Below are 54187 nucleotides of genomic sequence, written 5' to 3' on the forward strand. Positions count from 1 at the left end.
CCGTCGGCCCCGGGAGCCGGACCGAGCGGACCAGGCCGCCGTAGCCGGAGGTGTCGCCGCCGTTGTTGGCGCCGAACATGCCGCGCTGGACGCGGATCTCCTCGCCGCCCTGGCCGCGGTGGCCGGGGAGGTTGGAGGCGGAGAGGTCCTTCTCGGGGTTCGCCCCGTTCGCGGACCCGTTCGCCCCGTTGACTCCGTGGGTGCCGTTCGCGTCGCTCACCGCAGCAGCCCCTTCATCTCGATCGTGGGCAGGGCCTTGAGCGCCGCCTCCTCCGCCTCGCGGGCCGCTTCCTCGGCGTTCACGCCGAGCTTGGCGGACTGGATCTTCTGGTGGAGCTTGAGGATCGCGTCCATCAGCATCTCGGGGCGGGGCGGGCAGCCGGGCAGGTAGATGTCGACCGGGACGATGTGGTCGACGCCCTGGACGATCGCGTAGTTGTTGAACATGCCGCCGGAGGAGGCGCACACCCCCATGGAGATCACCCACTTGGGGTTGGGCATCTGGTCATAGACCTGCCTCAGGACGGGCGCCATCTTCTGGCTGACCCGGCCGGCGACGATCATCAGGTCGGCCTGGCGCGGCGAGCCGCGGAAGACCTCCATACCGAAGCGGGCGAGGTCGTAGCGGCCGGCACCGGTGGTCATCATCTCGATGGCGCAGCAGGCCAGGCCGAAGGTGGCCGGGAAGACGGACGCCTTGCGCACCCAGCCCGCGGCCTGCTCGACGGTGGTCAGCAGGAAGCCGCTCGGCAGCTTTTCTTCGAGTCCCATGTCGTTAAAGGCCCCTCAGTCCCATTCCAGGCCGCCGCGCCGCCATACGTACGCGTACGCGACGAAGACGGTGAGCACGAAGAGCAGCATCTCCACGAGCCCGAAGATCCCCAGGGCGTCGAAGGTGACGGCCCAGGGGTAGAGGAAGACGATCTCGATGTCGAAGACGATGAAGAGCATCGCCGTCAGGTAGTACTTGATGGGGAAGCGCCCGCCGCCGGCCGGCGTGGGGGTCGGCTCGATGCCGCACTCGTAGGCCTCGAGCTTGGCGCGGTTGTACCGCTTCGGACCGATCAGCGTGGCCATGACCACGGAGAAGATCGCAAAGCCTGCCCCGAGGGCTCCCAGTACGAGGATGGGCGCATACGCGTTCACCGCTCCTCGCTCCTCTCAGTCGGCGCTGACTGCTGGCGGTTGCACTGGGCTCACGTCCGCCTCACCGGTCCCACGAGCCCCGCTCGTCCCGGGCGAAGATCGAGAACATGTGAAGCAGGTCACAAGCCCAACTGCCTCGCATCTTATGCCCGCCGCTCTGTGATCTGCGACACGGGGTATTACACAAGCTTTGTGATCTCCACCACCTGACGAAGGATCATGAAGTCGGATGATGAGTGATCTTCATACGCGAAGCGTTCAGTTGATCACCAGAAGTGACAATTTCGCCTGTCACCGCAGGCCGGAGGGTGCCTCTCAATATCAAGAGAGTTCCACTGCATGCAAATTGGCATGGGACGCGAAGGGCTGCTAGAGGGCCGCATTCACACATCAGGGGGAGGCGCGGGGCGGCATGTGGACGCGGGTCGGGGTGCGTGCACGCGTTCACGAGTGCGGCGCGCGCGGGACGCCATGGTTCGGGTGGCCGTTCCGTGACCTCCGCCACATTCATGAGAGGCCTCTGAGAACCGGGCTTGGCCAACCACCCCAACCGGTGGTAAGCGAGGGGCAATTCGGACTTAATGATCAAAGACCGTGATCAAGGGCTTGATCACGGGCGTCCGCAATGTCCGTTACGGCGTCAATAAAGAGCGACACGCCCGGGATTTAGGGGCTCGATTGAGTAACTGTGGCGCAGCACACGTTTCTTGAAGATATGAAGGAGCCCCTGGTACCGGTTGTTCCCATGTCCCACACCGCTCACATACGCAGCCACCGGAAGCCCCGCCGCAGCGCGTCGACCCTCGCGATGCGGGCCGGAGTTGCCGGTGGCGTTCTCGGCACCCTGGCAGTCGCCGGGGCGTCCGGCTCGGCGAACGCGGCCGAGCCGGTGACGCAGACCCTTGAACTGCCCACCCTGACGGCCGACCTGGCCGCTCAGGCGGCCCAGTCCGCGGACGCCACCGAACAGGCCGCCGCGAACTACCAGCTGCAGGCCGAGCGTGACGCGGCTGCCGCCAAGGCCGCCAAGGAGGCCAAGGCGGACCTCGCCGAGGCCAAGCAGAAGGCGGCCGAGGCCAAGAAGAAGGCCCAGGAGGACGCCCGCAAGGAGGCCGCCGCCCGCGCCTCCCGCAACGCGGACCGGACCACCCTCTCCACCACGGCGAGCACCGGCTCCACCTCGACCTCGACCTCGACCTCCACCAGCACCTCCACGGCCACCGGTTCCGCCGCGGCCGTCATCAGCTTCGTCAAGGCGCAGGTCGGCAAGGCGTACGTCTCCGGCGCCACCGGCCCGTCCGCCTACGACTGCTCCGGCCTGGTGCAGACGGCCTTCAAGCAGGTCGGCATCAGCCTGCCGCGCGTCTCCCAGGACCAGTCGACCGCCGGCACCCAGGTCTCGCTCAGCAACCTGCAGCCGGGCGACATCCTGTACTGGGGCAGCGCGGGCAGCGCGTACCACGTCGCGGTGTACGTCGGCGACGGGATGTTCGTGGGCGCCCAGAACCCCTCCAGCGGCGTCGTGGAGCGTCCGCTGTCCTACGACCCGCCCACCGGCGCCGTGCGGGTGCTCTGACCGCACTCCGCACCTCTCACGCACGCAAGGGCCGCAGCCGCTCGGGGGCTGCGGTCCTTGCGTCGTCCCTGGCATGCTCTGCCCGGGCCGCCGTCCGGCGGCCCGACGCCGAGTGGAGGAGTCCACGCGATGCCACGCGTGTTCGTTCAGGGAGTTCCCGCCGACTACTACCCGCGTCACGCCCCCGAGGCCGGGCGGGGCGCGGTACGCCGTATCACCGAGGTCGGTGAGCAGGTGCTGCACAAGCCGTGCCGGGACGTCACGGAGTTCGGGCCCGACCTCGCCGCGCTCATCGACGACATGTTCCGCACCATGTATGTCGCCGAAGGCGCGGGACTGGCGGCGAATCAGGTCGGGGTCGATCTGCGGGTGTTCGTGTACGACTGCCCCGACGACGACGGTGTCCGACATGTCGGACACGTCGTCAACCCGGTGCTCGACACGCCCACGAACGGGCGACGGCTGCTGGACGAGGGCGAGGGCTGCCTGTCGGTGCCCGGCGCCGTGATGGCCGTACCGCGGCCGGACCGGACCGTCGTACGAGGGCAGGACAAGGAAGGCCGTCCGGTCGTCGTGGAGGGCACGGGGTACTTCGCGCGGTGCCTGGTCCACGAGACCGACCACACCAACGGGTACGTCTATCTCGACCGGCTCTCGAAACGGGACAAGAAGGACGCACTGCGGCAGATGGCGGACCGGCGGGACGAGGTGTACGCCCGCCGGGCCGCCAACGCCGCGGCTCTCAGCGCCTAGTCACGCCTTCGGGGCGACCTTGCTCAGACCGTTGATGATGCGGTCCATCGCGTCGCCGCCCGTGGGGTCGGTGAGGTTTGCGAGGAGCTTGAGGGTGAACTTCATCAGCACCGGGTGGGTCAGGCCGCGCTGGGCGGCGATCTGCATGACCTTCGGGTTGCCGATGAGCTTCACGAAGGCGCGGCCGAGGGTGTAGTAGCCCCCGTAGGTGTCCTTGAGGACGCGCGGGTAGCGCTGGAGGGCGATCTCCCGCTGGGCGGGCGTCGCGCGCGCGTGGGCCTGCACGATGACGTCGGCGGCGATCTGACCGGACTCCATGGCGTAGGCGATGCCCTCGCCGTTGAAGGGGTTCACCAGGCCGCCGGCGTCGCCGACGAGCAGCAGCCCGCGCGTGTAGTGCGGCTGGCGGTTGAAGGCCATGGGGAGGGCGGCGCCGCGGATCGGGCCGGTCATGTTCTCGGGGGTGTAGCCCCAGTCCTCCGGCATGGAGGCGCACCACGCCTTGAGGATCTCGCGCCAGTCCAGCTCCTTGAAGGAGGCGGAGGTGTTGAGCACGCCGAGACCCACGTTCGAGGTGCCGTCGCCCATGCCGAAGATCCAGCCGTAGCCGGGCAGCAGCCGGTCCTGGGGGCCGCGCCGGTCCCACAGCTCCAGCCAGGACTCCAGGTAGTCGTCGTCGTGGCGGGGGCTCTCGAAATACGTCCGGACCGCGACGCCCATCGGGCGGTCCTCGCGGCGGTGCAGGCCCATGGCGAGGGACAGCCGGGTGGAGTTGCCGTCGGCGGCCACCACCAGGGGCGCGTGGAAGGTCACCTCGCGCTTCTCCTCGCCGAGCTTGGCGGTGACGCCGGTGATGCGGCCGGTGCGGTCGTCGACGAGCGGGCCGCTCACATTGCAGCGCTCGTAGAGCCGTGCGCCCGCCTTCTGGGCGTTGCGGGCGAGCTGCTCGTCGAAGTCGTCGCGCTTGCGGACGAGTCCGTAGTTCGGGTAGGCGGCGAGGTCCGGCCAGTCCAGCTGGAGGCGGGAGCCGCCGCCGATGATGCGCAGGCCCTTGTTGCGCAGCCAGCCGGCCTCCTCGGAGATGTCGATCCCCATGGCGACGAGCTGCTTCACCGCGCGCGGGGTGAGGCCGTCGCCGCAGACCTTCTCGCGCGGGAATTCGGTCTTCTCCAGGAGCAGCACGTCGAGACCGGCCTTGGCGAGGTGGTACGCGGTCGTGGAGCCGGCCGGCCCCGCTCCCACGACGATCACATCGGCGGTGTTCTCGGAGAGGGGCTCGGTCACGACGGTCACGGCGGGATCTCCCCAAGTTCGAAATCAGTGTGCCGACCGGCACTGGACATGGGCAGTCTATTCAGCAGAATTGATCACCCGGCTGAAGGGCTGCCCTGTGAACCGACCTCTCCCCGCGGTACGGCTGCGCGTTCCCACGCACGAGGACGCGGTCGCCTGGCACCGGGTCTTCGCCGACCCGGAGGTCATGGAGTTCCACGGCGGCAGGCCGGCGGAGCTGTCGGCGTACGAGGAGCTCACCGCGCGCCAGCGGCGGCACGACGCGGAGCACGGTTTCTGCCTGTGGACCCTACTGGACGAGTCCGGGGAGGTCCTCGGGTTCACCGGCGCGCAGCCGTGGCCGAGGGACTGGGGCCCGGTCGGCGAGACCGAGATCGGCTGGCGGCTCGGGCGGGCGCACTGGGGCAAGGGGTACGCCACCGCGGCAGCACGGGAGACGCTCAGGCGGGTGCGGGCGGCCGGGGTGCCCGGTGTGGTCGCGATGGTCCGGCCGGGCAACGAGCGGTCCCTTGCGGTGGCCCGGCGGCTCGGCATGGAGCAGGCGGAGACCTACACCCACCCCACGTTCGACGAGCCGGCGCTCTGCTTCCGGCTCCGCCTCACCGGTGATCACGGAGAGTAGTCGTCTGTTACAGAAAGACACCGGCGCCTTTCGGGTCGTCCGCGCGGGAGTTACCCTGCCAGTACCGCTGGGGGTGACATCTGTGCGCATAACACCCAAAACACCCGAAGTGCGCGTCCCGCGTCTGGTCGGTCTGATGGCCGTGGACGCGCGCGAAACGGCCCGGGCGCGGGGGCTGTCCCTCAACGCGCCGGACCGCCCGGACTTCCACCGCACCGTCGTGGACTACGTCGTACGCCAGTATCCGCAGCCCGGCGCCGAGGTGCCGGCGGACTCGATGGTGTACGTGTGGTTCGACTTCGGTGAGGGCGAGGGCGGCGGAGGCGTGCGTGAGCCGCGCGTTCCGCGGCCCCCGACGGGCGGACTGCAACGGGAGCTGGAGCAGCCCGGCGACCCTTGCGCGGTGGCCGGATTCAGCTCTCCTTGAAGCCCCGGTGCAGCGCGACCACACCGCCGGTGAGGTTGCGCCACGCCACCTTCGACCAGCCCGCCTTGCGCAGCCGTTCGGCGAGTGCGGGCTGGTCGGGCCAGGCCCGGATGGACTCGGCGAGGTAGACGTACGCGTCCGGGTTCGAGGACACCGCACGCGCGACCGACGGCAGCGCCCGCATCAGGTACTCGGTGTAGACGGTGCGGAAGGGCGCCCAGGTCGGGTGGGAGAACTCGCAGATCACCACGCGCCCGCCGGGCCGGGTGACCCGGTACATCTCCCGCAGGGCCGCGTCCGTGTCCTGCACGTTGCGCAGCCCGAAGGAGATCGTCACCGCGTCGAAGGTGTCGTCCTTGAAGGGCAGCTTCGTCGCGTCGCCCGCGGTGAACGGCAGCCAGGTGTGCTTCTTCTTGCCGACCTGGAGCATCCCGAGGGAGAAGTCGCAGGGGACGACGTACGCGCCCGTCCGCGCGAAGGGCAGCGAGGAGGTGGCCGTGCCGGCGGCCAGGTCCAGGACCTTCTGCGCGGGGCGCGCGTCGACCGCCTTCGCCACCTCCTTGCGCCAGCGCCGGTCCTGGCCGAGCGACAGCACGTCGTTCGTCAGGTCGTACCGTTCCGCCACGTCGTCGAACATCGAGGCGACTTCGTGCGGCTGCTTGTTCAGGGAAGCGCGGGTCACCCGCCCATTCTTGCAGCCCGCCCTCCCGGCAGGAGCGTCGGCTTCTTGCGTGCCGCGACGTCCTCCACCCAGCCGCACAGCAGCACGAAGCCGGCGATCGGGATCCAGCCGATGCCGAACACGAACACTGGCTGTCCAGCGGCAGGTACCTCTCGAAGGCGGGCACGTTCCAGAACCGGTCGATCAGCGGGACGGCCAGGATCAGCGCGAGCTCGTGCCAGGGGCAGATCGTGACCGCGCGCGCTGAACACGGTGACCGTCCGGTCCAGGCGGCGACCGGGTGAGCCACGCGAAGTCGATCCGGAAGTACGCCTTCGCCCACATCGGCAGCGTCACGAACCCGGCCGACCAAGGGGCCTGCGCGAGCGGGTTCTCGTCCAGGTCGTACGTCCCGAAGTCCGCCTGGTGCGCGAAGTACAGGTGGCCTGCCGCCGGTCGGCCGGCTGGGAGAACCCGCGGGGCTCACGGTCCGGTGTGAGAGATTCCCCTGCATGAGGAGACCACTGGGGCCGATCGCCGCGTTCGCCTGTGCCGTCGCACTCGCGGTGACCGGCTGCTCCAAGGGGGCCGGGAGCACGGCGGCCGAGAGCACGCCCGACTCCGCCGTCCACTCCCCCGGCTACGCGCCCTACGTCAGCGCCACCGAGGCCGCAGCCACCGACTCCGCCGGTTCGCCGGGCACGTACAACCTGGCCTTCGTGATCTCCGGCGGCAGTGGCTGCACCCCGAAGTGGAACGGCACCGAGGCCGTCACCGACTCCGCCGTGACGTCCCGGATATCGGCGTTGAAGAAGAACGGCGCCACCGTCCGCGTCTCCTTCGGCGGGGCTTCCGGAAAGGAGTTGGCCGCCACATGTGACAACGCCGAGGAACTCGCCGACGCCTATGCCGAGGCGCTGGACGCGGCCGGTTCCACCGCGGCCGATTTCGACATCGAGGGCGACGAACTGACCGACTCCGCGTCCGTCGCGCTGCGTTCGCGGGCGATAGCCCGGCTGCAGAAGGAACGGCCGGACCTGGACGTCTCCTTCACCCTTCCGGTGATGCCGTCGGGACTCGACGCGGACGGCCTCGCGCTGCTGGAGTCGGCGAACACCTATGACGTCCAGGTGTCCACGGTCAATCTCATGACCATGAATTACGGCGAGTCGTACGGCGGTGACATGGGTGACTACGCGCTGACGTCCGCGAAGGCCGCGCACGCGCAACTGAAGACGGTGTTCGGGCTCTCCGACGCCGGGGCGTGGCGGGGGATGGCGCTCACGTCGATGATCGGGGTCAACGACGTGGCCGGTGAGACGTTCACGCTCGCCGACGCCGGTCAGGTGCGGGCGTTCGCGGAGCAGAAGGGGATCGCGTGGGTGTCCATGTGGTCCGCGTTCCGGGACCGCCAGTGCGGGGGCGCATCAGCTGCGGAGGACGCGTTGACCGTGTGCAGCGGGGTGAAGCAGGAGAAGGGGGCGTTCGGAGAAGCGTTCGCCGGGTGACGTACGGGTGGGGCGCTCCTCAGCGCCGCCGGAACACCAGCCTCCCCGCCACCACCGTGGCCACGCACGTCCCCGCCCCCCGCTCGGTCAGCTCCGCCTCGTCGCGGACGTCGAAGACGGCGAAGCGGGCCGGGGAGCCCGGGGCCAGGGCGGGCGGAGTCGTGGGCGGGGCGGAGGCGAGCGGGTCCAGGGAAGGGACGCCGGTGGAATGCGGCCGGCGGGGCAGGAGTTCAAGGCCGGTGCGCTGTACGGCGTCCCGTACCGCGCGGTGGCGCAGCGGTGCGCAGGCCGCCGCGACCGTGCCGTGGGCGAACATGCGCTGCACCCCGCGCCGGGCGCTCGCGCCCCAGCGGGCGTCGTCGAGGGCGAGGGCCGTCAGCGCGTCCCCGGTCAGCGGCTCGGTGCCGAGGGCGTCGGCCTCCCGTGGGTCGGGGTGGTACGTCTCCTCCAGCAGTTCGGTGCCGTGGAGGTTGACGAAACCGGGCGTGAGGATGCCGGGCCAGCTGCGCACGCGCGCGTGCGGGTGCGCGGCGGCCAGCTCCTCCAGGGGCCCGACGGCCTCGATCCACTCGCCCTTGACGAGGACGGCGTGGCCCCGGGAGTCCGCGTGGATCGTCAGCACAAGGCGCCTAGTTCGACGCGAGCAGCTTCAGCTCGGGGTGGGCGGTGCCGCCCTCGATGGCCGTGGAGGAGATGTGCGAGACCACGCGGTCGTCGACGGGGTCGTTCGCCGGGTCCTCGTGCACGACCAGGTGCTCGTACGTCGTGGACCGCTGGGCCGGGACCCGGCCGGCCTTGCGGATCAGGTCGATGATCTCCAGGCGGTTGGAGCGGTGCTTGGCGCCGGCCGAGGAGACCACGTTCTCCTCCAGCATGATCGAGCCGAGGTCGTCGGCGCCGTAGTGCAGGGACAGCTGGCCGACCTCCTTGCCGGTGGTGAGCCAGGAGCCCTGGATGTGCTGGACGTTGTCCAGGAAGAGGCGGGCGATCGCGATCATCCGCAAGTACTCGAAGATGGTCGCCTGGGTGCGGCCCTTGAGGTGGTTGTTCTCGGGCTGGTAGGTGTACGGGATGAAGGCGCGGAAGCCGCCCGTACGGTCCTGGACGTCCCGGATCATCCGCAGGTGCTCGATCCGCTCGGCGTTGGTCTCGCCGGTGCCCATCAGCATGGTGGAGGTGGACTCGACGCCCAGCCGGTGCGCGGTCTCCATGATCTCCAGCCAGCGCTCGCCGCTCTCCTTGAGGGGCGCGATGGCCTTGCGGGGGCGCTCGGGGAGCAGCTCCGCGCCGGCGCCGGCGAAGGAGTCCAGGCCGGCCTCGTGGATACGGGTGATGGCCTCCTCGACCGACACCCCGCTGATCCGGGCCATGTGCTCGACCTCGGACGCGCCCAGGGAGTGGATGACCAGCTGCGGGAAGGCTTCCTTGATGGCGCGGAAGTGCTTCTCGTAGTACTCGACGCCGTAGTCCGGGTGGTGACCGCCCTGGAACATGATCTGGGTGCCGCCCAGTTCGACGGTCTCCGCGCAGCGGCGCAGGATGTCGTCCAGGTCGCGGGTCCAGCCCTTCTCCGTGTCCTTGGGGGCCGCGTAGAAGGCGCAGAACTTGCACGCCGTGACGCACACGTTCGTGTAGTTGATGTTCCGCTCGATGATGTACGTGGCGATGTGCTCGGTGCCGGCGTACTTGCGGCGGCGTACGGTGTCGGCGGCGGCGCCCAGGGCGTGCAGGGGGGCGTCACGGTAGAGGACGAGCGCCTCTTCCGGGGTGATCCGCCCACCGGCAGCGGCACGGTCGAGGACAGACGTGAGGTCGGCCTTCTCGGTCACCAGGGCGTCCCTTTCTTCAAGGGGGTGTGGACGGACCGAACCAGCCTACGCCAGCCGTTTCGACCCAAAGACGTCAGGCCGCGTACGCGCCGATCAGGAGCCCGGTGAGCGCGCCGGCCAGGAGGAACGGGCCGAACGGTACGGCCGTCTTGCGGCCCGCGCGCCGGGCCAGGACGAGCAGACCGCCGTAGAGCGCACCGAGCAGGAACCCGGCGAAGGTGCCGAGCAGCACGGTGGGCCAGCCGTACCAGCCGAGTACGGCACCCGTGCCCACCGCGAGCTTCACGTCGCCGAAGCCCATGCCGCCCGGGTTGACGCGGTACAGCACGTAGTAGCCGGCGCCGAGCGCGAGGGCGCCGTAGAGGGCGGTGCGCCAGTGGCCGGCGTGCTCGGGGAGCAGGGCGGCGAGGCCGAGCAGGGCGAGGGCGGTGGCGGCGAGCGGGAGGGTCAGCGGGTCGGGCAGCCGCTGCACCCGGAAGTCGACGGCGGCGAGCAGCACGCCGACGGGCGCGAGCAGCAGCCAGACCGCCAGCTCGGGCCGGGTGCCGGTGGCGGCGGCGAGGGCGGCGCAGACGAGGGCGCCGACCGTGGCGAGGAGGAGCGCGGAGGGAGCGTACGGCTGGTACGACGTGACAGGCGTGCGCGCCGGAGCACCCGCACGCGCGCACTCCCCGCACCGGACCCCGCCCAGCCACCCCCGGACCGGATGGCGGCCGTCCGGGCAGCGGTCGCGCCACGGCTCGCCGGACGGGACGGCGAAGCGGTAGGCGGCGCGGGGCAGCAGCGTGCCCGTCAGCGCGCCCCACACCGCGGCGACGAGTACCAGCACCCCCGTGGTCACCCCGCCCACGCTTTCCCCCCTCGGCCGGCCTGTCCCGGGTTCCTACCCCGTTCAGGGCTGGAGCAGTTCCACCTTCACGTCGGCCGGGAAGCCGGTGGTCGGCCCGACCCGGCGGGCGAACTCGGCGACGGCCTCCAGCTGCGGGGCGCCGAAGCTGAAGTCGAGGGTGGTGAAGTACTGCTCCAGGGTGGCCTCGTCGAACGCCTCCCAGCGGGCGGCCTGTTCGGCGACCTTGTGGACCTCTTCCAGGGAGAGGTTGCGGGACTCCAGGAAGGCCTCGTGCACCTTGCGGGTGATGAAGGGCTCGCGTTCGAGGTAGTCGCGGCGGGCCGCCCACACCGCGAAGACGAACGGCAGGCCGGTCCACTCCTTCCACAGCGCGCCGAGGTCGTGCACCTGGAGGCCGTAGCGGGGGCCGTCGAGCAGGTTGGCGCGCAGGGCCGCGTCGCCGATGAGGACGGCGGCCTCGGCCTCCTGCATCATCAGGCTGAGGTCGGGCGGGCAGGTGTAGTAGTCGGGCTGGACGCCGTAGCGGTCGGCGAGCAGGAGCTGGGCGAGCCGGACCGAGGTGCGTGAGGTCGAGCCGAGGGCGACCCGGGAGCCGTCCAGCCGGTCCAGCGGGAGCTGCGAGACGATCACGCAGGACATCACCGGGCCGTCGCAGCCGACGGCGATGTCGGGGAAGGCGACGAGATCGTCCGCGTTGCGCAGGAACTCGACCAGGGTGACGGGCGCGATGTCGAGGTCGCCGAGCACGAGCCGTTCGCTGAGCTTGTCCGGGGTGTCCTTGGTCAGCTCGAAGTCGAGGAGCGTGCCGGTTCTCGCGAGCCCCCAGTACAGGGGCAGGCAGTTCAGGAACTGGATGTGGCCGACACGCGGCCGGGTGCGAGAATTGTCCACATCGCGAGACTAGACCCCGGGCGCTACGGTGCCCGTACCGGCCCCACTTCCAAACGGGCTAGCGGACGTTCAAACCTCCGGGTGAAGTGATCTTGACCTCTATTGCTTTCGGCTGTCCGGATGCTAGGCTTGCCGCAAGTTGCAGTTTGGTTTCCCTTGCAGTACAGAGCCTGCGGAGCATGTAACCGCGGGCTCTCGTCGTTTTCAGACGAATGCAGTCGTGCAGCACCGTTTCGCACTTGCAGGTTCTGGAGGCAGGGCAACCCTTTTGAGCCCAAGGAGGGCTTATGGCTACCGGAACCGTCAAGTGGTTCAACGCCGAAAAGGGCTTTGGCTTCATCGCCCAGGAGGGCGGCGGCCCCGACGTCTTCGTTCACTACTCCGCGATCAACGCCTCCGGCTTCCGCTCCCTCGAGGAGAACCAGCAGGTGAGCTTCGACGTGACGCAGGGTCCGAAGGGCCCGCAGGCGGAGAACGTCACTCCCGTCTGATCACTGCCTGATCGCAGAACCTGAGTGCAGTACCCAAGGAGCCCCGCGCCATCCGGCGACGGGGCTCCTGCCTTTCCCCGTTCATTTCGTATTCACGGACGCTCACACGTGCTGCATGATCAGCACGAACCTGGTCCCGGCCGCGAGCGCCTCGTACGCGTGAGGCACGTCTCCCCGGTACGACATGTAGTCCCCGGGGCCGAGTTCCACGGCCCCGCCGCGCGGCCCGGCTTTCACCGTCCCCTCGCTGACCACGATGTGCTCGACGGTCCCCGGAATGTGGGGCTCCGAGTCGCGTACGGTCCCTGGCTCCAGCCACACGTAATAAATGTCCCTGCGCGCCCCCGGCGGGCTCGCCGACAGCAGGGCGGCCACATAGCTCGACCGCTCTGAGCCGACCGTGGGCCCCTCGCCGGCCCGGATCACCTGGACGCTGGGCGCCGGTGACTCCACCAGCGCGCTGAACGGCACGCCGAGCGCGACCGCGAGCGCCCAGATGGTCTCCATGCTCGGGTTGCCGCTCGCCGCCTCCAGCTGGGACAGCGTGGACTTGGCGATCCCGGCGCGCTTGGCCAGCTCGGACAGGGACAGGCCGGCACGGCCGCGCTCGCGCTTGAGGGACGCGGCGATCCACTCCATGGGCAGCCGGACGGGCACCTCGGACATGGGCGTTCGCTCCATCGGTATGATCGTTCGCCTTGACGGACAGGGCGCTAACTGTCCATGGTAGAAAACATGCGTTCGGTACAGCGAACAGCCGGGAAGGTCGCCCACGGCTCACTCGTCCGCGACAGCTCGCTCGTCTGGCTGGCCAGCGGTGTCGTCGGCGTCTCCTTCGGCGCGGTCTCCGTCGCCGGCGGGCTGCCGGTGTGGGTTCCGGTGCTGATGTCCCTGGTGGTGTACGCGGGGTCGGCCCAGTTCAGCGCGGTGGGCGTGCTGCTCGCCGGGGGCGGCCCGGTGGCCGCCGTGGCGACCGGGCTGCTGCTCAACACCCGGACGGCGGCCTTCAGCCTGGCCGTGGCCGAGATCCTCGGCACCGGCCGCGCGTCCCGCTTCCTCGGCGCCCACCTGGTCACCGACGAGACGGTGGCCTTCGCCCTCGCCCAGCCGGACCCGGTACGGCAGCGGCGGGCGTTCTGGATATCCGGGCTCGGCCTGTTCGCCGTGTGGAACCTCGGCGTCCTGGCCGGCGCGATGGCGGGCAGCGCACTGGGCGACACCGCACGCTACGGTCTGGACGCCGCCTTCCCCGCCGTGCTGGCCGCCCTGGTCCTGCCCACGCTCCGCGCGGATTCGACGGTACGGCGGTGTGCCCTGCCCGGCGCCGCCCTGGCCCTGGCGGTCACGCCCGCCGTCCCGGCCGGGGTCCCGGTCCTGCTCGCCCTCGCCGGGCTCCTCCTCCACCGCAGCCCGACCACGGACGGAGCCACCGCATGAACACCACGCTCGCCGTGATCCTCGTCCTGGCCGTCGGCACGTACGCCTTCCGGCTGGTGGGCCCGGTCCTGCACGGCCGGGTCACGGTCCCGCCGCGCGTCCAGGAACTGGCCGGCGCGGGCGCGGTGGTCCTCCTGGTCGCGCTGCTGGCCACCGGCGCTCTCACCGAGTCCGGCGGCTTCGCCGGCTGGGCCCGCCCCGCCGGGGTGCTGGTGGGCGCCGCCCTGGCCTGGCGCCGGGCCCCGTTCGCCGTGGTGGTGCTGGCCGCGGCGGCGACGACGGCGCTGCTGCGGCTGGCGGGGGTGGGTTAGGCGGCGTTCCGCCAGACGGTCAGGTCGGCGGTCAGGAAGGCGATGTCCGGCATCGCGGTGGACTTCGTCTGGATCACGTACAGCCCGATGTTCCCCTCGGTGTCCTTCATGCAGAACTCGGTCCCGGGCGCCGCCGCGGCCAGCGTCCAGCTGTGCCTGTCGGCACTCCTGAGCATGAGACGGCACTCGTCCAGGGTGGTGCCGTGGGCGCCGAACATCTGCATGAACACCACGCTGTCGCTCTTCAGTTCGCAGCCGGCCGCCCGGCAGTCGAAGCGGATGTCCCCCTTGCGGTCCTTCCGCTCGGGGTTCTTGTCCCCGAGGCTCAGCGAAGTCTTCGCGTCCAGCCACACCTGCGCGAACCCCTCCGGCCGCGGTTCCCGGGGCGAGGCCGAGGCCGAGGGCGCACTGTCACCCGCCCCCGGGTCCGACGCCCGGGAGGAGCCCGGCGCGGAGCCCGACGAGGACGCCGACGCCCGTGCGGACGCCGCCTCGTCGACCGGCGAGGAACCGGTCGCCACGGTCCGCCCGCTCGACCGGTCCCGCGCGTCCATCACCGTCCACGCCAGCAGCGCCACCAGCAAGGCACCGCCCAGCACGCCGACCACCGAGATCAGCGCGGCGCGCCGCCGGCGGGCCGTGCGCTCCTGCGGCGTCAGCTGCGGCCACCCCGTCAGCGGCTGCGGGTACGTGACGAGCGGCTGCGGGTGCACCCGGGTGGGCTCGGGCACCGGCGCCGGGACCGCGACCTCCGGCCCGGTGATCTCCCGCCACACCGCCGGTCCCCCGCCCGCGTCGGCATCCGCCCCCAGCCGCTGCCGGCACCACTCCACCACCTCCGCCGGAGTGGCCCGCTCCGCCGGGTCGGCGGCCAGACACCGGGCCAGCAGCGGACGCAGCGGCTCGGGCAACAGGTCCAGGTCGGGATCGGAGTGCACGATCCGGTACAGCACGTTCAGGGCCGGGCCGTCGCCGTACAGCGGCCTGCCGAGCGCGGCGAACGCGGCCGTCTGCCCGAGCGCGAAGACGTCCGTCGCCGCCGTCACCTCGTCCCCGGCGGCCTGCTCGGGCGCCATGAACGACGGCGTGCCGATCGTGCCCCCGGTGGCCGTGTACGACGTTCCGTCGGCGGCCAGCGCGATACCGAAGTCGATCACCCGGGGCCCGTCGGCGGCCAGCAGCACGTTCGACGGCTTCAGGTCCCGGTGCACGATCCCCTCGGCGTGGATCGCCTGCAACGCCTCGGCCACCCCCGCCATCAGCCACAGCACCGCCGCCACCGGCAGCGGCCCCCGCCGGGCCACCGCCTCCGTCAGCGACGGCCCCGGCACGTACAGCGTGGCCAGCCAGGGTGGTGTGCCGTCCGCGTCCGCATCGATCAGCTCGGCGGTGTACGCCCCCCGGACCCGCCGGGCCGCCGTGATCTCCCGCCGGAACCGCCGCCGGAAGTCCGGATCGTCCGCCAGCTCCGGTCGTACGACCTTGAGCGCGACCGGCCGGCCGCCCTGGGTGTGCGACAGGTAGACCCGGCCCATACCGCCGGCGCCCAGCCGGGCGGCGAGCCGGTAACCCGCCACCACCGGAGGGTCGTCCGCCTGGAGTGGCTGGAACACACCCGTCACCTGGTCCATCGGCCGATACCCCCCGCTGCGATGCTTTGGCCAAGGGCAGCAGCCTAAAGGGCGGTGTCGGTCCCGCCCGCTACGGTCCCTCCCCATGACCGACACCCGCGCCTTCTACGACACCATCGCCGAGGACTACGCCGACCACTTCCGCGACCCCCTGGCCGAACGGCCCCTGGAGCGGGCCCTGCTCAGCGCGTACGCCGAACAGGTCGGTCCCGACGGCCCGGTGGCCGACCTCGGCTGCGGCCCCGGCGACGTCACCGCCCACCTGGCCGGCCTGGGCCTGTCCGTCTTCGGCCTGGACCTCTCGGACGCCATGATCGCCATCGCCCGCCGCACGCATCCCGCGCTGCGGTTCGAGCAGGGCTCGATGCGGAATCTCTCCTTGGCCGACGGTTCGCTGGCCGGGGTGGTCTCCTGGTACTCCAGCATCCACACACCTGTGGACGAACTCCCCGAGCTGTTCGCCGAGTTCCACCGCGTACTGGCCCCCGCGGGCCGGCTCCTGCTCGCCTTCCAGGTCGGTGACGTACCGCTCCGCCTCGAACGCCCCTTCGGCCACGACGTGACCCTGGACTACCACCGGCGCCACCCCGAGCAGATGGCCGAGCTGCTCTGCGGCGCCGGCTTCACCCTCCGCTCCACCACCGTGCGCGAGCCCGAGGTGACGCGGGGCGAATCACCCGTCCCGCAGGCGTTCCTTCTCGCCCAGAAGGAAGGCTGACCAGGCGGACGGGGTGACGGTGAGGTGGGCGGCGAGGGGTTGCTTCGAGTCGCGGATGTGGATGGCGGTGGGGTGGGTGGCGACTTCGACGCACTCGCCGCCTTCGCCACCGCTGTGGCTGGATTTGCGCCAGCTGTAGGCGAGTTCGAAGCACTCGCCGCCCCCGTCGCTGCTGTAGCTGCTCTTGAACCAGCTGAGTTCGACACTGCTCATAGCCGTCCCCGCAGTTACTCAATCAGGTCCAGCGACTCGCTGGGACGCAGGGCCTGCGCTCTCAGGAGCCCATAACGTTCGGCCAAGACGCCCACTTCTTCCGCGTCGCTGATGAGCCGTGGATACGTGTGGATCTCCACGTACGCTACCTGTTCCCCTTTGCGGACCGTCAGTAGGTTGAACGGCCCGCCCATGCTGGGCTGTTCCGCGCGGTCCATCGGCATGATCTGAAGCTCGACGGTCCGCAGGCTGCCGATCCTCAGCAGGTTCTGGAGTTGCTGCGCGTGCACCTCCGGGCCACCCAACGGGCGCAGCAGCACGCTCTCGTCGAGTACGAAGCTGAAGGCGGCGGATGGCCAGACGTCGAACTTCTGCTGTCGGGCCATCCGGTCCGCCACCCGTTTCGCCATCGCCTCCTCGCTCAGCAAGGGCCGCCACTGCGCGAACACGGCCTCGGCGTACGCCTCCGTCTGGAGCAGACCCGGCACCAACAGGTTGCTGTAGACGTGCAGGGCGGAGGCCTGCTCCTCCAGCGCCGCATAACCCCGGTACCACTCGGGATGCCGCGTCCGCGCCTTGGTCATCGCCTCCTCCACCTCGGGGATGACCGCGATGAACATGCCGTTGGACCCGAGGATCTCGTCGGCCCGCCGCAGGAACTCCGGCCTCGGCGTGCGTACCCCTCGCTCCATGGCGGAGATCTGATCGGGGCCGTACCCCACCAACTGACCGAACTCCCGCTTGTTCAGCTGGGCCCGCTCCCTCGTGGTCTCCCCTGGTCAGCGTAGGGAGAACTGACCACGCTCGGTGATGTGAACGTATCGACGCCCCGAAGCGCCCGTCTGGCCCGTCGGCTCACCGGTGCCGCGCTCGCCACCTGGGGATACCCGCATGACGGTGGCGGTTGGAGGACGAGAACGGCCGGGGTCTCGTCGTCGTACAGGTGCTCGCGAAGCTGTGGGGGGTGTCCGAGCGGGACGTCGGCAAGACGGTCTGGGTGGAGTTGGCGCTCAGCGCAGGGCGGCGACCGTGTCCGCGAAGGCCCGGGCCGGCGGGCTGAGCGCGTCCCAGCGGCGGACGGCCCAGCCGACGGGGAGGGGACGGAGACCGGGCAGGGGGACCATGCGCAGTGGGCCGTCGCCGGGGACCGGCAGGCCCGGTACGGCGGGTACGACCGCCCTGCCGATCCCCAGCTCGGCGAGCAGCAGGGCCGTGTCCCAGTCGGCCACGTTCGGCTCGTAGGCGAACCGCACGCCCCGCTCGGCGCACGCCGCCTCCAAGTGGGCGGCGGATGTGGAGTTCGGGGGGAGCCGGATGACCCGGGCGTCCGACAGCTCCGCAGGGTCCAGGTGCGGGCGGCCGGCCAACGGGTCGTCCGCCCGGACCGCGAGGAGCCACGGCAGCTCCACGACCGTCCGCTGCTCGATGCCCCGGACCGGCGGGCCGATGGTGATCCAGGCGAGGTCCAGCGTGCCGTCGGCGAGGGCGTCGAAGCTGCCCCGGCCCGAACTGACCGTGCGGAACTCCAGGTTGACCTTGGGGTGCCGACGACGGAACGCGACGACCGCGTCGGACATGAAGTGCCGGACGGTCGTCGCGCCGGTGGCCACGCGGACGTACCCGCTGTGGCCGTCGACCAGGTCGCGGAGCTGTCGTACGGCGACGTCCAGGGCGTTGACGCCCTCGGCTGCGGCGGTCTCCAGTATCCGTCCGGCCTGGGTGGGGACGACCCCGCGCGGCTGGCGTTCCAGCAGGGCCACCCCGGTCTCCCGCTCCAGCCGCTTGACGTGCTGGCTGACCGCGGACTGGGTGCGGCCGAGGTCACGGGCGACCGAGCTGAGGCTGCCAGCACGGCACACGGCGATGAACACGCGGAGGTCTTCCAGGGTCACAACATCCAAGCTATCACTGGGGTTTGACGAGGAAACCCAAGGATTGACTGGGCTCAGCACAGCGCGCGAGGATCGTGAGCGGGCCGCGACCGACCCAGGCGGCAACCCGCTCCCCGCCCCACCGAGTCCGGACGAGGTGGGACCAGCGAGGAGCGGGTGCCGACCCTAACGCCCTACGGTGATGGCCCACCGGACGCCGGAGGGTGCGGTCACCCTTACCGTTCCCTGTGCGCGGGTGTGCTTCAGGTTCAGCTGGTTGTAGGTGCTGCTGACCTCACCGGCGACGCACTTCAGCGGGAAACGAAGTCCAGCCGGTTCGACCCGGACGGTCAGCTCACCCTCGCCTTGGCAGTTCACCATGACGGAGAGAGGCCCGGCTTTGAGCCCGCCCTTGATGTCCATCTCCCTGTTGCCGGTGACGTTCGCCGCCTTCACGACGACATTCCCGTCCGGCAGGGTGGGTGCCTTGGTGACGGACTCACCGGCGACGTGCTCGGCGCGACCGGGTGTTGGCGACTGCGTCGAAGAGGATGCCGAGGAGGGGGACGACGCGTGCCGGGCGTCCGGCGTAGCGCCGTCGCTGGCGGTGCAGCCGACAGTGAGTGCGGCTACAGCGGCCAGCACCGCTGCGGGCATCAGCTTTCCCACAGGTACCAACCTACAGCCAGTAGCTCTTGCCCGTGTGCTTGATCCGCCATACGCCATATGTCGCGTGGGTGGACTTGTGGGACGGGGTGTCCACCGAGATGGAATTCCCCAGCTTGGCCGTGAGCTTGGCGGACACCGTCACCTCGTACTTGGCCTTGACTCTGGCGAGCAGCGTGCCCACCGACGTCTCCAGCTTGCCGGTGACGGCTACACCTACCTCGCCGGTGACCTAGGACGTGAAGGTCGACTTGGCGGTCCTGGACGTGTCGTTGTAATTCGAGTTGGTGGGGCCGACGGCCCGGTGATACTTACGGCCCTGCTTGGTAGGAATGTAAACGCCGTGAGCGGGACTGCAGTCCACGCCTGCCGGCACATCCCCAGGAAGCGGCGGCTTGGCCTCGGACGCAGGTTCTTCCGGCTGCTTGTCCACCGCATCTGCAGGGACTTCGGTGACATCTTCCTCAGGCTGTTCCGGCGGAGAGGTGTTGACGACGGGGTCATCGGTTTGTGCAGCCGAAGAAACGGGCGGCGGTGCCTCTTCGGCCAACGCGGGGCCGGCCAAGGCGGTACACAGCAGGCGTGCAGGGGCATGCCGGAGGCGAAGGCTCCGTCGGTCTTCTGAGGAAGAACTGAGGACGAGGGTTCAGCGCTCGTACAGCGCCTCCACGTGGGCAGCGAAGTCCCTGAGGATGCTGTCCCGGCGGAGTTTCATCGACGGAGTGAGGTGACCGGCTGCTTCTGTGAAGTCCACGGGGAGGACGGTGAAGCGGCGGATGGACTCGGGGCGGGAGACCATGCGGTTCGCCTCGTCGATCGCTCGCTGGAGGACGGCCGTCAGTTCCTCGTCGCCGGACAGGAGTTCCGGCGGTACCGGGTGCTTGCCGATCATCTGGCGCCAGTGCGTGATGCCGTCGGGGTCGAGGGTGATGAGGGCGGCCACGAACGGGCGGGCGTCGCCGACGAGCATCACCTGGGAGATCAGCGGGTGCTGGCGCAGCCAGTTCTCCAGCGGGGCCGGGGCCACCGACTTGCCGCCCGCCGTGATCAGCAGTTCCTTCTTGCGGCCGGTGATGGTCAGGTAGCCCTCGTCGTCCAGTTCGCCGATGTCGCCGGTGGGCAGCCAGCCGTCCCGGGTGGCCGGCACCACCCCGCCCGCCTGCGGGTCCCAGTAGCCGCGCAGCACATGGTCGCCGGCGAGCAGGATCTCGCCGTCCGCCGCGATCCGCACCCGCGTGCCCGGCAGCGGCCAGCCGACCGTGCCGAGGCGGGGCTTCAGGGGCGGGGTGACCGTCGAGGCGCCGGTCGTCTCGGTGAGGCCGTAGCCCTCGAAGACCTGGATGCCGGCGCCGGCGTAGAACGCGGCGAGGCGCCGGCCGAGCGGGGAGCCGCCGCAGATGGCGTACCGGACGCGGCCGCCCATGGCGGTGCGGATGCGGCGGTAGACGAGGGGGTCGTAGAAGGTGCGCTGCGTCTTCAGGGCGCGGCCCGGACCGCTGCCGGTGCCGGTCTGGTGGGCCTCCAGCGCCTCACCGTAGCGCCGGGCCACGGCCGCCGCGCGGTCGAAGACCGACGCCCGGCCGCCCGCCTCCGCCTTGGCGCGCGCGGAGTTGTAGATCTTCTCCAGCATGTAGGGGATGGTCAGCAGGCAGGTCGGCCTGAAGGCGGCCAGGTCGGGGAGGAGGTCGTCCGGGGCCAGGCTGGGCGCGTGGCCGAGGCGGACGCGGGCGCGGACGCAGGCGATGGCCACCATCCGGCCGAAGACGTGGGACATGGGGAGGAAGAGCAGGACCGACGGGTCTTCGTCCTTCGCCTTGAAGACGGGGTAGAGGAGTTCGATCGCGTTGTCGACCTCGGCGAAGAAGTTGCCGTGCGAGAGGGCGCAGCCCTTGGGGCGGCCGGTGGTGCCCGAGGTGTAGATCAGCGTGGCGAGCGTGTCGGGGCCGAGCATGCCCCGGCGTACGCCCACCTCCCCCTCCGGCACCGGCGCGCCCGTCTCGGCGAGCCGGGTCACGTGGTCCTTCTCCATCACCCACACATGGCGCAGGTCGGGCAGGTGTGCCAGCTCCGGGCCGATGGCGGCGGCCTGGGCGGCGGTCTCCGTGACCAGGGCGACCGCGCCGGAGTCGTGCAGGATCCAGCGGGTCTGGAAGACGGAGGAGGTCGGGTAGACCGGGACCGTGACCAGGCCGGCGGCCCAGGCCGCGAAGTCGAGCAGGGTCCAGTCGTAGGTCGTACGGGCCATGACGGCGATCCGGTCGCCGGGCATCAGGCCCTCGGCGATCAGGCCCATGGCCACCGCCTGTACTTCGGCCGCGAACCGAGCCGCCGTCACGTCCGTCCAGCCGCCGTCGGCCCGCTTGCGGCTGAGGACGACCTGGTCGGGTGCCGCCTCCGCGTTCTCGTACGGCAGGTCGGCGAGGGAGCCGTGGGTGACCGGCGGCGCGAACGGCGGGACCGACGCCTCCCGTACCGCGCCGTCCAGCCGGCGTATCCCGGGCTCGACGAGGACCGGGCGGCCGTCGTAGTCGGTGGCGGAGACGTGGGTGCCGGAGGAGGCGGGCGGGGTCGGGTACGGCGTGGACACGGGCGGCTCCTCTGGCGTGCGTGCACCTGCGGCCGGCCCCGGCGCGGACAGGGGTTACCGCTGGTTAGGCAGGTGATCGTACGGCTCCACTGTGAGGGGGTTGTGCGGGTTCGGGAATGGTCCGGAGTCGGGGATGTGCAGCCTCGCGGGTCATGTGACGGGTGTTCAACTCTGCCCGGGGCGCCGCCTCGGCACCCATGGCCCACCTCCGCTTACCTCCGGTAACCTTACTCCCCGGTAAGCAAGAGACCCTGCTGGAGGCGTGATGACCGCCGTCACCCTGACCGCGTCCCCCGCGTTGGCCCCGCTGCTGGCCCGGGGCGCCCTGCGCTCGCCCTTCAAGCGCCCCGCACCCGACGCGGCCTTCCCGCGCACCCGGCTCGTACTGCCCGGCGTGCGCGTGGACCTGGCGAAACTGGCCGCGTACGAGCGGGTCTGCGGCTTCCCGACCGGCGAACCCGACCTGCCGCTCACCTACCCGCACGTCCTCGGCTTTCCGCTGGCCATGCGGCTGATGAGCGGACGGGACTTCCCGCTGCCGCTGCTGGGCCTGGTCCACACGTCGATCGAGATCGTGCGGAGCGCGGCACTGGCGGCCGACGGGGAGTACGAGCTGTCCGTCCGGGTGGACGGACTGACTCCGCATCGGCGCGGGACGGAGGCCGCCGTGGTGACGGAGCTCCGCTCGGGCGGGAGGGCGGTGTGGGAGTCCCGGAGCACGTACCTGGCCCGGCACCGCACCGGACCGGGCGCGTCACCCGCGCCACGGGCGGACGCCGGCGCGTGGCTGCCCGTGGTCGCCGAGTGGAGCCTCGCCGGGGATGTGGGACGGCGGTACGGCGCCGCGTCCGGTGACCGCAACCCGATCCACCTGTACCCGCTCGCCGCCCGCCTCTTCGGCTTCCCGCGGGCCATCGCGCACGGGATGTGGACCCTGGCCCGCTGCCTGGCCGCCCACGGCACGGGGAGCCGTGCCGTGGTGCGGGCCGGGTTCCGGGCGCCGGTGCTGCTGCCGGGGACGGTGACGTACGGAGCCGACGGCAACGGTCGCTTCGAGCTGCGGGGCGGTGGCGGGCGACTACACCTGTGGGGAGCGGTGAGCTAGGGCATGTCGTTGGGGGTGATCACCGTCCGAGGGCGCGGGTGCCGGGTGGGTTGCTCGCGCAGTTGCCCGCACCCCTAGGCCGGCTCAGCCGACGGTGTCCATACACGGCCCTGCATCAGATTGCCCAAGCCCGCCCACGCGAAGTTCATCAGCGTGGCCGCCGCCTGGCGGGCCGTGACCCCCGGCGTGGCGTTGGCCCACGCGGCGAGGGACTCGGCGGCGCCCACCAGCGCCTCGGCCAGCCCGGCGACCTCGTGTTCCGGCAGGTCGGGGTCCCGGTGGGCCTCGCGGGCCGCCACCGCGACCAGCCGGGTCACGAACGCGACGATCTCCGTCCGCATCGCGGCAACCTCGGCCGCGAAGGGCTCCCCGTGCGTACGGGCCTGGAGGTGCAGCACCGACCAGCCGTCGGGATGCTCGCCGGTGTGCGCGAAGAACGCCTGCAAGCCGTCCCAGAGTTGCCGGTCGGCGGGCAGCCCCGGCCGGACCCCCGCACGGACGGCCTCCGTGAGCGCGGCGGCCTCGCGGCGGATGCAGGCGGTGAAGAGGTCTTCCTTGGAGTTCAGGTACAGATAGACCAACGGCTTGGACACGCCCGCGAGTTCGGCGATCTCGTCCATCGAGGCGGCCATGTACCCGCGTTGCCCGAAGATCCGTACGGCGGCGTCGAGCATCTGCTGCTCGCGCACCGCCCTCGGCATCCGTTTGGTCTTGACGGCACCCATGAGGGCAAGACTAGTTGGGCCGGGGCCCGCACTAGTGGGGCGCGGCGGCCCCGCCCTGCGCCCGCGAGGCGTCGTCGGCCCCGTCCTCCTGGCTGCGGTTGGCGTCCAGGTTGGCCTTCATGCGGTCGACCTTGCCCACGATCTGCACGGACGCCCGGTCCCGCTCCTTGCGCAGCGCCACCCAGCTGATCGGCGCCGAGAGGACCAGGGCGAGCAGCAGGACCCACAGTCCGTTGGAGTCGCCGAAGCCGCGCGGGAAGATGCCCGAGTAGACGGCACCCCAGACGACCACGAGGCAGCCCGCGAAGATACCGAGGCGCATCAGCGTGTAGCGGAGCATCTCAATCCACTCGTCCGATTCCAAAAGGGGTCGTCGTCCAGTGAAGCACGGACCGCAGGCGATCACGCAGGGGGGTCGGCTCAGCCGAGCGGCAGCAGCATGAACACTTCGTCGCGGTCGTCGCCGGGCGCGGCCCGGATGGCGTCCGGGACGCGGCCGACCTCCTTGTAGCCGCAGGAGGCGTAGAACCGCTCCAGCCCGTGCCCGCCCCGGCAGGTCAGCCGGATCGCCTGGACACCCTCGATCCCGCGGGCCGCGTCCGCGGCGGCGGCCAGCAGGTCACGGCCGTAGCCCCGGCCCTGGTGGCGGGGGTGGACCATCACCGTGTACAGCCACACCCAGTGCGTCATCAGCCGGTGCGTGTTGTGGGTGAGGAAGGCGGTCGCCGCGACCTCGCCGGCCTCGTCCTGGCCGACCAGCAGCCGGGTGCGTCCCTCGACCATCTGCACGAAGTGGCGCACCAGCTCCGGCCGTATCTCCTCACGGGTCACCGGCGGGACGAAGCCGACGGCGCCGCCCGCGTTGGAGACGTCCGTCCACAGGTCGAGGATGCCGTCGCGGAGGGTGGGGGTGATGGCTGGGTCCAGGGTGAAGGTAAGAGGCACGGGGGCAGTTTACTTATTACCCGAGGGCTCGTGCAGCCACCTTCAGGTCCGCCACCAGGCCCTGGTAGGCCGCCTTGCGGTCCTCGTCGTCCTGCGCGCGCAGCACCGAGGACGGGTGCACGGTCGGCACCAGCCGCTCCGGCCGGCCGTGGATCTCCCGTTCGAGCACGGTCCCGCGTACCTCGCCCACCCGGAACGACGACCCCAGCAGGGCCTTGCCGGCCGTCGCGCCCAGGATCACGATCAGCTCCGGCTCCACCAGCGCAAGTTCCGCCGCCAGCCAGGGGCCGCAGGCCGTCATCTCCCGCAGGCTGGGCGCCCTGTGGATGCGGCGCTTGCGGGGTTCGGCCTGGGTGAACTTGAAGTGCTTCACCGCATTGGTCACGTAGGCCTCGGCGGGGTCGATGCCGGCGTCCTCCAGCGCCCGGTCGAGGAGCTTGCCCGCGGGGCCGACGAACGGCCTGCCCTGCCGGTCCTCCTGATCGCCGGGCTGCTCCCCCACGAGCATCACGCGGGCGTCGGTGCGTCCGGTGCCGAAGACTGTCTGGGTGGCTGCGCGGTGGAGGGGGCAGCCGTGGCAGCCGGCGGCGGCTTGGCGGAGAACGCCCAGGTCAGCGCCCTCCGGAACGAAGGGAGCAGCGTTGTACTGGTCTTCGGGTGCCTTCGTGGGCATGCGCCCCGGGTACCCACCCGGGGGCGCGGGGAACTGCGCGACCAGCCCCCACGCTCCCGCACCCGCACGACTGCCTGCCGCGCCTCACACCCGCATCGGCTGGGGGGACTCGCGGCGCAGGGGGTCGGGGGCGTCGTACTCGCGGATGATCTCGTACCGGGTGTTGCGTTCCACCGGGCGGAAGCCCGCGTCGCGGATCAGTTCCAGGAGATCCTCGCGGGTCAGCTTGTTCGGCGTGCCGAAGTTGTCCGCGTCGTGGGTGATCTTGTACTCGACGACCGAGCCGTCCATGTCGTCGGCGCCGTGCTGCAGGGCGAGCTGGGCCGTCTGGACGCCGTGCATGACCCAGAAGACCTTGACATGCGGGACGTTGTCGAAGAGGAGCCGGGAGACGGCGAAGGTCTTCAGGGCCTCCGCGCCGGTGGCCATCTGCGTCCGCGCCTGGAGGCGGTTGCGGATCTTGCCGTCCTTCATGTCCACGAAGTCGTGCTGGTAGCGCAGCGGGATGAAGACCTGGAAGCCGCCGGTCTCGTCCTGCAGTTCACGCAGCCGCAGGACGTGGTCGACGCGGTGGCGGGGCTCCTCGATGTGGCCGTACAGCATGGTGCACGGGGTCTTCAGACCCTTCTCGTGCGCCAGGCGGTGGATGCGGGACCAGTCCTCCCAGTGGGTCTTGTGGTCCACGATGTGCTGCCGGACCTCCCAGTCGAAGATCTCCGCGCCACCGCCGGTGAGGGACTCCAGGCCCGCGTCGATCAGCTCGTCCAGGATCTCCGAGGCCGACAGACCGGAGATCGTCTCGAAGTGGTGGATCTCCGTCGCCGTGAAGGCCTTCAGCGAGACGTTCGGCAGGGCCGCCTTCAGCTCCCGCAGCGACCGGGGGTAGTACCGCCACGGCAGGTTCGGGTGCAGGCCGTTGACGATGTGCAGCTCGGTGAGGTTCTCCGACTCCATCGCCTTGGCGAGCTTGACGGCCTCCTCGATGCGCATCGTGTACGCGTCCTTCTCGCCCGGCTTGCGCTGGAACGAGCAGTAGGCGCAGGAGGCCGTGCACACGTTGGTCATGTTCAGGTGGCGGTTGACGTTGAAGTGGACGACGTCACCGTTCTTGCGGGTCCGCACCTCGTGCGCCAGTCCGCCGAGCCACGCCAGGTCGTCCGACTCGTACAGCGCGATGCCGTCCTCACGGGTCAGCCGCTCACCGGAGCGGACCTTCTCCTCCAGCTCGCGCTTGAGTCCGACGTCCATGCCCACACCTTTCTACGACAGCACGGCCCACGGTATCCCTAGACCTCTTCGGGCAGTTCCCCGACCCGGTTCTCCCACTTCGTGGACAGCACGATCGTGGTACGGGTGCGGGAGACGCCCTTGGTTCCGCTGAGCCGGCGGATGATCTTCTCCAGGCCGTCCACGTCCGTCGCCCGCACCTTGAGCATGAAGGAGTCGTCGCCGGCGATGAACCAGCAGTCCTCGATCTCCGGCAGGTCCCGCAGCCGCTGGGCGACGTCCTCGTGGTCGGCGGCGTCGGAGAGCGAGATGCCGATCAGCGCGGTGACGCCGAGGCCGAGGGAGGCCGCGTCCACCGTCGCGCGGTAACCGGTGATGACACCGGCCGCCTCCAGCCGGTTGATGCGGTCGGTGACGCTGGGGCCCGACAGGCCGACGAGGCGCCCCAGCTCCGCGTAGGAGGCCCGGCCGTTCTCCCTCAGGGCCTGGATGAGCTGCCTGTCCACCGCGTCCATGCGATCGAAGCCTTCCGGTGAAAGTTCCTGAAGTGATGAGAGGTACTGCTGCTTGCCTTACTCGCCCGCTGTGCCGCCGCCGAGTTCGCCCTTCCACCGCCGGTACAGGCCGTGCTCGACGCCGGCCGCGTCCAGCACCCGGCCGGCGACGAAGTCCACCAGGTCCTGGATGTGGGTGGCGCCCGCGTAGAAGGCGGGCGAGGCCGGGACGACCGTGGCGCCGGCGTCGTCCAGGGCGACGAGGTGGCGCAGCGTCTGCCCGTTCAGGGGGGTCTCCCGTACGGCCACGACCAGCGCCCGGCGCTCCTTCAGTGTGACGCTCGCCGCACGCTGGAGCAGATCCTTGGACAGGCCGAGCGCCACACCGGCCACGCAGGCGGTGGAGGCGGGCACGATGAGCATGCCCTTCACCGGGTACGACCCCGAGGAGGGGCCGGCGGCGAGGTCGCCCGCGCTCCAGTACCGCACCCCGCTGACGTCCGCGTCGAAGGTGCCCGGCTTGCCGTCGGCGCCCCTGGCGAGCCATTCCCGCAGGTCGTCCTGCCAGTGGGCGTCCCGGAACGAGATCCCCGTCTCGTCCAGCAGCGTCAGCCGCGAGGCCCGGCTGACCACCAGGTCCACCGCTTCCCCTGCCTCCAGCAGCGCCCGCAGCACCGCAGCGGCGTACGGCGTCCCGGAGGCTCCGGACACCCCCACGATCCAAGGCACGCGCTGCGTTTCTCCTGCGTTCACATCTTGAGCGTACCGGTGGGTCGGGCAGGGCTCAGGCCGGGTGGGGCGCCTCGGGATCCACGGGCAAGGGTGTCCCGGCCGAGGCAGCCGTCCGGGCCGGGATTCCAGAGCGTGACGAGGTGCCCGACCGTACTCAGACGGTCAGACCCCGAACGAGGAGATCGAGGAGCGCGCACACGAACAGGGCAATGCCGATGAAGCCGTTGACCGAGAAGAAGGCCCGGTTCAGGCGGGAGAGGTCGTGGGGGCGGACGATGCGGTGTTCGTAGACGAAGGCGCCGGCGACGATCAGCAGGCCCAGCCAGAAGAACGCGCCGGCGTGGGTGGCCAGGCCGTACCAGACGAACAGGGCCGTCGTGAGGGCGTGGCAGGCCCGCGCGCCCCAGATCGCGGCCGGGATACCGAAGCGGGCCGGGACCGACATGACGCCGATCTCGCGGTCGGTCTCGACGTCCTGGCAGGCGTAGATCAGGTCGAAGCCGCCGATCCAGATGCCGACGGCCAGGCCCAGGATCACCGCCGTCCAGGACCACTCGCCGCTGATCGCCAGCCAGCCGCCGATCGGGCCCATGGACTGGGCGAGGCCGAGGATGGCCTGCGGAAAGTTGGTGAACCGTTTCCCGTAGGGGTAGACCACCATCGGGATCACCGCGACCGGGGCCAGGGCCAGGCAGAGCGGGTTGAGCAGGGCCGCCGCGCCCAGGAAGACCACCAGGGCGATCAGGGCGCCCGTCCAGGCGTGCTTGACCGACATCGCGCCGGTCACCAGCTCGCGGTGGGCCGTGCGCGGGTTCCTGGCGTCGATCTCGCGGTCGATGATCCGGTTGACGGCCATGGCGAAGGTGCGCAGGCCGACCATGCAGACCGTGACCAGCAGCAGGCGGGCCCAGTGGATGTTCCTGTCCCACTCGTACATCGCCGTCAGGGAGGCGATGTAGGCGAAGGGCAGCGCGAAGACCGAGTGCTCGATCATCACCAGGCGCAGGAAGGCCTTGGTGCGTCCCGGCTGGGGGATGGCGGCGGATGCCGACGTCACAGTCCGTACTCCTTCCAGCGGCGGTCCACCAAGGCCGCCGTATCCGGGTCCGGCAGGACCATGTCCGGCCAGCCCCCGTCCCGGGTGTAGCCCTCCTCCGGCCACTTCCTCGTCGCGTCGATGCCCGCCTTGCCGCCCCAGAACTGCTGGTAGGAGGCGTGGTCCAGGTGGTCGACGGGGCCTTCCACGACCGTCAGGTCGCGGCCGTAGTCGGTGTTGCCGAGGGCCCGCCAGGCCACCTCGTGCAGGTCGTGGACGTCGCAGTCGGAGTCCACGACCACGATCAGCTTGGTCAGGGACATCATGTGTGCCCCCCAGATGGCGTGCATCACCTTCTGCGCGTGCTTCGGGTACTTCTTGTCGATCGAGACGATCGCGCAGTTGTGGAAGCCGCCGGCCTCGGGCAGGTGGTAGTCCACGATGTCCGGGACGATGATCTTGAGCAGGGGCAGGAAGAAGCGTTCCGTGGCCCGGCCGAGGGGGCCGTCCTCCGTGGGGGGCCTGCCCACGACGATCGACTGGAGCAGGGGGCGCCTGCGCATCGTCACGCAGTCGATCGTCAGCGCCGGGAAGGGCTCCTGCGGGGTGTAGAAGCCGGTGTGGTCGCCGAAGGGGCCCTCGGGCAGCATCTCGCCCGGCTCCAGCCAGCCCTCCAGGACCACCTCCGCGTTGGCCGGCACCTGGAGCGGGACCGTCTTGCAGTCGACCATCTCGATGCGCTTGCCGGCGAGGAACCCGGCGAAGAGGTACTCGTCGATGTCACCGGGGAGGGGGGCGGTGGAGGCGTACGTCACGGCGGGCGGGCACCCGAACGCGATCGCGACCGGCAGGCGTTCGCCCCGGCGCGCGGCCACCTGGTAGTGGTTCCGGCTGTCCTTGTGGATCTGCCAGTGCATGCCGATCGTGCGCTTGTCGTGGCGCTGCAGCCGGTACAGGCCCAGGTTCCGGATGCCGGTCTCGGGGTCCTTGGTGTGGGTCAGGCCCAGGTTGAAGAAGGAGCCGCCGTCCTTCGGCCAGGTGAACAGCGCCGGGAGCCGGTCGAGGTCGACGTCGTCGCCGCGCAGGACGACCTCCTGCACCGGCGCCTCCTTGACCTTCCGCGGCGGGACGTGGGCCATCGCGCCCAGCTTGCCGAAGGCCTCGCGCACACCGACGAAGCCGTGCGGCAGCTCGGGCCGCAGCAGGCCGCCGATCTTCTCGGAGATCTCGCCGTACGACTTCAGGCCCAGCGCCTTCAGCAGGCGGCGGTCGGTGCCGTACACGTTCATGGCGAGGGGCATGTCCGAGCCGCGCACGTTCTCGAAGAGCAGCGCCGGGCCGCCGGACTTCTGCACCCGGTCGACGATCTCCCCGACTTCCAGGTACGGGTCCACCTCGGCCTTGATGCGCATGAGGTCTCCCTCGCGCTCCAGCGCCCGCAGCAGGGAGCGAAGATCGTCGTAAGCCATGTGTCCCAGTATCTGCCACCCGCTACTCTGGCCCGGTCACCAGGGTCGAATCACGGCGTGGGGAGTACGCGCGGCCATGCTCAGGTATCTGCCGTTCCTGCTGGTCATGGCGCTGTTGATCTACTCCGTCGCCTGGCTGTTCACCGGCCGGACCCGGCGCGGCCCGGCGGGCGGCTCCACCCCGGCCGAGTGGCACCGCAACGCCGCGGCGAACTGGGTCGCCCCGGACGACAACCCGGAGTTCCTGAAGTCCCTGGACGAGAGGACCCGGGGCGGGGACGACGACCCCCGGCAGGACTAGGCCCGGCCGGCCGGTCGCGCGGGCGAGGTGAACGTCCGTCAGATGTCCCGGGGCTGGCGTCCATAACGACTTGCCACTGCCGACTCCGGGTGGGGTTAATGGTCGGCATCGAGACACGAGGGATCTTCTGACCTCTGGGGGACCACATGGAGACCGGCCAGCCGCCCGAGCGCCCGGCCCACGCACCGCCTTCCGCACCGGCCGCCCCGCCGGCCGGACCGCCCTCCGGTCCGCCGCCGGGGCCGGCGGCCACCGTGCACTCCGGGCCTCCGATGCCGGACGTGCCGCCGCCGGCCCGGACGGCTCCGCCGACCCCCGTGGAACTGCGGGTCAGCGAGCGGATCCTGTGGATCGGCTCGGCCGTCTACCCGCTGCAGAACATCGCCCGCGTCTACACCTTCACCATGCGGCCGAGGCGCAAGGAGGCGGTGCTGCGGTTCCTGCGGTACGCCGCCGGGACCCTGGTCGTCGGGTTCATCGCCATGCTGCCGGGGCTGCCCTCGCTGACGTTCCAGGGCGCCGACTCCGGCGGGGCCAGTTACGTGGCCTGGGTCTGGTTCCTGGCCCTCGCCGCCGCCGTCTACTTCTTCATCGACATGATGTCCGTGCTGACGGCCCAGCCCCACTACGTCCTCGCCGTCGAGACGTCCGGCGCCTCCACCGGACTGGTCACCAGCCGGGACGCGCGCTACCTGGACCAGCTCGTGGGCCAGATCTCGTACGCCATCGACCACCCCGACACCGAGTTCCGGGTGACGGTGGAGCGCCTGACCGTCTCGCCGAACCACTACTACTTCGGTGACAACGTCAACATGTACGGCGGCAACGGAAACGTGGGGATCACGCGATGAGCGGCAACAACTACTACTACGGCGACAACGTCAACATGTACGGCGGCCAGGGCAACCAGGGCATCGTCAAGAACCAGGCGGCAGCCGTCGGACAGGACCCGGCGCTGGTCGCGGCCCTCGCCGAACTGCACCGGATGATCGCCGAGTTGCGCGCCCAGGTGCCGGCCGCCAGCGCCCAGTTGCTCGACGAGTCCCTGCCCGCCCTCAGCACCGACGCCGCCGTCCCCGCGCAGGAGCGGCACCGCGCGCTGATGGCGATCGCCGGGATCGCCGCCACCGTCGGCGCGGTCGGCCAGCCGGTGGCCCAGGCGGTCCAGGCGGTCATCGGCCTGCTGGGCGGCTAGAAAGGCCCGCCCGAGGGTGGAAGCATGAGAGCAGGAACCCCGGCTCGACGGAACGAGGCCAGTGGTGAGTGACGCGCGTATCCCCACCGTCGATCTTCGGGTCTGGACCGAAGGGGACGCGGTGCCGCGGGCCAGGCTCGCCCGTACCGTCGACCAGGCGCTGCAGAGCGCCGGGTTCCTGCTGGTCACCGGGCACGGCGTGGCACCGGAGCTGCGGGCCGGGATCCGGTCGGCCGCGCGGGAGTTCTTCCTGCTGCCCGCCGAGGTCAAGCAGCGGTACGCGGCGAAGGTCGGCGGACGCGGCTGGCTCGGCCCGGGCACCGAGGCCAACGGGTACGCGGAGGGCACCGAGACCCCGCCGGACCTGAAGGAGTCGCTCACCTTCGCGACCGCCGAGCCGTTCGAGGACCCGGTCGTCGACGCCGAGTGGTACGCGCCCAACGTGTGGCCCGCCGAGGTCCCCGCGCTGCGCGGGCTGTGCGAGGAGTACCTGGGCCGGATGGCCGCGCTGGAGAAGGAGCTGCTGGCCCTGCTGGCCTGCGCGCTCGGCCTCGGCGCCGACTTCTTCGCCCGGCACATGGACCATCCGACGTACGGCTTCAACATCAACTGGTACCCGGGGACGGACGTCGTCGGCGCGCCGCAGCCGGGGCAGTTCCGGATCGGTCCGCACACCGACTTCGGGACCGTCACCATCCTCGACCGGCAGGCGGGCCGGGGCGGACTCCAGGTGTACACCGACGCGGACGGCTGGCAGGACGCGCCGTACGACCCGGCCGCGTTCACCGTCAACATCGGTGATCTGCTGGCCCGTTGGACCGGGGACCGGTGGCGGTCGGGCCGGCACCGGGTGCTGCCGCCGCCCCTCGACGCGCCCGCCGAGGAGCTGATGTCGCTCGTCTACTTCGGCGAGTGCACCCCGGGCACGCTGGTGGAGTCCCTGCCGGCGCCGGTGGGCCGGGTGGCGTACCCGCCCGTCGACTCGCACGAGTACCTCCGCGCCAAGCTCGACTCGATCACCGTCGGCTGACCTCATCCCCGTGCTGCCCTCACCGGTGACCGAGGGTTAATCACTTCCGCGTTCGGCCTGCCATCCGTTCCGTTGAAATGGAGCGGGCGGGCATGTCCCGGCCGCGTCTGACGGCATTGCCTTGCAGGGGGCCCGAACACCGGGCCCCTTCGGCGATGGGAGACGCGTGCGAATCACTGACATCCAGCGCTGCGAGGTCCGGCCGGGACGGCTCGTCGAGTGGACGCTGAGCCCGGCGACCGTCGCGGCGGCGACGGCGCTCCCGGAGGACTCCCGGCCGCCCGCCTACATCCAGGAGTCGCACATCAGGACGGCCAGGTGCGTCCGCGAGGGCGGGCTGTTCGTGCCGACCTGGCTCGGCACCGCCTTCGACCTGCCCGGCCCGCTCGACCTCGACGTGCTGGAGCGGGCCCTGCACACCTGGACCCTGCGGCACGAGACGCTGCGCAGCGGCTTCCGCTGGGCCGGTGACGAACTGCGCCGGTTCACGCTCGACGCGGCCGAGGTGTCCCTGCACCGGGAGGACGCGGGCGACTTCCCCGACGCGGACGACCTGGTCCGGCACCTCCAGCACCGCTTCGACACGGTCGCGGACGCGCTGCGCTGGCCCAACCTCATCTACACGGCGGTGGACCGCGACGACGGCGCGAGCGTGTACATGGCGTTCGACCACAGCAACGTCGACGCCTACTCCGTGCAGCGGATCGCCGCCGAGATCCACGAGTTGTACGCGGCGGGCCTGGCCGGCACCGAGCCGGACGACCGTGGGCCGGTCGCCAGTTACGTCGACTTCTGCGGGATCGAGCGGGCCGGCGCGGACGGTCTCGACAGCCGGCACGCGATCGTGGAGCGCTGGCGGGAGTTCATCCACCGCTGCGACGGCACACTGCCAGCCTTCCCGGTCGACCTCGGCCTCACGCCCGGCGGACCGCTGCCCAGGCAGCAGATGCTGTGCGAGCCGCTGGCGGACGCGGACGCGGCGGCGGCGTTCGAGGCGTACTGCCGGCCCTACGGCGGCAGCCTGGTCGGGCTGCTGGCCGCGACCGGGCTCATCGTGCACGAACTCGGCGGGCAGCCGGTGTACCGGACGGTGGTGCCGTTCCACACCCGGGTGAAGTCCCGGTGGACCGACTCGGTGGGCTGGTACGTGGGCGGCGCCCCGATCGAGGTGCCGGTGTGCCGTACCCGCGGCTTCCCGGAGGCCCTGCGGGCGGTGCGCGCCGAGCTCCAGGCGAACCGGTCGCTGGCCCGGATGCCGCTGGCCCGGGTGCTGCGCCTGCTCGGCTCCGACTTCCGGCCGACCTCCCCGGACCTGCACTCGATCGTGTCGTACGTCGACGCCCGCGGCATCCCGGGCGCCGAGCGGTGGACCGAGCTGAAGGCGTACGGGCTGATGCGGGTGTCGTACGGCGACCAGGTGTGCGTGTGGGTGAACCGGCTGCCCGAGGGGCTGTGGCTGGCGAGCCGGTACCCGGACACGGACGTCGCGGTGAAGACCATGCGGCTGTACGTGGAGCGGCTGCGGGACCGGATCGCCTCGGTGGCCGACGGCAGCCTCTCCGCGGTCTCCTAGGCGTTCCCGCCGAGTGTCCCGATCAGGCGTTCGAGCCGATCGCGCCAGCGCTGCTCGGACTCCTCCTCGCCCTGGAACTCGTGCGTGAAGCGGAGCACGCTGGCGTTGTCCCCTTCGCGCTCCAGATGGAACCGGAGCCGGCCCGCGCCCTCCAGCGTGTACTCCGCGACCCGGTCCACGTCCCACGCGGTCACCTGCCCGCTGCCCAGGTCGCGCAGGGTGACCGCGCCGCCGAGCCGGTGTTCGAGCACCTCGGCGGCGGTGAACCAGGACGCCAGCCCCTCGGCCGTGGCCACCGCGGCCCAGACGTCCTCCATCGGCCGCGGGAGCTCCACCACGAAGTGCAGGATGTGCTCGTTCCCGTGCGTCTGGCTGGTGCCCTGTGCGATGGAACCGCTCATGACACCAGCCTGCCCCCGGCTCGGAGCACCCGCACGCGGTCACGGCCGCTCCCCCGCGGCCGGGCCGCGGGGGTCACACGCCCGCGTAGGAGTGCTTGCCGCTCACGAAGATGTTGACGCCGTAGTAGTTGAACAGCCAGCAGCCGAAGGCGATCATCGCCAGGTAGGCGGCCTTGCGGCCCTTCCAGCCCGCGGTGGCCCGGGCGTGCAGGTAGCAGGCGTAGGCGATCCAGGTGATGAAGGACCAGGTCTCCTTCGGGTCCCAGTTCCAGTACCGGCCCCAGGCGTCGCCCGCCCAGATCGCGCCCGCGATGATCGTGAACGTCCACAGCGGGAAGACCGCCGCGTTGACGCGGTAGGCGAACTTGTCCAGGGACGCCGAGGCGGGCAGCCGCTCCAGCACGGAGGACGCGAACCTGCCGGGCTTGCCGCCGGCCTCCAGCTTGTTCTCGTACGAGTCCTTGAACAGGTACAGGATCGTGGCGACCGCGCCGACGTAGAACACCGCGCCGCAGAAGATCGCGGTGGAGACGTGGATGTACAGCCAGTACGAGTGCAGGGCCGGCACCAGCTGGTCGCTGGCCGTGTAGAGGACGGTGACCGCGAGGCCCAGGTCCAGCAGGACGGTCGTGACGAGGAACAGGCCGAGCCAGCGCACGTTCTTCTTCAGGGCCAGCAGCGCGAGGTACACGCCGACGGCGACCGTGGAGAAGGTGATGTTGAACTCGTACATGTTGCCCCACGGCGCCCGCTCCACGGAGGCCGCGCGGGTGACGACACCGCCCAGCTCCACGAGGAACGCGAGCACGGTGAGGGAGATCGCGATCCGGCCGTACAGGTCGCCCTGCTCGTCGCCGCCGTGCGCGCCCGGCCCGTCGGGCACGTCCCGCGCGCCGGACGCCGAGCGGACGACGACCTTGGGCCGCTCCAGCACGGCGGTGCCGCCGGCCTGCCGCACGGTGACGGCGGGGGCACCCGCCGTGCGCTCGCGGTCGGCGGTGAGCGCGGCGGCCGTACGGGCCACCTTGCTGCGGCTGCCGAACAGCCACTCGGCGATGTAGGCGAAGAAGGCCAGGGTGTAGACGGCCATCGACGAGTAGATCAGCGTGTTGCTGATGCTCGCGAGGTGTTCGTTGGTTGCGGCGGCGAGAGTCACTTCTCAGCCCCTTCGGCAGGTACGACTGGGGATTCGGAGGCGTCGTCGTCGGGGTCGGGGGCCCCCGGCGCCTGGTCGTAGAGGATTCCGGCGAGGTCGCCCAGTTCCTCGGGCACCTTGGCGGACTCGCTGCGGCCGAGCCCGGCCATCTCGACCACCGTGACGCCGTCGGCACCGCGCACCGCCCGCACCCAGACGCGGCGGCGCTGGATGAACAGGGACGCGGCCAGGCCGAAGATCGCGGCGAGGGCACCGCCGAGCGCCCAGCCACTGCCCGGCTCCTGGACGATCTCGAAGCCGGCCCACTCCTTGACGTCCTTCTCGAAGGTGATGGACCCGGCGCCGTTCGGCAGCGTGAGCGTGTCGCCCGGCTTCAGCAGCTTCTTCAGCAGCTGGCCCTTGCCGTCCTTGAACGCCTTCATGTGCGACTTGTCGAGCTGGTACACGCTCTGCGGGATGCCCGAGTTCACACCGAGGTCGCCGTGGTAGGCGTTCACCGCGAGCAGCGGGTTCAGCAGCGCCGGGAACTGCGAGAGCATCGTGCCGCTCCGCGCGTCGAACGTCGGCACGAAGAACGCCTGGAAGCCGAGCTGCTCCTTCTTGCCCTTCGCGTCGCGGTAGCCGTCCATCACCTTCACCACGCCGTTGGAGGTGACGTTGCCGTCGAGCGGCAGCAGCGGTACGGCGTCCTGGTAGACGACCCTGCCCTTGCCGTCGCGGACGGTGACGACGGGCGCGTAACCGTGGCTGACCAGGTACACCTTGGCGTCGTCGATCTTCAGCGGCTCGTTGACCTTGACGGTGGTCGTCCTGCCCTTGCCGTACGCGCCCTCGCTGTAGCGGATCCGCGCCTCGAAGGTGCGCGGGGTGCCCTTGTTGGGGCCGGTGAGCTCGTAGGTTCCCTTGAAGTCCTTCAGGTCGAAGCTGAACGGCACCAGGTCGTCGTTCTGGAACAGGCTGCCGGACTTGAAGTCGTCGTACATCGGCAGCGCGTTGGAGAAGCCGTCGCCCTCCACCATCAGCTTGGTGCCGTCGGACTTGTACAGCTGGCCCGTGGCGAAGGCGACGAGCAGCACGATCAGTGCGATGTGGAAGACCAGGTTGCCCAGCTCGCGCAGGTAACCCTTCTCGGCGGCCACGGCGTCACCGGCGAGGTGCGCGCGGAAGCGGCGCTTCTTCAGCAGGGCGAGCGCGGCCTCGCGGACCTGCTCCGGGTCGGCCTGCGTCCGCCACGTCGTGTACGCGGGCAGCCGGGTCAGCCGCTTGGGCGCGCCCGGCGGACGGCCGCGCAGCTGGCCGACGAACTGCCAGGTGCGGGGGACGATGCAGCCGATCAGGGAGACGAACAGCAGGATGTAGATCGCGGAGAACCACACCGAGCTGTAGACGTGGAACAGGCCGAGCTTGTCGTAGACCGGCGCCAGCGTCTTGTGCGCGGCGCGGAAGTCCTCGGCCTTGCCCGCGTCCGCGCCGGTCTGCGGGATCAGCGAGCCGGGGATGGCGGCCAGCGAGAGCAGCAGGAGCAGCAGCAGTGCGACCCGCATGGAGGTCAGCTGCCGCCAGAACCAGCGCACCCAGCCGATGACGCCGAGGGACGGCGGGGTGGAGATCTCCTCCTGCGGGGCGGTGGACAGCTGGGAGCCGGCGGCCCCGAGGTCCTCCTGGTCCTGGCTCTTGTCGGTTTCGGTTGTGCTCATCGATCAGATCCCCACAGTGAAGCCATCGGACCAGCCCTGCATCTCCTGCACGAGGTGGTCCCAGGCCCCGGTCAGCAGCAGCGCACCGGTCACGATCATCATCGTGCCGCCGATGCGCATCACCCAGACATAGTGGCGCTTGACCCACCCGAAGGTACCGAGCGCCTTGCGGAAGGCTACGGCCGTGACCACGAACGGCACACCGAGGCCCAGGCAGTACGCGACGGTCAGTATCGCGCCCCGGCCGGCGCTCGCCTCATGGGAGGAGAGGGCGACGACGGAGGCGAGCGTGGGGCCGATGCAGGGCGTCCAGCCGATCCCGAACAGGGCGCCCAGAACGGGCGCACCGACCAGGCCGGTGGCGGGGCGCCGGTGAAAGCGGAACTCGCGCTGGGTCAGCCAGGGCATCAGGCCCATGAAGAAGACGCCCAGCAGGATCATGAGCACGCCGAGCACCTTGGACAGGGTGCCCTTGTACTCCTGCAGGGTCGAGCCGAAGAAGCCGAACAGGGCCCCGCCGGAGACGAAGACGACGGTGAAGCCGAGGACGAACAGGGCGGCGCCCGCGGCCATCCGCCCCCGCCGGGCCTCGGCCAGGTCGGTGCCGGCGACCCCGGTGACGTACGAGAGGTAACCGGGGACCAGAGGAAGGACGCAGGGGGAGAAGAAGGAGACGAGGCCACCGAGGAGGGCGATCGGCAGGGCGACCAGCAGGGCTCCGTTGAGCACGGTCTGGTTCTTGCCCGTCTCCGCCGCGAGCGTGAGGAGCGCGCTCACGTCACTTCTCCGCGAGGACCGGCTTGAGCATCTTCAGCAGGGCGGTGTCGTCGAGCGCCTCCAGGGCCCGCGCGGCGACCTTGCCGTGCCGGTCGATGACGAGCGTGGAGGGGATGAGCTGGGGGTTGAGCGTGCCCTTCTCGAACCGGAGCATCAGCTTGCCCGTCGGGTCGTACAGGCTCGGGTACGCGACCCCGTGCTCCTTCTCGAAGTTCACGGCCGGGGTGGTGCTGGTGTCCCGGGTGTTGATGCCGACGAACTGCACGCCCTTGCCCTGGTACTCCTTGGAGACCTTGGCGAAGTACTGGGCCTCCTCGCGGCACGGTCCGCACCACGAGCCCCAGACGTTGAGGACGACGACCTTGCCCTTGTAGTCGGCGACGTCGAGGGTCTTGCCGTCGATGGTCTCGCCGGACAGGTCGGGGACCGTGGCGCGCTTGCCGGCGGGCACGGTGTCGATGCCGTTCTTGCCGGTGACGAAGTTGGTGTCGCCACCGCCTCCGGAGATGCCGCCCTTTCCGCACGCGGACAGGGTCAGGGCCGCGACGGCGGCCACAGCGGTGAGCAGGACGGCGCGGCTGCGGGTACTCATGTGAAAAGTTTCGCATGCCTGTTCCGGGGATTTCGCCCGCCCCCCTGCCGGGCGGAAAACCGCATTTCAGGGCGTATTTACACAGGACATTCCGGACACTCGGCCGGGATCATGCCGCATTGGAGGAGGCGGACTTGGCGTCCCGCAGGAACTCCTTCCAGCCGCCCGTCGGCCGCTGCCCGACGCCCAGCGTGCGCAGCTTGGCGAGCACCTCGGGCTTCTGCACGTCCATCCAGTCCACGAACTGCCGGAAGGAGACCAGTCGCACGTCGGCGCCCTTCTCCTTCTCGCGCGCGATGTGCTTGAAGGCCTCCTCGACGGAGTCCATGTAGATGCCGCCGTTCCACTGCTCGAAGTGGTTGCCGACGAAGAACGGCGCCCGGTTTGTCTCGTATGCCCGCTGGAATCCCTGGATGTACGCCTGCGCGGACTGCTTGCGCCAGCCCGGGTAGTTGTAGGCGGGCGCCTTGGTGGAGTTCACGGACTGGTTGGCGAGCATGTTGTAGTCCATGGACAGGACCTCGAAGGAACGTCCGGGGAAAGGTATCTGCTGCAACGGCAGGTCCCAGATCCCCAGCTTCTTCTCCGGCCACATCTGACGACCGCCCGGCGAGGAGGCGTCGTAGCGCCAGCCCAGCTCGCGCGCGGTGGGCAGCAGGTTGTTCTGGCCGAGCAGACAGGGCGTACGGCCGCCGACCAGCTCCTTGTCGTAGTCGAACGGCAGCGAGGGCAGGTTCGTCCAGCCGGTGTTGGTCCGCCACTCCTTCACGAACGCCTTGGCCTGCCGGATCTCGCTCGCCCACTGCTGCGGGGTCCAGTTGCCGACCGTGCCGGTACCGGCGCAGAAGTGCCCGTTGAAGTGGGTGCCGATCTCGTGGCCCTCCAGCCAGGCCCGGCGCACGTTCGTCAGCGTGGCCTTGATGTGCTCGTCGGTGAGGTAGCCGATGTCGGAGGCGCCGCGCGGGTTGTTCGGGGGCTCGTACAGCCGCTTCTTCGACTCGGGCAGCAGATACAGGCCCGAGAGGAAGAAGGTCATGGACGCGCCGTGCTCCTTGGCCAGGTCCAGGAAGCGCGGGAAGAGGCCGTTGCCGACCTCGCCGGCGCCGTCCCAGGAGAAGATCACGAACTGCGGCGGGGTCTGCCCCGGCTCCAGCGGCTCGGGCTTGGCCGGCTGGTGCGGCTGCCTGCCGGTGAAGGAGGTGGAGCCGTCGCCGATGGGCCGCGCCGGACGCCCACCGTTCCCCTTCCCGCCCCCGTGCCCGGGCCGGCCCTGGCCGGAACCGTTCGGCCGCCCGCCGCCGTCCGAGGACGTGAGGCTTCCGCAGCCGGCGAGCGAGGCGGCCGCCGCGCCGGCGCCGAGGCCGAGTGCTCCCCGCCGGGAGAGGGTCCGGGAGAAGGTGCGCATGGAAAACCCCGATTCGTCGCGCCTGCTGGTGTCACCCAGTCAGAGGGCGCGACGATCGGGGAGGTTCCGATCATTCTTATGTTTTTCGCAACGCTTCCGGCAAAGGCACCCTAAGTCACACCAAACGGACTGTCAGTGCACCGGAGTTCGGCCGGTCAGGCGCCGAAGGCCTTCCCCTGCGCGGTGCCCCTGCCCTTCTGCGGCTTGGCGCCGGCCCGCAGATGGACCGGGACCAGATCGATGGCGGGCTCGCTGTAGCCCACGGACACGATCTTGTCACCCAGGTATGTGAAAGTCGTCAGGGAGGCGAGGGTGCACTGCCGCTTGCGCGGGTCGTGCCACAGCCGCCGCCGCTCGACGTACGACCGCACGATCCAGATCGGCAGCTGATGACTGACCAGCACCGCCTCGTGCCCGCGCGCCTGGTCCTTGGCCGCGTTCAGCGCGCCCATCATCCGCACGACCTGGTCCACGTACGGCTCGCCCCACGACGGCCGGAACGGGTTGACGAGGTGCTTCCAGTTGTCCGGCTTGCGCAGCGCGCCGTCGCCGACGCCGAACGTCTTGCCCTGGAACACGTTGTCGGCCTCGATCAGCCGCGCGTCGGTGTCCAGATCCAGCCCGTGCGCCTTGGCGATCGGGGTGGCCGTCTCCTGCGCCCGCTCCAGCGGGGAGGAGCAGACGTAGGTGACGTCCCGTGGGGCGAGGTGCTCGGCGACCCGCTCGGCCATCTTCCGGCCCAGCTCGGACAGGTGGTAGCCGGGCAGCCGCCCGTACAGGATCCCGTCCGGGTTCTCGACCTCGCCGTGCCGCATGAGGTGGACGACGGTGATGTCCTTGTTCTCGGGGGAGGTGCTCATTCTGCCGTGGCCTCCGCAGCCGCCCGGGCCGCCGCCGGAAGGGCGTCGGCGATCTTCTGCACGGCCCGCTCGTCATGGGCCGTGGACACGAACCAGGACTCGAAGGACGACGGCGGCAGGTACACGCCGTTCGCCAGCAGCGAGTGGAAGAACGCGGTGAAGCGGTACGACTCCTGCCGCTTGGCGTCCTCGTAGGTGCGCACCTGCCGGTCCGTGAAGAACACGGAGAACATGTTCGACGCGGTCTGCACCCGGTGCGCGACACCCTCCTTCGACAGCGCCTCGCCGACGAGGGTGCGGATCTGCTCGGACACGGCGTCGATCCTGTCGTAGGCCGCGTCGTCGAGCAGCCGCAGCTGGGCGAGACCGGCGGCGGTGGCGACGGGGTTACCGGAGAGGGTGCCGGCCTGGTACACGGGTCCGGCGGGGGCGAGGTGCGCCATGACGTCGGCACGGCCGCCGAAGGCCGCGGCCGGGAACCCGCCGCCCATGACCTTCCCGAAGGTCATGAGATCCGGCTTCACGCCCTCCACGCCGTACCACCCGGCGCGGCTGGTGCGGAACCCGGTCATCACCTCGTCGGAGATGAACAGGGCGCCGTTCTTCTGGCAGGCGTCCTTCAGGCCCTGGTTGAACCCGGGGTCCGGCGGCACGACACCCATGTTCCCCGGCGACGCCTCGGTGATCACACAGGCGATCTCGCCGGGGTGCCGGTGGAAGGCCTCCTGCACGGCCTCCAGGTCGTTGTACGGCAGCACGATCGTGTCGCCGGCCTGGGCCCCGGTGACACCGGGGGTGTCCGGCAGCGCGAACGTGGCGACACCGCTGCCGGCCGCGGCGAGCAGCGAGTCCACGTGCCCGTGGTAGCAGCCGGCGAACTTGATCACCTTGGACCGCCGGGTGAACCCGCGGGCGAGCCGGATCGCGGACATGGTCGCCTCGGTGCCGCTGCTGACGAGCCGCACCTGCTCGACCGGCTCGACCCGGGCGACGATCTCCTCGGCGAGCGCGACCTCGCCCTCGCCGGGCGTGCCGAAGGACGTACCGCGGGCGACGGCCTCCTGGACGGCGGCGATGACCTCGGGGTGGGAGTGCCCGAGGATCATGGGCCCCCAGGAGCAGACCAGGTCGACGTACTCGCGGCCATCGGCGTCGGTGAGGTAGGCCCCCTTGCCCGACACCATGAACCGGGGGGTGCCGCCGACGGCGCGGAAGGCGCGCACCGGGGAGTTCACTCCGCCCGGGGTGACGACGGAGGCGCGGTCGAAGAGCGCCTGTGAGACGGGCGCGTCGTAGGGATAGGGCGTTTCGCTCATGGCACTCATGACGTGCGGCTTCTCCGGCTTCTCGGACTCCGGTTGCGGGGTGACCTCCTCAGGGTAGGCCGCGGGCCGGACGGACCGCGGTCGGCCTCGTGATCAGAGCGGCGCCATCCCTCATCTGAGAGACTGACACCTGATACACACAGCTCATACGCACGTAAGGATCAGAGGCCGGGAATTTCCCGCGCGGACTGTTGTTCCACCGTACGTTTCGGCGGGCGGCCGTGGGGGAGGTCACTGACACGATGATCGGGTTGCGCGGCGGGGGCCACGCGTCCTAGAAAAGCAGTCGGGTGGAGATATGCATCGCGGTGGCGGACTGGGCGAGGGGACTGATGACCTGGGTCCTCGACGTGCCCGGCGGGGAAGGCACCGGCGCGACGCGGAGGAAACGACCGAGGCACGTCAGACCGACGCACGTCAGACACAGGGTGTACCGAGTGAGCCCGAGCGGTACGACCGGCAGATCGACGGCCGGCTCGACCACCGGGCCGACCGCCTCCGGGCGGGGAGCAGGAATGGTGGTCGGGTGGGGGTGACGTACAAATACTTCGGCGCGCCGGACGGCGCGACCGCGGCCCGCGTCCCCATCTCGATGCGCCCCGAGGAACTCGGCGGCGACGAGCTGGGCATGAACGGCATGTTCACCAAGATCAAGCCGGAGACGATGGCCGCGATGGTCCTCACGGGCATCGAGGGCGTCCCCCTGCACAAGGTCCCGCCCCTGGAACTGGTCGTCCTGCACCCCGACTACGCCGTCGTCAAACTGCCCATGACGGTCGTCGACCCCCTCCGCGGCATCGGCGAGGAAGCGGTCGGCGCGGCGGCCTTCATCTGGTCGACGGTCCCGGACCGGGGCGGCCCGCGGGACGCGTTCAACGTGTACCAGTTGCTGCACGAGTGGCAGGACTTCTCGCACCGGCTGCACGAGGCGGGGCATCAGCCGTATTGCTTGGTCTGGCCCTGAGCTGGGGTTTCCTGGGGCAGGCGAGGAGTTCAGCAGCCGCCGGAGGTGGCGGTCGGGGCACCGACGCCGATCCGGAGGGTGACCGGGGCGCCGCAGCAGCCACCGCCTTCGGCGACCTGTGCGGCGCCGGGGTCGTCGTAGAGGCCGGCGCCGCCGCACACGCCGGTCTCCGGGAGGGTCAGCTCGACGCGCTCGGCGGCTTCGCGGTCGCCGGCGATCGCGGCGGCGATGGAGCGGACCTGCTCGTAGCCGGTCAGCGCGAGGAACGTGGGCGCTCGGCCGTAGGACTTCATGCCGACCAGGTAGATGTCCCGCTCCGGGTGGGCCAGCTCGTTGACGCCGTGCGGATAGACGGTGCCGCAGGAGTGGACGTTCGGGTCGATCAGCGGGGCCAGCGCGGTCGGGGCCTGCAGGCGTTCGTCGAGGCCGAGGCGGACCTCGGAGAGGAACGACAGGTCGGGGCGGAAGCCCGTCAGCACGATGACCTCGTCGACCGGGTCCAGGCGGCGGCCGTCCTCGGCGACCAGGACAAGCCGGTCACCGTCCCGTTCCACACCCTGTGTGCGGAAGCCGGTCACCGCGCTCGCGTGGCCGGCCTCCACGGCGGCCTTGGCGCGCAGGCCCAGGGCGCCTCGGGCGGGGAGCTGGTCGGCCTCGCCGCCGCCGAAGGTGTTCGCGCCGATACCGCGCCGCAGGACCCATGCCGCGTGTGTGCCGAACTCCTCCTCGGCCAGGTCGGCGAGGTGGGCCAGTGCGGTGAAGGCGGAGGCGCCGGAGCCGATGACCGCGGTGCGCTTGCCCGCGTACCGGGTGCGGACTCCCGGGTCCCGCAGGTCGGGGACGCGGTAGGAGATGCGGTTGGCCGCCGCCCTTTCGCCGAGGGCGGGGAGGCCGTCGGCGCCCATCGGACTGGGGACGGACCAGGTGCCGGAGGCGTCGATGACGACTCCCGCGCTGATCCGCTCTTCACAGCCGTCGGCCAGCTCAATGTGCACGGTGAAGGGCTGCTCGTCCCGGTCGGCGTCGACGATGCGGTCGCGGCCGGCGCGGGCGACGCCCGTCACGGTCGCGCCGTAGCGGATCTTGTCGCCGAGGACGTCGGCGAGCGGCTGTAGGTACTGCTCGGCCCAGTCACCGCCGGTGGGGTACGTCGCGCCGTCGGGGCGGATCCAGCCGGCGGCGGCGAGGAGCTTTTCGGCCGCCGGGTCGGTGACCTCCGCCCACGGGGAGAACAGTCGCACGTGCGCCCAGTCGCGCACGGCGGTGCCGGCGGAGGGGCCGGCCTCCAGGACCAGCGGTTCGAGGCCGCGCTCGACGAGGTGGGCGGCGGCAGCGAGGCCGACGGGGCCTGCGCCGATGACGACGACGGGCAGCTGGCCAGTGGCGGGCGCGTTCACGGTGTCCCCTTTGCTTCGACATTCGTCGATGGCTTGTGCGGCCAGCATGGCACTTGCTTCGACAAGCGTCAACATAGACATCGATCGAAACAAGCTTCCTGGTTCGACATGTGTCAACATAGATGCATGTCGAACACCAAGGTGCTGCCGCTGGTCGAGCCCGACTCCGACGCCGCGGCGCCGTGCTGCCCGCCGCTCACCGAGCGCCCTTTCACCGCGGACGAGGCCGAGACGGCCGCACGGATGTTCAAGGCGCTGGGCGACCCGGTTCGGCTGCGGCTCTTCTCCGCCGTGGCCTCGCACGAGGGCGGCGAGGCATGCGTGTGCGACATCTCCGACGTCGGCGTCTCCCAGCCGACCGTCTCCCACCACCTGAAGAAGCTCAAGGAGGCCGGCCTGCTGACCTCCGAGCGGCGCGGCACCTGGGTGTACTACCGGGTCGAGCCATCGGTGCTGGCAGCGATGGGCAAACTGCTGGCCATCACGCCGGCAGCGGCCTGACCTCGACCGTCATCCCCGGCAGAACGCGGCCGTCGAGGTCGTCGTGCAGGAAGGGGCGCCACCAGGTGCCCGACTGGTCCCCTGACGAAGGAAGAACCGATGCCCTCCAGCCCGCTCGCCTCCGTGCTGTTCGTCTGCATCCACAACGCCGGGCGTTCGCAGATGGCCGCCGGCTTCCTCTCCCACCTCGCGGGCGACCGGATCGAGGTCCGCTCCGCCGGCTCCGTGCCCGCAGCGCAGGTCAACCCGGCCGCGGTCGAAGCGATGAGGGAGGTCGGCATCGACATCGCCGACCAGCAGCCCAAGGTCCTCACGACCGAGACCGTCCAGGCGTCCGACTACGTCATCACCATGGGCTGCGGCGACGCCTGCCCGGTCTTTCCCGGCAAGAAGTACCTCGACTGGGCCCTGGAGGACCCGGCGGGCAAGGGCGTCGAGGCCGTTCGCCCGATCCGCGACGAGATCAGGAAGCGGATCGAGGCGCTGATCTGCGAGATCGACGCCCAGCAGGAGGCGTGAGGTCTGCGGCGACGGCGGTCCACGCCCGGCCGCGGTCGTCTGATCCGAACCGCTACCGGCGTCGCTGTGGTCACAGCCCCTTTGGCGGCACAAGGGGTTCCAGCAGTTCCAGGGCCTCCTCCCAGCGGAAGCGGTCCGTGTCCCCGTACGCCCCGGAGTCGTGGGGTTCGCGGGAGCCGATCAGGACGCCCATCGACCGCAGGCGGTCCAGGCTCTGCCGGTAGGCGGGGTGGGCGGCCTGGGCGGTGTTCAGGTATGGCAGGGCGACGGTCGGGATGAGCAGGCCGTACGCCTCGCACAGGATGGCCAGGGCGAGGGTGTCGGAGATTCCGGCGGCCCACTTGTTGAGGGTGTTGAAGGTGGCCGGGGCGACCGCGATGGCGTCCGGGGGCGGCAGCGGGCGCGGGTCTCCGGGTCTGCGCCAGGCGGAGCGGACCGGGTAGCCGGTCTGCGCCTCGACCGCCTGCGCGTCGATGAAGCCGAGGCCCTGGGGGGTGGCGACGACACCGACGTCCCAGTCCGCCTCCTGGGCGGCGGTGATCAGCTTGCCGACGTCGGGGGCGATGCCGCTCGCGCAGACGACGACGTACAGGAAGCGCTTCTTGTCCGGGGCGGTCGGTTCGGTCACGCGGGCACTCCCGGTCGGCGGCTGATGCGGCGAGGTTCCGGCAGGTTACGCCGGCGGGGCCGGGAAGGGGGAGCCGCCGGGGCGTGCCCACATCCGCAGACGCCGCAGGTGCCCTCGGACAGCACGCCCGCTCCCGCCCGGCCACCGGCCCGCCCCGGGCTGACGCCGGCGGCTCCCGCGGCTCAGGCCCCGGCGGCGTGGGCGACCGTGATGTGGTGGTCCCGGCCGGGGGTCTCCAGCTCGTCCACGGCCGCTACGGCCAGGTCCTCCGCGCTGATCCAGGACCGGCCGTCGGGCGTGGTCAGGAGGGTGGTCGTACCGCGGCGGTAGCGGGCGGTGCGGGGGCCGGGTTCCAGGAGGGCCGGGGGGCTGAGGTAGACCCAGTCGGTGTGGGGGTGGGTCCGGCAGGTGCGGAGCTGGGCCACTCCGGCCGCCGCGACCGGCTGCCACTGTGCCGGGACGTAGTCAGGGTTGTCGGCCACGAGGACGTCGGGGGCGCCGGGGCTGCGCAGGGCGCCGGCGCCGCCGATCACCAGGACGCGGGTGCCCAGCCGTGCGGCCGCGTCCAGAACCGTTCGGGTCGTACCGAGCAGGAAGTCCTCGTCGACGGGATGGGTGCGTACGGTCAGTACGGCGGCGTCCGCGCCCGAACCCGCCAGCGCCTCGTGGACGGCGTCCGGATCGTTCGCGTCGACCGGGACGGGCGTCACGTTCGGATGTTCGCTCGTCGGCTTGCGGGACAGGGCCAGGACCCGGTGTCCGCGGGCGGCGGCCTCGGCGGTCACCCGGCTGCCGACCATGCCGGTGGCGCCGAGGACGGCGATGGTCAGGCGTGGGCTCATCGGTGTCGTTCCCCTTGTCGTCACGGGCTTCTGCTTCGGTGGGTTCAGTTGTGCGGCGAGCATCGCCGTGAGGGCCAGGGCGAAGCCGGCCGTCTGGAGCGGGCTCAGGGACTCGCCCCGGAGCGTGCCGATGACCGTGGCGACCAGCGGCGAGAGCAGGACGAGCGGGGCGGAGGCGCCGACCGGGAGACGGGCTATGCCACGGAACCAGAGCGTGTACGCGATCAGACCGCCCATGCTGCCGAGCCACAGGTAGCCGACGGCCGCGCCGGCGCCGATCCGCGGCGGCAGCCCCTCGACCGTCAGCGTCAGCGGGAGCAGGAGCAGGCCGCCGGCCGTGAGTTGCCAGGCGGCCAGGGTGAGGGGGCTGGCGCCCGGGGGACGGCCCCAGCGCTTGGTGAGGACGACCCCGGCGGCCATGGCGGCCGTGCCGCCGAGGCCGGCGAGTACGCCGACGGCGTCGAAGCGGGCCTGCGGGCCCAGGACGACCAGTCCGACGCCGGCCACGCCGAGCACACCCCAGGCCCAGCGCCGGACGGTCGGCCGGTCCTGCAGCACCGGGATCGCCAGGGCGGCGACCAGCAGCGGCTGCGCGGCACCGAGGGTGGCGGCGACCCCGCCGGGAAGTCGTTCGGCCGCCAGGAACAGCAGCGGGAACAGGGCGCCGATGTTGAGCGCGCCGAGGACGCCCGCCTTCCACCACCAGGCGCCGTGCGGCAGGACACGGGTGAGGACCAGGCCGAGCAGCCCGGCGGGCAGGGCGCGCATGAGGCCGGCGAACAGGGGGTGGCCGGGTGGGAGGAGTCCGGTGGTGACGACGTAGGTCGTGCCCCAGGCCGCGGGGGCGAGGGCGGTCAGCAGGACGGTTGCCGCTCTGTCGGTGTAGGCAGGCATGTGACGAGTCTCGGCATCAGCAAGCCATGTGTCCAAGACATGCTTGTCATCGCAGCCATGCACGAGAACGATGGACTCATGGACCTTCAGCAGATGCGGTACGCCGTCGCCGTCGCCGAGACCCGTAACTTCACCCGTGCCGCCGAGCGGTGCTTCGTGGTGCAGTCCTCGCTCAGCCACCGGATCGCCGGTCTGGAGCGCGAGTTGGGGGTACGCCTGTTCGCGCGGTCCAGCCGGCGGGTCGAACTCACCAGCGCGGGCGAGGCGTTCGTGGCCCGGGCGCGCGAGGCCCTGGCCGCCGCCGACCTCGCCGTCGCGGACGCGGCCGCCGCGACCGGGGTGGTACGGGGGCGGCTCTCCGTCGGCGTGATCGTGACCGCGGCCGCCGTGGACGTGCCGGAGCTGTTGCAGCGGTACCGGGCCCGGCACCCGGAGGTCCGCGTGATGCTCCGCTCCGGGCGCAGCGACGAACTGGCGGCGGCCATCCGGGACGGGGACGCGGACATCGCCTTCCTCGGGCTGCCGGAGGGTGAGCGGCCCTCCGGGGTGGAGAGCGTGGTGCTCGACCGCGACGAGCATGTGCTGGTGGCGGCGGCCGGGCACCGGCTGGCCGGGGCGGACCGGGTCACGCTGGAGGACATCGCCGGCGAGACGTTCGTCGACTTCGTGACCGGTACGCCGGCCCGGGCCCAGTCGGATCAGGCGTTCGCCGCGGCCGGCCTGCTCCGTGATGTCGCGTACGAGGCCGGGGTCGTCGAGCTGATCACCCGGCTGGTCGCGCGCGGGCTCGGCATCGCGCTGCTCCCCTCGGCGTTCATCCGTCCGCTGGCCGCCGCCGACCCGGGGCTGGCACTGGTACCGGTGGTCGACGGACCCCGCCGAGCCGAGCACCTGGCCTGGAGTCGCTTCAACCCGAGCCCAGCCACCCGCGCGATGCTCGACGTCCTCGGGGTGCGGTCGCGGGCGTAGGCCGCCGGGCGGCGCGGACGGTCAGTGTGCGTCCAGCGTGGGCAGTTGCGGCTCGGCGGGGGCCGTGGTGGCGGCCAGGAGGCGCAGGGCCGCGTCGGACGGGGTGCCGGGCTCGGCCGTGTAGGCGATCAGGCGGTGGCCCGCGGTGCCGGGCAGGCACAGGTTCTCGAAGCTCAGCTCCAGGGCGCCGACGGCCGGATGGTGCAGGGACTTGGTCCCGGAGGTGCAGGTGCGGACCGGGTGCCGGGCCCACAGGGCGGCGAACTCGTCGCTCTGGATGGACAGGTGGCCGATCAGCTCGGCCAGGGCCCGGTCGTCGGGGTGCCGGCCGGCGACCAGGCGCAGGGAGGCGACGGCGAGGTGGGCCTCCTCCTGCCGGTCGGGGTACCGGGCCCGGTAGTGCTCGTCCAGGAACAGCATGCGGACGAGGTTGGGACGGGCGGTGGGGGTGTCCGGGCCCTCCCACGGCAGGTGCGGGGCGAGCAGGGCGTGGCCGAGCCGGTTCCAGGCCAGGACGTCGCTCCGCCGGTCCAGGATGAGCGCGGGTACGTCCGTCATGCAGGCGAGCAACTGGCGGGCCGAGGGGGTCGCGTGGGCGGCGCGGGGCGCGGGCGGGCGGTGCCGGACGGTGGGCCGCGCCAGGTCCTTGAGGTGGGCGGTCTCGTCCTCGGTGAGCCTGAGGGTGCGGGCGATCGCGTCCAGGACGGAGTCGGAGACGCCGGCCGCGCGGCCCTGTTCGAGGCGGGTGTAGTGGGTGATGCTGACGCCCGCGAGCAGGGCCAGTTCCTCCCGGCGCAGTCCGGCGACCCGGCGGCGGGCGGGCGCGGCCGCGAGGCCGACGTCCTGCGGGCGTACCGCGGCACGGCGGGACTTCAGGAAGTCTCCCAGCTCTGACGACGCGTCCATGTCTGCCTCCGGGGAAAGGGGCGTACGCCCTCCGGGTGTGCGGCGGTCGTCGTCCATCCTGCCCCGCGGACGGTGCGAACGGGATGCCCGAGGGTGGTCGTGCGATGACCACCCTCGCGACGGCCCGTCGCACGGGGGTGCTGGCTGGGGCGGCCGGAACGGAGGAGGTTCGAAGCCGTCGACTTCGCCGTACGCCGGCGAACCGGCCGTACGCCGGTGACTCCGCCGTACACCGGCCGCTTCGCCGCACGCCGGCCACTCCGCCGAACAGAGGGGACCGTCTCGTCATGTCCGTCGCCACCGTCCGACCGGACGGCGCATCCGCCGTCCTGACCCCCCGGCTCCGCCTGGTGCTGGTGCTGCTGCTCGCGGCCCAGTTCATGCTGGCCGTGGACTTCTCCATCCTGAACGTGGCCCTGCCGGTGATCGGTGCGGGCCTCGGTTTCCCGCTCGCCCGGCTGCAGTGGATCGGTACGGCGTTCGCCCTGTGCGCGGCCGGGTTCACGCTGCTGTTCGGGCGGGTCGCCGATCTCTTCGGCCGCCGCCGGCTGTTCCTGGGCGGTCTCGTCGTCCTGGGTGCGGCCTCGCTGGCGGGCGGGCTGGCGCGCAGCCCGGAGGTGCTGCTCGCGGCCCGGGTGTTCCAGGGGCTGGCCACCGCGGCGGTCACGCCGGCCGGTCTGTCGCTGCTGACGACGTCCTTCCCGGAGGGCCCGCTGCGGGAGAAGGCGCTCGGTCTCAACGGGGCGCTGATGTCGGCCGGTTTCACCACGGGCGCGGTCCTCGGCGGGCTGCTGACCGACCTGCTGTCCTGGCGCTGGGCGTTCTTCGTCAACGTACCGGTGGCGCTCGCCGTGCTCCTGGTCGCGCCCGCGGTCATCGCCGAGTCCCGGCCCGCGGAGCGCCCGAGGCTGGACGTGCCGGGGGCGGTCACGGTGACGCTCGGGCTGCTGGCGGTGATCCTCGGGCTGACGCAGGCCGGTGAGCAGGGCTGGGGCGCGCCGGCCGCGCTGCTGCCGCTGGCGGCGGGGCTGGTGCTGCTGCTGGTGTTCGGGGCGGTGGAGCGCCGGGTGGCCGCGCCGCTGGTGCCGCCGCACGTGCTGGGCAGGCGGTCGGTGGCGTGGGGCAACCTGGCCGGGCTCATCGCGTTCCTCACCGAGACGTCCCTGGTGTTCCTGCTGACGCTGTACCTGCAGGAGGTGCTCGGTTTCTCGGCGCTGGCCGCCGGGCTGTCCTTCGGTGTGCTGGGCGCGGGGACGGTGGTCGGCGGTGCCCTCGCCCCGCGGTGGATCGGCAGGTTCGGCGCCACCCGGGCGCTGCTGGCCGGCGGGCTCGTCCAGGCCCTGTTCACGGCGGCGCTGCTCGGGCTCGGCACCGGCCGTTCCTCGCTCTGGCTGCTGCTGGCCGCGACCTTCGCCGGCGGTGTGGGCAACATGCTGGTCATCGTCGGCTTCATGGTGACCGCCACCTCGGGTCTGGCCGACCACGAGCAGGGGCTGGCCACCGGGCTGGCGACGATGACCCAGCAGATCGGCATCACCATGGGCACGCCGGTGATGAGCGCGGTGGCCACCGCCGCGATGACCGGTACGGGGGCCCTGGCCGTCCTCGGCGGTCTGAAGACGGCGATCGCACTGAACGCGGCCCTCGTGCTCCTCGGCACCCTGACCAGCGCGCTGTTCCTGCGGAGAAGCAGGCGGTGACCGGCCGGTCAGTCCTTGTGCAGGCGGTCCGCCAGCCCCGCCTCCTCGAACGCCCGCACCACGTCCTCCCGGGTCTCGGTGAAGTGGGCCCAGCTGTCGCAGTGGGCCGGGACCACCCGGCGGGCGTCGAGGAGCCGGGCGGCGGCCGCCGTGCCGGCGCCGTCGTCCGGGCGTCCTCGGCGGCCACACCGGGGATGCCGAGCAGGGTCACGGCGACCGAGGCGGACTGCGAGCGGACGGTGAGGGTCGCCTCGGCGGCGGGCGGCGCGGGACGGGCGGGGGCCGGTGTCAGCGCCCGGGTGACCGCCTCCTCGATGGCCTGTCGCGCCTCCGCCTCCGGCCGCAGCCCGGCCGCGAACCGGTCGTGGGCGTGCTTCACCGGGACGGTCCCGACCGACGCGTCCCACTCCGTCATCTCCGCGCACGCGGCGTCGTCACCCGTGAGGGCCACGACCGGCACGCCGAGGGAGGCCGCCGTGGCGTGGGCGAGGCCGATCTCGCCGACCGGGCGGCCGTCCAGCCACACGTCCTCGATCTCGTGGCCCATGAAGCTGTGGCTGAGCACGCCCAGCGCACCGGCCCGGGCGTGGTAGCCGACGCACAGCGCGGCGTCGTACTCCCCGGTCAGGCCCTCCAGCATGCGCACCAGGCGGGCCGCCGGGTGCAGGGCCTCCGGGAGCAGGTTGCGCATCGGCCCGTGGGCGTCGTCGACCAGGACGCCGGTCGCGCCGGCCGCCAGCGCGCCGCGTACGGCGGCGTTGACGTCCTCGGCCATCATCGCGCGGCCCCGCTCGTAGTCCCGGCCGCACGGCGTCGGCCCTGACCGACCCTACGTATCGTAGGTTCCCAACCGCCATCGGCCACCGGGCTGTTCACACGTCTGTTCAACGGGGGACCCATGCAGGACACCACGGAAGCGGAGCCCGGCACGCAGGTGCGCTCGCGCAGTCTCGCGCCGACGCTGGCCCTGCTGGTCGTCAGCCTGGCCGTCGCCGCCGTCGGCGTGTACGAGCTGTGCGGCTTCGGGCTGCACAGCCTGGACCGGCGCCCGCACCTGTTCAGCGACGGCCTGGCGACCGGCGGGGTGATCGTGGCCGCGGTGGCCGCCGGGGCGGCGGTGGGCAACCTGGCCTGGCACCTGACGGCGGCCCGACGGGGACACGGCGACTGAGCACCAGCGACCGGGGCGGAGCCGGTGACCGAGCCCAGCCGGTCACCGAACGCGGCCGGCGGATGAGAAGCTGTGCGCCGGCTGTACGGAACCTCGCCCTTCGCTTTACCCTACAAGCTGTAGGGTCTGCGGTGCCCCGTCCCCGTCCCCAAGGGTGACCCGTCAGCATGCCCGCTCAACAGACGACCCTGATCCCGCCACCGGTTCCCGCTCCCCGCGCCCCCCGCCGTGGCATCCGCTTCCTCCCGCCCCCGCTGCGCGCCCACCCCGGCGGCCGGCGGCTGCGCACCCGCGCCGCCACCGCCACCGTCTGGTACCTGCGCCTGCTCGCCGTACTGAACATCGCGGCGGTGGTGTCCCTGCCGTTCCGCGAAGAGGTGCACGAGCACAACGCGGGCGAGTACTTCACCCCGTACCTGGCCACCGCCGGCCTGGTCTCGGCGGCCCTCGCCCTGTTCCTCGCGGTGGTGATGCGCCGCCGCAAGCGCGCCGCCTGGCTCTTCAACCTCCTCCTCGCCGGTCCCCTCCTCGGCCTCTACGCCGTCGCCCTGACCCGCGCCCCCTACCGCGACCACGCCTTCAACTGGGTCTCCACGGCCCTGACCGGCCTGTTCGTCGCCGCCCTGCTGCTCGGCCGCCGCGAGTTCGACGCGATCGGCGACCGCTCCAACCCGCGCCTGGCGCTCGCCGTCGGCGTGGGGGGCACCCTCGTCAGCGGTGGCCTCGGCATGCTGCTGGTGCACGCGACGAACAAGGTCACCGGGGCCACCCTGAAGGACGAGATCGCCTACACCCTGCTGCGCGGCATCAGCGTCGGCCCGCTCGCCGACCGCGTCCCCGCCGTCCACGCGCCCCGCTGGGCGGACATGACCGTCAACGTCCTGATGGCGGTCACCTTCCTGCTGGTCCTCTACGCCTGCTTCCGCGCCCCGCGCGGCGCCCGCCTGCTGGCCGAGGAGGACGAGCGCAGGCTGCGCGACCTGCTGGACCGGCACGGCGAGCGCGACTCCCTCGGCTACTTCGCGCTGCGCCGCGACAAGTCCGTCATCTTCTCCCCCAGCGGCAAGGCGGCCATCGCCTACCGCGTCGTCGGCGGGGTCAGCCTCGCCTCCGGCGACCCGCTGGGCGACCCCGAGGCCTGGCCCGGCGCCATCGACGCCTGGCTCGCCGAGGCCCGCCGCCACGCCTGGACCCCGGCCGTGATGGGCGCGAGCGAGGAAGCGGGCACGGTCTACGCCCGGCACGGCCTGGACGCGCTCGAACTCGGCGACGAGGCGATCGTGGACCTCGCCGACTTCACCCTGGACGGCCGGGCCATGCGCGTGGTCCGCCAGGCCCACAACCGCGTCCGCCGGGCCGGCTACACGGTCCGCATCCGCCGCCACGAGGACATCCCCGCCGAGGAGATGGCGCTCCTCGTGGACCGCGCCGACCACTGGCGCGACGGCGCCACCGAACGCGGCTTCTCCATGGCCCTCGGCCGGCTCGGCGACCCCT

At 71.4% G+C, this 54187-nt stretch carries 60 protein-coding genes and 3 pseudogenes (2 of these 63 running past the window's edge); 22 read left to right on the forward strand and 41 right to left on the reverse strand.

Features of this window, described 5'->3' with window-relative positions:
- The 3 genes in view from ACIP4Y_RS17270 to ACIP4Y_RS17280 are tightly spaced (at most 15 nt apart) and all read right to left on the reverse strand, a layout consistent with a single transcriptional unit that may run on beyond the window.
- Window positions 1-220: the 5' portion of an NADH-quinone oxidoreductase subunit C gene (locus ACIP4Y_RS17270; protein WP_401393685.1), read on the reverse strand. Its footprint begins 554 nt before the window's first position; 220 of the gene's 774 nt are visible here — the first part of the coding sequence; it begins with the start codon at window positions 218-220; its stop codon lies off the left edge, out of view.
- A complete protein-coding gene (locus tag ACIP4Y_RS17275) occupies window positions 217-771 on the reverse strand; it encodes an NADH-quinone oxidoreductase subunit B family protein (RefSeq protein WP_143628055.1) in 555 nt (184 codons plus the stop codon). The genes ACIP4Y_RS17270 and ACIP4Y_RS17275 overlap by 4 nt, the downstream gene beginning before the upstream one ends.
- Window positions 772-786: 15 nt before the next feature.
- The gene (locus ACIP4Y_RS17280) at window positions 787-1146 is read right to left on the reverse strand and encodes an NADH-quinone oxidoreductase subunit A (protein WP_003992243.1); all 360 of its coding nucleotides are present in this window, start codon (window positions 1144-1146) and stop codon (window positions 787-789) included.
- Window positions 1147-1891: 745 nt separating this feature from the next.
- On the opposite strand from ACIP4Y_RS17280, the gene ACIP4Y_RS17285 reads away from it, so the two are divergent.
- Both ACIP4Y_RS17285 and def read left to right on the forward strand, forming a co-directional pair.
- Window positions 1892-2722 carry a C40 family peptidase gene (locus ACIP4Y_RS17285; RefSeq protein WP_358638050.1) on the forward strand — a complete coding sequence of 277 codons (831 nt, stop codon included), beginning with the start codon at window positions 1892-1894 and terminating at the stop codon, window positions 2720-2722.
- Between the two features lie 129 nt (window positions 2723-2851).
- Entirely contained in the window at window positions 2852-3475 is a 624-nt protein-coding gene (def, locus tag ACIP4Y_RS17290) for a peptide deformylase (protein WP_401393690.1), read from the forward strand.
- Here def and ACIP4Y_RS17295 read toward each other — a convergent pair whose 3' ends face one another.
- Window positions 3476-4768, reverse strand: a complete 1293-nt coding sequence (locus ACIP4Y_RS17295) for a geranylgeranyl reductase family protein (RefSeq protein WP_358638055.1) — start codon at window positions 4766-4768, stop codon at window positions 3476-3478.
- A 97-nt stretch (window positions 4769-4865) separates the two neighbouring features.
- Between ACIP4Y_RS17295 and ACIP4Y_RS17300 the strand changes: the two genes are divergently transcribed.
- Both ACIP4Y_RS17300 and ACIP4Y_RS17305 read left to right on the forward strand, forming a co-directional pair.
- Window positions 4866-5390 carry a GNAT family N-acetyltransferase gene (locus ACIP4Y_RS17300; RefSeq protein WP_401393694.1) on the forward strand — a complete coding sequence of 175 codons (525 nt, stop codon included), beginning with the start codon at window positions 4866-4868 and terminating at the stop codon, window positions 5388-5390.
- Window positions 5391-5499: 109 nt separating this feature from the next.
- A complete protein-coding gene (locus tag ACIP4Y_RS17305) occupies window positions 5500-5817 on the forward strand; it encodes a PASTA domain-containing protein (protein ID WP_358638060.1) in 318 nt (105 codons plus the stop codon).
- Here ACIP4Y_RS17305 and ACIP4Y_RS17310 read toward each other — a convergent pair.
- The gene (locus ACIP4Y_RS17310; RefSeq protein ID WP_358638062.1) at window positions 5804-6499 is read right to left on the reverse strand and encodes a demethylmenaquinone methyltransferase; all 696 of its coding nucleotides are present in this window, start codon (window positions 6497-6499) and stop codon (window positions 5804-5806) included. The genes ACIP4Y_RS17305 and ACIP4Y_RS17310 overlap by 14 nt on opposite strands.
- A pseudogene (locus ACIP4Y_RS17315) lies at window positions 6496-6925 on the reverse strand (acyltransferase); the annotation flags it as partial. The gene ACIP4Y_RS17310 and the pseudogene ACIP4Y_RS17315, both read right to left, overlap by 4 nt.
- Window positions 6926-6990: 65 nt before the next feature.
- Between ACIP4Y_RS17315 and ACIP4Y_RS17320 the strand changes: the two are divergent.
- The gene (locus ACIP4Y_RS17320; RefSeq protein WP_401393698.1) at window positions 6991-7986 is read left to right on the forward strand and encodes a chitinase; all 996 of its coding nucleotides are present in this window, start codon (window positions 6991-6993) and stop codon (window positions 7984-7986) included.
- A gap of 19 nt (window positions 7987-8005) precedes the next feature.
- Here the strand turns inward: ACIP4Y_RS17320 and ACIP4Y_RS17325 are convergent, their stop codons facing one another.
- The 4 genes from ACIP4Y_RS17325 to ACIP4Y_RS17340 all read right to left on the reverse strand — a co-directional run bounded on the left by ACIP4Y_RS17325 (window position 8006) and on the right by ACIP4Y_RS17340 (window position 11556).
- Entirely contained in the window at window positions 8006-8608 is a 603-nt protein-coding gene (locus ACIP4Y_RS17325) for an imidazolonepropionase-like domain-containing protein (RefSeq protein WP_401393701.1), read from the reverse strand.
- A gap of 7 nt (window positions 8609-8615) precedes the next feature.
- The gene (gene mqnC, locus ACIP4Y_RS17330) at window positions 8616-9815 is read right to left on the reverse strand and encodes a cyclic dehypoxanthinyl futalosine synthase (protein WP_401393704.1); all 1200 of its coding nucleotides are present in this window, start codon (window positions 9813-9815) and stop codon (window positions 8616-8618) included.
- Between the two features lie 73 nt (window positions 9816-9888).
- A complete protein-coding gene (locus tag ACIP4Y_RS17335; RefSeq protein ID WP_401393966.1) occupies window positions 9889-10656 on the reverse strand; it encodes a prepilin peptidase in 768 nt (255 codons plus the stop codon).
- A 51-nt stretch (window positions 10657-10707) separates the two neighbouring features.
- Window positions 10708-11556 carry a menaquinone biosynthetic enzyme MqnA/MqnD family protein gene (locus ACIP4Y_RS17340; protein WP_401393707.1) on the reverse strand — a complete coding sequence of 283 codons (849 nt, stop codon included), beginning with the start codon at window positions 11554-11556 and terminating at the stop codon, window positions 10708-10710.
- Window positions 11557-11843: 287 nt separating this feature from the next.
- Between ACIP4Y_RS17340 and ACIP4Y_RS17345 the strand changes: the two genes are divergently transcribed.
- Complete coding sequence (locus ACIP4Y_RS17345) at window positions 11844-12047, forward strand: cold-shock protein (RefSeq protein ID WP_003992177.1); 204 nt, start codon at window positions 11844-11846, stop codon at window positions 12045-12047.
- Window positions 12048-12149: 102 nt separating this feature from the next.
- Here the strand turns inward: ACIP4Y_RS17345 and ACIP4Y_RS17350 are convergent, their stop codons facing one another.
- Entirely contained in the window at window positions 12150-12713 is a 564-nt protein-coding gene (locus ACIP4Y_RS17350; RefSeq protein WP_401393710.1) for a helix-turn-helix domain-containing protein, read from the reverse strand.
- Window positions 12714-12782: 69 nt separating this feature from the next.
- Between ACIP4Y_RS17350 and ACIP4Y_RS17355 the strand changes: the two genes are divergently transcribed.
- On the forward strand, window positions 12783-13484 hold the full coding sequence (locus ACIP4Y_RS17355; protein WP_401393713.1) for an AzlC family ABC transporter permease: 702 nt from the start codon (window positions 12783-12785) through the stop codon (window positions 13482-13484).
- Entirely contained in the window at window positions 13481-13795 is a 315-nt protein-coding gene (locus tag ACIP4Y_RS17360; protein WP_401393717.1) for an AzlD domain-containing protein, read from the forward strand. The genes ACIP4Y_RS17355 and ACIP4Y_RS17360 overlap by 4 nt, the downstream gene beginning before the upstream one ends.
- Here the strand turns inward: ACIP4Y_RS17360 and ACIP4Y_RS17365 are convergent.
- Window positions 13792-15426 (reverse strand): serine/threonine-protein kinase, encoded by a 1635-nt coding sequence (locus ACIP4Y_RS17365; RefSeq protein ID WP_401393720.1) that lies wholly within the window; start codon window positions 15424-15426, stop codon window positions 13792-13794. The genes ACIP4Y_RS17360 and ACIP4Y_RS17365 overlap by 4 nt on opposite strands.
- A gap of 85 nt (window positions 15427-15511) precedes the next feature.
- Here ACIP4Y_RS17365 and ACIP4Y_RS17370 point away from each other — a divergent pair, with 85 nt between their 5' ends.
- Entirely contained in the window at window positions 15512-16144 is a 633-nt protein-coding gene (locus tag ACIP4Y_RS17370) for a class I SAM-dependent methyltransferase (RefSeq protein ID WP_401393723.1), read from the forward strand.
- Here ACIP4Y_RS17370 and ACIP4Y_RS17375 read toward each other — a convergent pair.
- From ACIP4Y_RS17375 to ACIP4Y_RS17405, 7 genes and pseudogenes are all read right to left on the reverse strand, one after another.
- Window positions 16100-16357, reverse strand: a complete 258-nt coding sequence (locus ACIP4Y_RS17375; RefSeq protein ID WP_401393726.1) for a DUF397 domain-containing protein — start codon at window positions 16355-16357, stop codon at window positions 16100-16102. The genes ACIP4Y_RS17370 and ACIP4Y_RS17375 overlap by 45 nt on opposite strands.
- Before the next feature lie 14 nt (window positions 16358-16371).
- Entirely contained in the window at window positions 16372-16977 is a 606-nt protein-coding gene (locus tag ACIP4Y_RS17380) for a DUF5753 domain-containing protein (RefSeq protein WP_401393969.1), read from the reverse strand.
- Between the two features lie 21 nt (window positions 16978-16998).
- Window positions 16999-17112 (reverse strand): annotated as a pseudogene (locus ACIP4Y_RS17385) (helix-turn-helix domain-containing protein); the annotation flags it as partial.
- 255 nt (window positions 17113-17367) lie between these two features.
- Complete coding sequence (locus ACIP4Y_RS17390; RefSeq protein WP_401393729.1) at window positions 17368-18249, reverse strand: LysR family transcriptional regulator; 882 nt, start codon at window positions 18247-18249, stop codon at window positions 17368-17370.
- A 165-nt stretch (window positions 18250-18414) separates the two neighbouring features.
- Window positions 18415-18897, reverse strand: a complete 483-nt coding sequence (locus tag ACIP4Y_RS17395; protein ID WP_401393732.1) for a hypothetical protein — start codon at window positions 18895-18897, stop codon at window positions 18415-18417.
- A 10-nt stretch (window positions 18898-18907) separates the two neighbouring features.
- Window positions 18908-19033: a hypothetical protein gene (locus ACIP4Y_RS17400; protein WP_401393735.1), complete on the reverse strand. Its 126-nt coding sequence runs from the start codon at window positions 19031-19033 to the stop codon at window positions 18908-18910.
- 507 nt (window positions 19034-19540) lie between these two features.
- Window positions 19541-21481 (reverse strand): AMP-dependent synthetase/ligase, encoded by a 1941-nt coding sequence (locus ACIP4Y_RS17405; protein WP_401393738.1) that lies wholly within the window; start codon window positions 21479-21481, stop codon window positions 19541-19543.
- Window positions 21482-21746: 265 nt separating this feature from the next.
- Between ACIP4Y_RS17405 and ACIP4Y_RS17410 the strand changes: the two genes are divergently transcribed.
- Window positions 21747-22586: a MaoC family dehydratase gene (locus ACIP4Y_RS17410; protein ID WP_401393741.1), complete on the forward strand. Its 840-nt coding sequence runs from the start codon at window positions 21747-21749 to the stop codon at window positions 22584-22586.
- 74 nt (window positions 22587-22660) lie between these two features.
- Here ACIP4Y_RS17410 and ACIP4Y_RS17415 read toward each other — a convergent pair whose 3' ends face one another.
- The 9 genes from ACIP4Y_RS17415 to ACIP4Y_RS17455 all read right to left on the reverse strand — a co-directional run bounded on the left by ACIP4Y_RS17415 (window position 22661) and on the right by ACIP4Y_RS17455 (window position 29887).
- Window positions 22661-23311 (reverse strand): TetR/AcrR family transcriptional regulator, encoded by a 651-nt coding sequence (locus tag ACIP4Y_RS17415; RefSeq protein WP_401393744.1) that lies wholly within the window; start codon window positions 23309-23311, stop codon window positions 22661-22663.
- 31 nt (window positions 23312-23342) lie between these two features.
- Window positions 23343-23651, reverse strand: a complete 309-nt coding sequence (locus tag ACIP4Y_RS17420; protein ID WP_401393747.1) for a DUF4229 domain-containing protein — start codon at window positions 23649-23651, stop codon at window positions 23343-23345.
- Between the two features lie 80 nt (window positions 23652-23731).
- Window positions 23732-24256 carry a GNAT family N-acetyltransferase gene (locus tag ACIP4Y_RS17425; protein ID WP_401393750.1) on the reverse strand — a complete coding sequence of 175 codons (525 nt, stop codon included), beginning with the start codon at window positions 24254-24256 and terminating at the stop codon, window positions 23732-23734.
- 16 nt (window positions 24257-24272) lie between these two features.
- Complete coding sequence (locus tag ACIP4Y_RS17430; RefSeq protein ID WP_401393753.1) at window positions 24273-24929, reverse strand: UdgX family uracil-DNA binding protein; 657 nt, start codon at window positions 24927-24929, stop codon at window positions 24273-24275.
- 84 nt (window positions 24930-25013) lie between these two features.
- On the reverse strand, window positions 25014-26177 hold the full coding sequence (gene mqnE / locus ACIP4Y_RS17435; protein ID WP_358638102.1) for an aminofutalosine synthase MqnE: 1164 nt from the start codon (window positions 26175-26177) through the stop codon (window positions 25014-25016).
- 38 nt (window positions 26178-26215) lie between these two features.
- Window positions 26216-26671 (reverse strand): Lrp/AsnC family transcriptional regulator, encoded by a 456-nt coding sequence (locus ACIP4Y_RS17440; RefSeq protein WP_356857998.1) that lies wholly within the window; start codon window positions 26669-26671, stop codon window positions 26216-26218.
- Window positions 26672-26728: 57 nt separating this feature from the next.
- Complete coding sequence (locus tag ACIP4Y_RS17445) at window positions 26729-27379, reverse strand: UbiX family flavin prenyltransferase (protein WP_358638104.1); 651 nt, start codon at window positions 27377-27379, stop codon at window positions 26729-26731.
- A gap of 157 nt (window positions 27380-27536) precedes the next feature.
- Entirely contained in the window at window positions 27537-28439 is a 903-nt protein-coding gene (gene mqnP / locus ACIP4Y_RS17450) for a menaquinone biosynthesis prenyltransferase MqnP (protein ID WP_358638106.1), read from the reverse strand.
- On the reverse strand, window positions 28436-29887 hold the full coding sequence (locus ACIP4Y_RS17455; RefSeq protein WP_401393758.1) for a menaquinone biosynthesis decarboxylase: 1452 nt from the start codon (window positions 29885-29887) through the stop codon (window positions 28436-28438). The genes mqnP and ACIP4Y_RS17455 overlap by 4 nt, the downstream gene beginning before the upstream one ends.
- A 76-nt stretch (window positions 29888-29963) precedes the next feature.
- On the opposite strand from ACIP4Y_RS17455, the gene ACIP4Y_RS17460 reads away from it, so the two are divergent.
- The 5 genes from ACIP4Y_RS17460 (at window position 29964) to ACIP4Y_RS17480 (ending at window position 33986) form a co-directional block, all read left to right on the forward strand.
- Window positions 29964-30188: a hypothetical protein gene (locus tag ACIP4Y_RS17460; protein WP_401393761.1), complete on the forward strand. Its 225-nt coding sequence runs from the start codon at window positions 29964-29966 to the stop codon at window positions 30186-30188.
- A gap of 272 nt (window positions 30189-30460) precedes the next feature.
- Window positions 30461-31039, forward strand: coding sequence for a DUF6232 family protein (locus tag ACIP4Y_RS17465; RefSeq protein WP_401393764.1), 579 nt, complete (start codon window positions 30461-30463; stop codon window positions 31037-31039).
- Window positions 31036-31383 carry a hypothetical protein gene (locus ACIP4Y_RS17470; protein ID WP_401393767.1) on the forward strand — a complete coding sequence of 116 codons (348 nt, stop codon included), beginning with the start codon at window positions 31036-31038 and terminating at the stop codon, window positions 31381-31383. Before ACIP4Y_RS17465 ends, ACIP4Y_RS17470 begins: the two co-directional genes overlap by 4 nt.
- A 64-nt stretch (window positions 31384-31447) precedes the next feature.
- Window positions 31448-32413, forward strand: coding sequence for an isopenicillin N synthase family dioxygenase (locus ACIP4Y_RS17475; protein WP_401393770.1), 966 nt, complete (start codon window positions 31448-31450; stop codon window positions 32411-32413).
- A 166-nt stretch (window positions 32414-32579) separates the two neighbouring features.
- Entirely contained in the window at window positions 32580-33986 is a 1407-nt protein-coding gene (locus ACIP4Y_RS17480) for a condensation domain-containing protein (RefSeq protein ID WP_358638116.1), read from the forward strand.
- On the opposite strand, the gene ACIP4Y_RS17485 is transcribed toward ACIP4Y_RS17480, so the two are convergent.
- The 8 genes from ACIP4Y_RS17485 to hemL all read right to left on the reverse strand — a co-directional run bounded on the left by ACIP4Y_RS17485 (window position 33983) and on the right by hemL (window position 42190).
- Entirely contained in the window at window positions 33983-34387 is a 405-nt protein-coding gene (locus tag ACIP4Y_RS17485; protein WP_358638118.1) for an SRPBCC domain-containing protein, read from the reverse strand. The genes ACIP4Y_RS17480 and ACIP4Y_RS17485 overlap by 4 nt on opposite strands.
- Before the next feature lie 73 nt (window positions 34388-34460).
- A complete protein-coding gene (gene ccsB / locus ACIP4Y_RS17490; RefSeq protein WP_401393774.1) occupies window positions 34461-35543 on the reverse strand; it encodes a c-type cytochrome biogenesis protein CcsB in 1083 nt (360 codons plus the stop codon).
- Window positions 35540-37240, reverse strand: coding sequence for a cytochrome c biogenesis protein ResB (locus ACIP4Y_RS17495; RefSeq protein ID WP_401393776.1), 1701 nt, complete (start codon window positions 37238-37240; stop codon window positions 35540-35542). Before ACIP4Y_RS17495 ends, ccsB begins: the two co-directional genes overlap by 4 nt.
- A gap of 3 nt (window positions 37241-37243) precedes the next feature.
- Window positions 37244-38017 (reverse strand): cytochrome c biogenesis protein CcdA, encoded by a 774-nt coding sequence (locus tag ACIP4Y_RS17500; RefSeq protein WP_358638124.1) that lies wholly within the window; start codon window positions 38015-38017, stop codon window positions 37244-37246.
- 1 nt (window position 38018) lies between these two features.
- Complete coding sequence (locus ACIP4Y_RS17505) at window positions 38019-38609, reverse strand: TlpA disulfide reductase family protein (protein ID WP_358638126.1); 591 nt, start codon at window positions 38607-38609, stop codon at window positions 38019-38021.
- Window positions 38610-38718: 109 nt separating this feature from the next.
- The gene (locus ACIP4Y_RS17510; RefSeq protein WP_401393780.1) at window positions 38719-40014 is read right to left on the reverse strand and encodes a hypothetical protein; all 1296 of its coding nucleotides are present in this window, start codon (window positions 40012-40014) and stop codon (window positions 38719-38721) included.
- A 155-nt stretch (window positions 40015-40169) separates the two neighbouring features.
- Window positions 40170-40874, reverse strand: coding sequence for a histidine phosphatase family protein (locus ACIP4Y_RS17515; RefSeq protein WP_401393783.1), 705 nt, complete (start codon window positions 40872-40874; stop codon window positions 40170-40172).
- The gene (gene hemL / locus ACIP4Y_RS17520) at window positions 40871-42190 is read right to left on the reverse strand and encodes a glutamate-1-semialdehyde 2,1-aminomutase (RefSeq protein ID WP_401393786.1); all 1320 of its coding nucleotides are present in this window, start codon (window positions 42188-42190) and stop codon (window positions 40871-40873) included. Before hemL ends, ACIP4Y_RS17515 begins: the two co-directional genes overlap by 4 nt.
- A gap of 535 nt (window positions 42191-42725) precedes the next feature.
- On the opposite strand from hemL, the gene ACIP4Y_RS17525 reads away from it, so the two are divergent.
- Window positions 42726-43163, forward strand: a complete 438-nt coding sequence (locus ACIP4Y_RS17525) for a hypothetical protein (protein ID WP_003974483.1) — start codon at window positions 42726-42728, stop codon at window positions 43161-43163.
- A gap of 29 nt (window positions 43164-43192) precedes the next feature.
- On the opposite strand, the gene ACIP4Y_RS17530 is transcribed toward ACIP4Y_RS17525, so the two are convergent.
- Window positions 43193-44560 carry an FAD-dependent oxidoreductase gene (locus tag ACIP4Y_RS17530; protein WP_401393789.1) on the reverse strand — a complete coding sequence of 456 codons (1368 nt, stop codon included), beginning with the start codon at window positions 44558-44560 and terminating at the stop codon, window positions 43193-43195.
- 126 nt (window positions 44561-44686) lie between these two features.
- Between ACIP4Y_RS17530 and ACIP4Y_RS17535 the strand changes: the two genes are divergently transcribed.
- Window positions 44687-45061: an ArsR/SmtB family transcription factor gene (locus ACIP4Y_RS17535; RefSeq protein ID WP_401393792.1), complete on the forward strand. Its 375-nt coding sequence runs from the start codon at window positions 44687-44689 to the stop codon at window positions 45059-45061.
- A 99-nt stretch (window positions 45062-45160) separates the two neighbouring features.
- Window positions 45161-45580, forward strand: a complete 420-nt coding sequence (locus tag ACIP4Y_RS17540; RefSeq protein WP_401393793.1) for an arsenate reductase ArsC — start codon at window positions 45161-45163, stop codon at window positions 45578-45580.
- A 70-nt stretch (window positions 45581-45650) separates the two neighbouring features.
- On the opposite strand, the gene ACIP4Y_RS17545 is transcribed toward ACIP4Y_RS17540, so the two are convergent.
- Entirely contained in the window at window positions 45651-46208 is a 558-nt protein-coding gene (locus ACIP4Y_RS17545) for a flavoprotein (protein WP_401393796.1), read from the reverse strand.
- A gap of 182 nt (window positions 46209-46390) precedes the next feature.
- Window positions 46391-47944 (reverse strand): EamA family transporter, encoded by a 1554-nt coding sequence (locus tag ACIP4Y_RS17550; RefSeq protein ID WP_401393799.1) that lies wholly within the window; start codon window positions 47942-47944, stop codon window positions 46391-46393.
- Window positions 47945-48022: 78 nt separating this feature from the next.
- Here ACIP4Y_RS17550 and ACIP4Y_RS17555 point away from each other — a divergent pair, with 78 nt between their 5' ends.
- The gene (locus ACIP4Y_RS17555; protein WP_401393972.1) at window positions 48023-48913 is read left to right on the forward strand and encodes a LysR family transcriptional regulator; all 891 of its coding nucleotides are present in this window, start codon (window positions 48023-48025) and stop codon (window positions 48911-48913) included.
- A 21-nt stretch (window positions 48914-48934) separates the two neighbouring features.
- Here the strand turns inward: ACIP4Y_RS17555 and ACIP4Y_RS17560 are convergent, their stop codons facing one another.
- Entirely contained in the window at window positions 48935-49819 is an 885-nt protein-coding gene (locus ACIP4Y_RS17560) for a helix-turn-helix transcriptional regulator (RefSeq protein ID WP_401393802.1), read from the reverse strand.
- Between the two features lie 287 nt (window positions 49820-50106).
- Here ACIP4Y_RS17560 and ACIP4Y_RS17565 point away from each other — a divergent pair, with 287 nt between their 5' ends.
- The gene (locus tag ACIP4Y_RS17565) at window positions 50107-51519 is read left to right on the forward strand and encodes an MFS transporter (RefSeq protein ID WP_401393805.1); all 1413 of its coding nucleotides are present in this window, start codon (window positions 50107-50109) and stop codon (window positions 51517-51519) included.
- Window positions 51520-51681: 162 nt separating this feature from the next.
- Here ACIP4Y_RS17565 and ACIP4Y_RS17570 read toward each other — a convergent pair.
- Window positions 51682-52330: pseudogene (locus ACIP4Y_RS17570) on the reverse strand (M55 family metallopeptidase); the annotation flags it as partial.
- Window positions 52331-52417: 87 nt separating this feature from the next.
- Between ACIP4Y_RS17570 and ACIP4Y_RS17575 the strand changes: the two are divergent.
- Both ACIP4Y_RS17575 and ACIP4Y_RS17580 read left to right on the forward strand, forming a co-directional pair.
- A complete protein-coding gene (locus ACIP4Y_RS17575; RefSeq protein WP_401393808.1) occupies window positions 52418-52690 on the forward strand; it encodes a hypothetical protein in 273 nt (90 codons plus the stop codon).
- A 167-nt stretch (window positions 52691-52857) separates the two neighbouring features.
- On the forward strand, window positions 52858-54187 hold the 5' portion of the coding sequence (locus tag ACIP4Y_RS17580) for a phosphatidylglycerol lysyltransferase domain-containing protein (protein ID WP_401393811.1). The gene runs 458 nt beyond the window's last position; the window shows 1330 of its 1788 coding nt (coding positions 1-1330); it begins with the start codon at window positions 52858-52860; the stop codon falls past the right edge of the window.

It is taken from the genome of Streptomyces sp. NPDC088810, assembly GCF_044750305.1.
Taxonomy (GTDB): Bacteria; Actinomycetota; Actinomycetes; order Streptomycetales; family Streptomycetaceae; genus Streptomyces.

Coding starts and splice junctions, on each gene's coding strand:
- ACIP4Y_RS17355 (WP_401393713.1), top strand. CDS start 12,783: ATGCGTTCGGTACAGCGAACAGCCGGGAAGGTCGCCCACGGCTCACTC.
- ACIP4Y_RS17575 (WP_401393808.1), top strand. CDS start 52,418: ATGCAGGACACCACGGAAGCGGAGCCCGGCACGCAGGTGCGCTCGCGC.
- ACIP4Y_RS17485 (WP_358638118.1), bottom strand. CDS start 34,387: ATGAGCGGTTCCATCGCACAGGGCACCAGCCAGACGCACGGGAACGAG.
- ACIP4Y_RS17565 (WP_401393805.1), top strand. CDS start 50,107: ATGTCCGTCGCCACCGTCCGACCGGACGGCGCATCCGCCGTCCTGACC.
- ACIP4Y_RS17560 (WP_401393802.1), bottom strand. CDS start 49,819: ATGGACGCGTCGTCAGAGCTGGGAGACTTCCTGAAGTCCCGCCGTGCC.
- ACIP4Y_RS17285 (WP_358638050.1), top strand. CDS start 1,892: ATGTCCCACACCGCTCACATACGCAGCCACCGGAAGCCCCGCCGCAGC.
- ACIP4Y_RS17275 (WP_143628055.1), bottom strand. CDS start 771: ATGGGACTCGAAGAAAAGCTGCCGAGCGGCTTCCTGCTGACCACCGTC.
- ACIP4Y_RS17415 (WP_401393744.1), bottom strand. CDS start 23,311: ATGGGTGCCGTCAAGACCAAACGGATGCCGAGGGCGGTGCGCGAGCAG.
- ACIP4Y_RS17465 (WP_401393764.1), top strand. CDS start 30,461: ATGCCGGACGTGCCGCCGCCGGCCCGGACGGCTCCGCCGACCCCCGTG.
- ACIP4Y_RS17350 (WP_401393710.1), bottom strand. CDS start 12,713: ATGTCCGAGGTGCCCGTCCGGCTGCCCATGGAGTGGATCGCCGCGTCC.
- mqnE (WP_358638102.1), bottom strand. CDS start 26,177: ATGGACGTCGGACTCAAGCGCGAGCTGGAGGAGAAGGTCCGCTCCGGT.
- ACIP4Y_RS17410 (WP_401393741.1), top strand. CDS start 21,747: ATGACCGCCGTCACCCTGACCGCGTCCCCCGCGTTGGCCCCGCTGCTG.
- ACIP4Y_RS17345 (WP_003992177.1), top strand. CDS start 11,844: ATGGCTACCGGAACCGTCAAGTGGTTCAACGCCGAAAAGGGCTTTGGC.
- ACIP4Y_RS17510 (WP_401393780.1), bottom strand. CDS start 40,014: ATGCGCACCTTCTCCCGGACCCTCTCCCGGCGGGGAGCACTCGGCCTC.
- ACIP4Y_RS17420 (WP_401393747.1), bottom strand. CDS start 23,651: ATGCTCCGCTACACGCTGATGCGCCTCGGTATCTTCGCGGGCTGCCTC.
- ACIP4Y_RS17535 (WP_401393792.1), top strand. CDS start 44,687: ATGTCGAACACCAAGGTGCTGCCGCTGGTCGAGCCCGACTCCGACGCC.
- hemL (WP_401393786.1), bottom strand. CDS start 42,190: ATGAGCGAAACGCCCTATCCCTACGACGCGCCCGTCTCACAGGCGCTC.
- ACIP4Y_RS17430 (WP_401393753.1), bottom strand. CDS start 24,929: ATGCCCACGAAGGCACCCGAAGACCAGTACAACGCTGCTCCCTTCGTT.
- def (WP_401393690.1), top strand. CDS start 2,852: ATGCCACGCGTGTTCGTTCAGGGAGTTCCCGCCGACTACTACCCGCGT.
- ACIP4Y_RS17370 (WP_401393723.1), top strand. CDS start 15,512: ATGACCGACACCCGCGCCTTCTACGACACCATCGCCGAGGACTACGCC.
- ACIP4Y_RS17540 (WP_401393793.1), top strand. CDS start 45,161: ATGCCCTCCAGCCCGCTCGCCTCCGTGCTGTTCGTCTGCATCCACAAC.
- ACIP4Y_RS17360 (WP_401393717.1), top strand. CDS start 13,481: ATGAACACCACGCTCGCCGTGATCCTCGTCCTGGCCGTCGGCACGTAC.
- ACIP4Y_RS17515 (WP_401393783.1), bottom strand. CDS start 40,874: ATGAGCACCTCCCCCGAGAACAAGGACATCACCGTCGTCCACCTCATG.
- ACIP4Y_RS17320 (WP_401393698.1), top strand. CDS start 6,991: ATGAGGAGACCACTGGGGCCGATCGCCGCGTTCGCCTGTGCCGTCGCA.
- ACIP4Y_RS17365 (WP_401393720.1), bottom strand. CDS start 15,426: ATGGACCAGGTGACGGGTGTGTTCCAGCCACTCCAGGCGGACGACCCT.
- ACIP4Y_RS17550 (WP_401393799.1), bottom strand. CDS start 47,944: ATGCCTGCCTACACCGACAGAGCGGCAACCGTCCTGCTGACCGCCCTC.
- ACIP4Y_RS17375 (WP_401393726.1), bottom strand. CDS start 16,357: ATGAGCAGTGTCGAACTCAGCTGGTTCAAGAGCAGCTACAGCAGCGAC.
- ACIP4Y_RS17505 (WP_358638126.1), bottom strand. CDS start 38,609: ATGAGTACCCGCAGCCGCGCCGTCCTGCTCACCGCTGTGGCCGCCGTC.
- ACIP4Y_RS17555 (WP_401393972.1), top strand. CDS start 48,023: ATGGACCTTCAGCAGATGCGGTACGCCGTCGCCGTCGCCGAGACCCGT.
- ACIP4Y_RS17440 (WP_356857998.1), bottom strand. CDS start 26,671: ATGGACGCGGTGGACAGGCAGCTCATCCAGGCCCTGAGGGAGAACGGC.
- ACIP4Y_RS17470 (WP_401393767.1), top strand. CDS start 31,036: ATGAGCGGCAACAACTACTACTACGGCGACAACGTCAACATGTACGGC.
- ACIP4Y_RS17455 (WP_401393758.1), bottom strand. CDS start 29,887: ATGGCTTACGACGATCTTCGCTCCCTGCTGCGGGCGCTGGAGCGCGAG.
- ACIP4Y_RS17495 (WP_401393776.1), bottom strand. CDS start 37,240: ATGAGCACAACCGAAACCGACAAGAGCCAGGACCAGGAGGACCTCGGG.
- ACIP4Y_RS17380 (WP_401393969.1), bottom strand. CDS start 16,977: ATGTTCATCGCGGTCATCCCCGAGGTGGAGGAGGCGATGACCAAGGCG.
- ACIP4Y_RS17460 (WP_401393761.1), top strand. CDS start 29,964: ATGCTCAGGTATCTGCCGTTCCTGCTGGTCATGGCGCTGTTGATCTAC.